This is a genomic window from Flavobacterium sp. (assembly GCF_031381455.1).
In the GTDB taxonomy this organism is placed as follows: Bacteria; Bacteroidota; Bacteroidia; order Flavobacteriales; family Flavobacteriaceae; genus Flavobacterium.
The window spans coordinates 115,343-173,013 of the sequence record NZ_JANMXZ010000038.1; the positions used below are offsets into that span (position 1 = coordinate 115,343).

Here is a 57,671-nt window from a genome sequence, read left to right on the forward strand (position 1 = left end):
CATAACCAAACTTAGAAATCACCGTTTGCAGATTGATTAATTTGTCTTCGTTTGGTTCATCGTGAATTCTGTAAATGAAAGTTTTCTTTTGTTTTCCTATAAATTCCGCGACTTTTCTATTGGCTAACAACATAAATTCTTCAATCAAATGATTCGCATCTTTTGATATTTTAAAGAAAACACCAACAGGTTCTGAATTTTCATCCAAATTAAATTTTACTTCCACTTTATCAAACGAAATCGCGCCATCAGCCATTCTTTTTCTCCGTAAAATTTTTGCTAATTCATCTTGTTTTAAAGTCGCTGCCACAATTTCTGCAGGAACTTTATATTCCTTTCCGGTTAACGAAATCTCAGCAGGAATTATATCCGATTTTGTTTCAATAATACTTTGCGCTTCTTCATACGAAAAACGTTGGTCGGAATAAATGATTGTTCTGCCAAACCAGGAATCTAAAACTTCCGCTTTAGCATTTAATTGAAATATGGCTGAAAACGTATATTTTTCTTCATGAGGACGAAGTGAACAAGCAAAATTTGATAACACTTCGGGTAACATTGGTACAACTCTATCAACTAAATACACCGAAGTGGCACGTTTGTAGGCTTCATCATCAAGTATAGTTCCTTCTTGTAAATAATGCGAAACATCAGCAATGTGAACACCTATTTCATAGTTTCCGTTTTCTAAAACTTGAAATGACAACGCGTCATCAAAATCTTTTGCATCTTTTGGATCAATCGTAAACGTCAATACTTTTCGCATATCGCGACGTTTATCTATTTCGTTTTGAGTTATCGAAGTATCTAATTTATTAGCATAAGCTTCTACTTCAATAGGAAAATCATAAGGCAAACCATATTCTGCTAAAATGGCGTGAATTACAGTATTATGTTCTCCTGGTTTTCCAAGTACTTGTATCACAGAACCAAAAGGAGAATCTGCTTTTGCAGGCCAATCTTCTAATTTTACCAAAACAACATCGCCGTGTTCGGCTTCGGCTAATTTATTTTTTGGAATAAAAATATCGGTGTACATTTTGGCATTAGCTGTAGTTACAAATCCAAAATTCTTCTGAATATCTACTACGCCAACAAATTCTGTTTTGTGTCTTTCGATGATTTCAATTACTTCAGCTTCCGGTTTTCTGGAACTTCTTCGATCATATACATACGCTTTTACTTTATCCTTATCTAAAGCGTGATTCAGATTTATAAACGGAATATAAACGTCATTTTCTAATTCATCGCAGACAAAATAACCTGATTTTCTCGAAGTCATATCCACAACACCTTCGTAATATTGTTGACTGGAAGCTTTGACTAAATACTTTCCTGGTTCGGATTCAATGATTAGTTTTTGAGCGGCTAGGATTTTTAAATCTTTTATAATTTCGTTTCTGCTTTTGGTATCGTCCAATTCTAAAATAGCAGCAATCTGTTTGTAGTTGAAAGGTTTATTCGCGTTTTTTGATAATATTTTAAATATCTTTTCGGAAAAGGTTTTTTTATTTTTCCCGAATTTTTTAGGTTTCTTACTCATTTTTCATTTTTCAATTAATGCTGAAAATTACGAAATAGTTATAAGTTATGAGTTATAAGTTATGAGTTTTAATATAAATCTAACATAAAGAAATAAAAAAGGTCTACTAAAATTAGCAAACCTTCTTATGTTAAATGATTACAAAATCTTTATTCAAAAATAATTTTTTGAATCGTTTTTTTTCCTCCAGATTGTATGGATAAAAAATACATTCCTTTGCTAAAGGAATTGATTGAAATAGTAGTTATTAAATCGTTTATTGACTGTTTAAAAAATTGTTTTCCAAGTATATCAGTAATTATCAATATTGTATTAGTCTCAATTCCTTTAAGTTTAATATTTAAAATCGTAGTTGCAGGATTAGGATAGATAACAGCCTCATTTTTTAAAAAATTATCATTACTTAAAATAGAACTTATTTTCCGTATTTTATTGTTTAGTTCATCAGCTATATAAAGATTACCATTCAAGTCTGTAGCAACACCAGTTGGATTACGGAATTTTGCAGTAGAACAAGGACCGTCTAAATAACCACCACCAGAAGCACCTGTAAAAGTAGAAACAATACCGTAAGGAGTAATTTTTCTAATAGATTGATTATCCATATCTGCTACATATACATTGCCTTGCTGATCAACTGCTACTCCTAAAGGATTTGCAAATTGTGCTACAGTTCCAATGCCATCAGCATTCCCGTTTATTGATCCTGCTAATGTACTCACTAAACCTGAAGAAGTGATTTTACGAATTTTTTTATTGTTGATATCTGCTAAATATAAATTGCCATTAGTATCAATAGCTATTCCCATAGGTCTATCAAATTGTGCTCCACTACCCATACCATCAGTATATCCAATAGTAGAACCGGCAAAAGTGGTTACTACTCCAGCGGGAGTAATTTTACGGACTTTATAATTATAAGAATCAGTTACATATAAATTATTATTGCTATCAATAGCAATCCCTAAAGGGGCAGAAAATTTTGCTTCAGTACCTGTGCCATCACTATATCCCATAATAGAACCAGCAAAAGTGGTTACAATTCCAGAAATAGAAATTTTTCGGATTCTATGATTATTAGTATCTGCAACAAATACTTCACCAAGAGAATTAACAGCAATAGCATTAGGAAAATAAAATTGAGCGGAAGCTGCTAATCCATCATTACTTCCTTGGGTTGAACCTGCTAAAGTTGTTACAACACCGGTAGAAGTAATTTTACGGATTTTATGATTTGCATGATCCGCTACATATACATTTCCGTTAGTATCTGTTGCTACTCCATAAGGATTGTTAAACTGTGCGTTAGTGCCAATACCATTAGCAAAACCTTGAGTGGATCCAGCTAAAGTAGTTACATCTTGTGCACTACTTTTCGAAACATAATTAATAAAAAAAATTAAAAGAGCTATTTTTATATTTAATTTTAAAGTCATTATTTTTATTTAAAATTAGTTGAATTCAAAAATAGCTTTTTAAAACTAAATATTAGAATAAGTTATATTTATAAAAAAAGGGACAAATAAAAATTACATTTTCAATACTTTTCAACACTAATTAAAAACAACAATAAAAAAAATTAAATAAATTTAAATTTATGATGGTTATTATAGCGTGTTGATTTGTACAATAACTTTATATTTTAAAATTAGATTTTGTAGTTATCCTTTTTTATATCAATTTATCAACATAGTTTTTAGAATTTAAATCGTTCATTTTTAACCTTTTTTAAGATTTAGTTAACAGTTGTTCACAACTAAAGAAAGGTGTTTTTTGTAGATAAGTTTAATTATAATTTCTGTTCAAAAAGACACTTTTTATATTGATAACTTTTCCAAAAATTATCCAAACTAAACTTGTTTTATCCAACTGGATTTTTGATTACAATTTAAATTCAGATAAGCTCAAAAAACTTCTGAAATTCTATCTGAAGTTGTTAACAATTGATGTTAATTTAAGGTTAACTGATTATCAATGAATTGCGAAATCCTATTAACAATCCATAATTTTAACATTTAGATTGCATAAATTTCAATGATTTTCAAGTAGTTATAAAAAATATGTAATCAATAGAAACCTTTAGGGATTAAAAATCAAACACTTAGAATAAACTAAAAATACAACCAATAGTTTCCGTAAATTTGTCGTACTTATTACACCCGAGGCGAAGCCGAATTGTATAGAGCGCAGCGGAATAAAATACAACACTATGAAAATCTCAATTGGAAACGATCACGCCGGACCGGATTATAAGAAAGCAATTGTTGACTTTTTAGAACAAAAAGGATACGAAATAAGCAATCACGGAACCGATACTTTTGATAGTGTTGATTATCCCGATTTTGGTCATCCTGTAGCATCAGATGTTGAAACCGGAAAAGCAGATTTTGGAGTGGTGATTTGTGGTTCGGGAAACGGAATAAATATGACGGTGAACAAACATCAAGGGATTCGATCTGCATTGTGCTGGACAAAAGAAATTGCGGCTTTAGCTCGTCAACATAACGATGCTAATATTATCAGTATTCCAGCACGGTTTACGTCGATACAACAAGCAGTAGAAATGGTTGATACTTTTTTAACCACCAATTTTGAAGGTGGAAGACACGCTAACAGAGTTAACAAAATAGCTTGTCAATAAATGCGAGATAACCAAGTACACATTCACAAACACGAAGTCAGAGGGAAGAATTTGGTTTTCTCCATTTTGTTAAATTTACTAATTACCATTGCGCAAATTGTTGGCGGAATTATATCAGGAAGTTTAGCATTGATTTCGGATGCGCTTCACAATTTTTCTGATGTGCTTTCCTTGGTTTTTAGTTTAGTAGCACATAAATTATCAAGAAGAAAAGCATCAATTGACCATACTTTTGGATACAAAAGAGCCGAACTTATTGCTGCTTTTATAAATGCCATAACATTAATTGTTGTAGCATTATTTTTAATTTATGAAGCTTCTGCAAGATTATTTCATCCTGAACCAATTAAGTCAGGTTTAGTTATTTGGTTAGCACTTTTAGGAATTGTTGTAAACGGCGGTTCTGTTTTATTACTCAAAAAAGATTCCGAACACAACCTTAATATGAAATCGGCATACTTACATTTATTGACCGATATGATGGCTTCGGTTGCTGTTTTAGTTGGTGGTATGTTAATGAAATTTTATGGTTGGTTTTGGGTTGATAGTGTAATGACGTTATTAATCGCATTGTATTTGATTTATGTAAGCTACGATTTGATAAAATCAGCAACTAAAATGCTTATGCTTTTTACACCGGAACATATAGACATCAAAGAAATTGTTCGTGAAGTTCATAAAATCATAGGAGTCAACAAGCTGCATCACATTCATGTTTGGCATTTAAATGATGAAGAATTGCATCTTGAAGCGCATCTTGATTGCTCTGAAGATATAAAGATGAGCGAATTCAATATTTTATTAGAGAAAGTTGAAATCGTTTTATTCGAAAAATTCCATATCAATCATATTAATATTCAACCCGAATTTAAAAAAGAAGACCCGAAAGATTTCATAGTTCAGGATTAATTTTATGACAAAGCTTGACCTCAATAGTATCCAAAAAATATTTCAAAAAAGATTTCCTGATTCAAATAAAGGAAATCATGGACATGCTTTAATTATTGCCGGAAGCAAATCTAAAATGGGCGCAGCAATTATAAGTGCCAAAGCTTGTTTAAGAGCCGGAGTCGGTTTGGTTACATTAAATATTCCTAAAAAAGAAAGAACAACTGTCTTCTCTTCTGTTCCGGAAGTAATGATTGAATTTAGGGAAGAGAAAAAGAACTGGACTTCTTATAATTCATTTGCCATTGGACCAGGAATCGGAACCAATAAATCAGCAGAAAATAGTTTAAAATTATTGATAACAAATGTGAAAACCCCAATAGTTTTTGATGCTGACGCCTTGAATATTTTGGCAGAAAATCAGAAAGAACTTTTAAATCTGCCTCAAAAATCTATACTAACTCCACATCTTAAAGAGTTTGACCGGCTTTTTGGAAACCACGAAACCGAATCAAAAAGACGACAAACCGCTACAATAAAAGCAAAAGAATTACAGTTGGTTATTGTTCTAAAAGGACACAAGACTTTTATCACCGACGGAGAAAAAAGCTTTGAAAATACTACCGGAAATTCTGGTTTGGCTAAAGGCGGTTCGGGCGATGCACTGACTGGAATAATCACAGCTTTTTTGGCTCAAGGTTACGAACCATTAAATGCTGCTTCGCTTGGAGTTTACATTCATGGTCTGGCATCTGATATTACTTTAGAAACCCAAAGCGAAGAAAGCATGTTGATAACTGATGTTATCGAAAATCTAGGAAACGCTTTCCTAAAAATTCAAACATAAAACCCTTTGCGAACTTTGCGAAACTCTTTGCTAACTTTGCGTTTAAAACAATAAAATGACCAGCATACAATTTATTCAAAGCCAGGTAAACACTGTTCCTGAAAACATTAGCGCCACTTTAAAATTACTTTCCGAAGATTGTACCATACCTTTTATTTCGCGTTACCGAAAAGACCAAACCGGAAATCTGGATGAAGTTATAATTGAAACTATTGCCAAACTTTCGAAGCAATACAATGAAATCGTAAAACGAAAAGAATCGATTCTAAAAACCATTGAAGAGCAAGGTCAGCTTTCGCCGGAATTAGCCAAAAAAATAAAAGAAAGTTTCGATTTACAGGAAATTGAAGATTTGTATTTGCCCTATAAAAAGAAGAAAAAAACCAGAGCCGATGTTGCTCGCGAGAATGGATTGGAACCTTTGGCAAAAATTATTTTCAGTCAAAGAAATGAAGATGTTGATTTTATTTCAACACAATATCTTAACGACAAAGTCAAAAATGAAGACGAAGCGTTGCAAGGCGCGCGAGATATTATCGCCGAATGGATAAATGAAAATATTTACATCCGAAAAAATCTCCGTCGTTTGTTTCAGCGGAAAGCTAGTGTTTCCACGAAAGTGTTGAAAACCAAAAAAGACGATGAAGCCGCTCAAAAATTTTCTCAATATTTTGATTGGGCCGAACCGATATCAAAAGCACCATCACACAGATTATTAGCAATGCTTCGAGCAGAATCAGAAGGTTTCGTAAAATTAAATATTGATTTGAATCCCGAAAGGTCGGGAGAAGAAGCAATAGATTTTATCGAAAATGAAATCATAAAAGCCAACAATGAAACGACCGAACATATCAAATTAGCCATAAAAGACAGTTATAAAAGATTGCTCGAACCAGCAATTTCAAACGAAACATTGCAAGAAGCCAAAGCAAAAGCCGACATCAAAGCAATTGACGTTTTTGCAGGGAATTTGAGTCAGCTTTTATTAGCACCGCCATTAGGCGAAAAACGAATTTTGGCAATTGATCCCGGATTTCGTTCTGGTTGTAAAATAGTTTGTTTGGATGAAAAAGGCGATTTGTTATACAACGAAACTATTTACCCGCATCAACCACAAAACGAAAGCGCGATGGCGATGAAAAAAATTCGTTCGATGGTGAATGCGTATAATATTGAAGTGATTTCTATCGGAAACGGAACGGCAAGTCGTGAAACCGAATTCTTTATTAAGAAAATTGCTTTTGATAAGCCGGTTCAGGTTTTTATCGTTTCTGAAGCTGGTGCTTCGGTGTATTCGGCATCCAAAATTGCGCGAGATGAATTTCCGAAATATGATGTCACGGTTCGAGGCTCTGTTTCTATCGGAAGACGATTGGCAGATCCGTTGGCCGAATTGGTAAAAATCGACCCAAAATCAATTGGTGTTGGACAATATCAGCATGACGTTGACCAAACAAAATTAAAAGAAGAATTAGATACCGTTGTCGTACGCTGCGTAAATTCTGTTGGAATAAATATCAACACAGCAAGCAAATCACTATTGAGTTATGTATCCGGAATAGGCGAAAAAATGGCCGAAAATATTGTGGCGTTTCGTTCCGAAAATGGTCCGTTTGAAGACAGAAAGCAACTAAAAAAAGTGCCACGTTTAGGCGATAAAGCCTATCAACAAGCTGCGGCTTTTATTCGAATACACAACGGGAAAAAGCCGTTGGACAATTCGGCTGTCCATCCCGAAGCGTATCCAATTGTTGAAAAAATGGCAAAAGATTTGGGTTTAAAAACCAATGATTTGATTGCCAATAAAGACAAAATCAAATTAATAAAACTTGAAAATTATATCACTCCCGAAATTGGAATACTTGGATTGAAAGATATCGTTAAAGAACTCGAAAAACCAGGACTTGATCCCAGAAAAGCGGCAAAAGTATTTGAATTTGACCCAACAGTCACCACGATAAAAAATGTTCGTACCGGAATGATTTTACCCGGAATTGTAAATAACATCACAGCTTTTGGATGTTTTGTTGATATCGGAATTAAAGAAAGTGGTTTGGTTCACATTTCGCAACTTAAAGAAGGTTTTGTTTCCGATGTGAATGAAGTTGTTAAATTACACCAGCACGTTCAGGTAAAAGTTGTTGCCGTTGATGAAGAGCGAAAACGAATTCAGCTGACGATGATATTATAGAAAGCATCAAAAATAAAATCCCAAAACCCAAAATATAAAATTGGAATTTGGGATTTAAAATTTCAAAAATTATTTTTTAATTTCCTCTTCTTTTTTAGTTGTAGCATTAGCATCTTCTTCTCCTTTAGATGCTTTTTTGAATTCATTTATTCCAGAGCCTAAACCTTTCATTAGTTCAGGAATTTTTTTACCTCCAAATAATAATAAAACGATTACTAGTATAATAATAATTTCAGTTGCACCAATTCTTCCCATGATATATAATTTTATGCTTTCGCAGATTTTATTTTTAAAGACTTTGACAAAGGTAAAAAGAAAATAACATTCTTTTGAATTTCAACATAATAAATATAAGTTAAACATCGTTTACTGTAAAAAGGCAAAGCCAACTTATTTTCTATATTTGTAGCACATTCAAGCAATCATGTCCGAAAAACGGCTCAAACGAAAAATAATCAAGAAAAAACTGTTTACAAAAAACCGTCTGGTTATTTTGAACGAAGACACTTTTGAAGAAATTTTTTCGCTTCGATTAACACTGATGAATGTTTTTGTGGTAGCCACAATTGGAGCGTTGTTAATCATTTTTGTGACCACTTATATTATTGCATTTACGCCATTACGCGAATATATTCCGGGTTATGCTTCGACACAATTAAAGAAAGATGCTACCGAATTGGCACTGAAATCAGATTCATTAAACCAAGCTTTGAAAAAGAACGAAGCATATATTGAATCGATTAAAAAGGTGTTAACCGGCGATTTACAATATGCAAAATTCAATAAGGATTCTATTTTAGCATCAGTTTCTGAACCGGTCTCTGAAGAAGAATTGAAACCTTCTAGTGCCGATTTAAAGTTTAGAGAGGAAGTTGAAAGAGAGGATAAATACAATCTTTTTGAAAAGGCAAAGCCAAAAGTTACGGCTGTTTTATTTCCACCAGTAAAAGGAATTATAACCGAAAAATTCAATCCAAAAGAAAAACATTATGCGGTTGATATTGCTTTGGCGAAAAACACTCCGATAAAATCAATCATGAGCGGAAGAATAATCTTTGCCGATTGGACACCCAACACCGGAAACGTTGTAATCATAAGACACAACAACGGATTTATTTCTGTATATAAACACGCATCCTCATTAACGGTTTCTCAAGGCGACGCTGTTAAAACAGGAGAAGTTATTGCTTTGGCTGGTTCAACGGGACAAGAATCTACCGGCATTCATTTGCATTTTGAATTGTGGAAAGATGGGTATTCTATTGACCCGAGTATTTTTATTGAATTTGAATAATTTTTGAAACTATGGATAGAACAGTTGAATATGTCATGGGAATCCCTTTTTTAACGGGTTTGATTTTCTTTTTGGTAGCATTAATCATGTATTATTATCCACCCAAAGATATTAATTCGCTTTATGGTTATAGAACTTCATCTTCAACGAAAAGCCAAGAGCGATGGGATTTTGCCCAACGATTTTCTTCTTTAAGAATGATTGAAGGAGGATTGTTTTTAGTGTTACTTTCTTTATTGAAATTAGCATTTCCTTTTTCGGTTGATATAGAAATGACGATAAGTATAACCGCTGTAATTATAGTTGTTCTTTATTTATTGCTTTCAACAGAACTAGCATTAAAAAAGAATTTTCCAAATAAATAAATTATGTCTGTAAAATCGGGCGCGGCCAAAATATTTGCGAATATAATCCACAGAAAAACTCAAAAATGGGTTCAAAATCCCATTGAAACGCAGCAGAAAGTTTTTCAAAATCTTATCGCTTCCGCAGATTTTACTCAGTTTGGGAAAGACCATCATTTTTCTGAAATCAAATCCTTTGAAGACTTTGCCAAGCAAGTTCCCATTCGGGATTATGAAGAATTACGACCTTATGTTGATAGAGTTGTAAAAGGCGAAGAAGACATTCTCTGGAAAGGGAAACCGATATATTTTGCCAAGACTTCGGGCACAACTTCGGGCGCAAAGTATATACCGTTAACCAAAGAGTCGATGCCGTTTCATATTGAAGCTGCACGAAATGCCATTCTGAATTTTATTCACAAAACCGGGAAAACTGATTTCGTGGATGGTAAAATGATTTTCCTGCAAGGAAGCCCAATTCTGGAAGAAAAAAACGGAATCAAACTCGGAAGGCTTTCTGGGATTGTAGCGCATTTTGTTCCGAAATATTTGCAGAAAAACCGAATGCCAAGCTGGGAAACCAATTGCATTGAAGATTGGGAAACCAAAGTGGATGCGATTGTCGAAGAAACTTTCAACGAAAACATGACCGTGATTTCTGGAATTCCGTCTTGGGTTCAAATGTATTTTGAGAAGTTGGAACAAAAAGGCAATAAGCCCGTTGGTGATATCTTTAAAAACTTCAATTTGTTTATTTATGGCGGTGTCAATTATGAACCGTATCGCGCCAAATTTGAAAATCTAATCGGAAGAAAAGTTGATTCTATTGAATTGTTTCCCGCATCGGAAGGATTTTTTGCATACCAAGATTCACAGGAAGCTAAAGGGATGTTGTTGCTCTTGAACTCGGGAATTTTCTATGAGTTCGTAAAATCGGATGAATTTTTTACTGATCCCGAAGGGTCGGGACCAAGACGTTATACGATTGGCGAAGTTGAATTGAATGTCAATTATGTTTTAATTATTTCTACGAATGCCGGACTTTGGGCATACAATATTGGTGACACCGTTCAGTTTACGTGCTTAAATCCATATCGCGTGATTGTTTCGGGCCGAATCAAACATTATATTTCTGCTTTTGGCGAACACGTCATCGGCAAAGAAGTCGAATGTGCTTTGAAAGAAGCGATGGAAAATTCCAAGATTCGTGTAAACGAATTTACCGTTGCGCCGCAGATTGCACCAATTTCAGGATTGCCGTATCACGAATGGTTTATAGAGTTTGATCCCGAAGCTTCGGGAGAACCAGAAAATCTTGAAGATTTTGCCTTAAAAATTGACAACGAAATGCGTAAACAAAACACGTATTATGATGATTTAATTGTTGGGAAAGTTTTGAAAACACTAGTTATTTCAAAAGTTTCGAAAAACGGTTTCCAGGATTATATGAAATCCATTGGGAAATTGGGCGGACAAAACAAAATTCCGAGATTGAGTAACGACAGAAAAATAGCCGACCAATTAAATATCCTACAAGGTTTTTAAAACCTTGTAGGTAAGATTCAAAAAAGATGAAAACAGCGTTATTTTTATTTCTATTCTCTTTTTCACTAACTGCCCAAACTAAAGGTATCGTTGTTGATGAATATAACAAACCTATTTCCTACGTGAATATTTGGGTTGAACATGAAAACAACAGCACTACTTCTGAGGAAAATGGTGAGTTTAACATTAACTGTTTGCCAAATAAAAATCTGCTTTTTTCTGCTTTAGGCTATGAAAAGAAAACAGTTAAAGCAGCAGATGCCGAAAAGGTAGTTTTGAAGGTAAATGCATTTCAATTATCAGAAGTTGTTATTGCCAAAAGATTTGAAACCAGAGAAATTGAAATCGGAAAAGTAAAAAACGAAACCTATCAGGCTTTTGAAAATGGACCACGAATTGACGCTAAATTTTTCCCGTATTTTGCAAAATATAAACGGACGAGATACATCAAACAAGTAAATTTTTTTACCGACAATCAATTAGAAAGCGCTTCATTCAAAGTACACTTTTTTATGGTTAATTCAGATGGTTCGCCTGGAAATGAATTGTTGAGCAAAGACTTTATAGTTTCTGTAAAAAAAGGGGTGAAGAAAACCTTTTTTAACGTAACTGATTTTGGTTTGAAAATACCAAAAACAGGAATCTTTGTAGGTTTTGAAAAGTTGATAATCGAAAAGAATAAACTAGAAAAAGAAGTTACCGATTCGAACACCAAAAAGACAGTTATTCAAAAAATGTATTTCCCTTATGTGCTTTATAATTATGTTGAAAGGGAATTTATTTACACGTATTCGGGCGGAAAATGGAACAAGCAAACCAAAGCAGATATTGCCAATCCATCCAATAAAATGTCGGCCTATGAACCAGCAATAAACCTAATTTTAACCAACTAAACGACAAAATGGCTATATTTGCGGGTTATAAAATAAAAAATGAAAGAAATTAAAAACATTTCGCGCTCAAGAGCGCAAGAATCGTCGGCAGCTATCGAACGATTGTACATTACTATGAGACATTTATTCAACAGAGGTTTCTACAAACCAATGGGTGTTTCAGGAGAAACTTTAAGAGAAGCCTTGCTTTCTCTTCGACCAGAAATTTACGGAAGTATTGCAGAAGAAAAAGTAGAACTAAGCGGTTTACTTTATGTAATAGAGAGACTTCCGGTAGGCATTGAAGAATGTCGTTTTATCAATTTAACTTCAGACGAAGGGTATTCAAAATCACATTTTCAGGCGATTGTTCCACCAAAACGTAGAAGAAATTGCTACCGAATAGATGACGAACAAATGAATGTGGAAATCACACGTGGACGTTCGGACATTTATGATATTTTGACGCATTTGACGTTTATTTTTATAGAATCGCATAAAATAAAAGATAGAGTTTTGCTTGACGAATTGGAACGGGAAGTTACTCGCGATTGGGAAAAACTTGAAGAAGCCGTTTCGCAGAATAAAAAAATGTCGCTTAAAGAAAAAGAAATTGCGATTTCGCATGCGGCAAATGTTTTGGGCAGAAGCTTTTCGGAAGTATTGGAAATTTATGACGATTTTGGAACCAAAGAAAAACCAGATCGCTTCTTACATGTCATCTACTGGTTAGGGAAACTAGCTATTGAAGAAATCCTCGATAATAATAAAAGAGTTATTACGTTTAGTCCAATTTTAAGAGAAAGATTAGGACATCATATACATGGCGAAATCTGGGCAAATAATATCAAAGAAGTTTTAAAAGCCAATAATCTTCTTGAAAGACCAATTCATGTGATTAGTGCCAATATGCACAGTGTGATGAATTCCATTTTTGCGACGAATGTTTTAAAAACCAAATTCAAGGACAAATCAGATTTCTTTATTTATGAAGAATTGAGTAAATCGGGAGCCAATGATGTTCGTAACAAAGTTGAAGATGTTGCGCTGAAACAAGGAATGATTTCACTTCCCGACGACGCATCAGGAACAAACATCGACGTTCAGATATTTGATACAGCTAAAATAGATTGGGCAAAAACCAGTTTTCCAAATGCGAAAGTGGGTAAAGAAAGTCCGGTGTTAATTGTAATGGATTATGCTTTTGGCGAACAGGCATTTGAAACTATCGACGAATTATTAAAACCATACAAAGAAGGCAAAAACAGAACGTTCATGAATGTTGAGTCTGTTTCGATAATGGGAAAAGCCGGAATTTTGGAAGGCGGAAAAGGCGATATTATGATTCCTTCGGCACACATCAATGAAGGAACAGCCGATAACTATCCTTTTGAAAATGAATTATCAGCTGAAATGTTTGAAGGAAACGGAATTCCAGTTTGTTCAGGACCAATGGTTACCGTTTTGGGAACATCGCTTCAGAATAAAGATTTATTGAAGTTTTTCCACGAATCAACTTGGGAAGTTATCGGACTAGAAATGGAAGGAGCTTATTATCAAAAAGCCATTCAATCAGCATCAAAAATCAGAAAAAGTATTCCACAAGATGTGAAAGTAAGATATGCTTATTATGCTTCTGATAATCCTTTGGAAACAGGAAGTACACTGGCTTCAGGAGGATTAGGGACAACAGGAGTAAAACCTACTTATTTAATTACTATTAAAATATTAGAACAAATTTTTAACGTAAAATAATTATTTTTTATGAGCGCAACATCTCAAAATAATGATAATCAAGAAATTGATTTGTCACAAATTTCAAAGAAGATTGGGACTTTTTTTGAAAATATTTCTACTGCAATTTTCAGAGGAATTTTATTCTTTAAAAGAAATATTATTTGGGTTGGAATATTATTTGGAATTGGAGTTGGAATTGGATTATATCTCGACAGAACAATAAAAGTTTATGATAATGAAATCATTGTAAGCCCAAACTTTGGTTCGGTAGATTATTTGTATGCCAAAATTGCTTTGATTAGTTCAAAAATTAATGATAATGACACTGTTTTTCTAAAAGAAGTTGTTGGGATAAAAGAACCAAGAAAACTTAAGAAAATAGCAATAATGCCAATTACTGACGTTTATAAATTCATTAACAACAGCGATAAAAATTTCGAATTTGTAAAATTATTGGCGGAAGATGGCGACATAAAAAAAATTGTTAACGAAAACTTGACTAGTAAAAACTATCCCTATCATTTAATTTCTTTTACAACTGATAATGAAACTGCAGAAGCAAAAACCGTAGAACCAATTTTAAACTTTCTTAATAATTCTGATTATTTCAAAATAATTCAGAAAGAATATTTAAACAATGTGAAAGTAAAAATGATTGAAAATGATTCGATTATTTCACAAATTAATGGGTTGCTAAATGCTTTTTCAACGACCGCAAATGGATCTCAAAAAAGCGATAAATTGGTTTATTATAATGAAAACTCGCAATTGGACGAAGTTATTAAAACCAAAGACGCATTAGTAACTGAACAAGGAAATCACAGAATTGAATTGGTTAATTATGATAAAATCGTAAAAGATAATAGCATAACATTAAATATTAAAAATACTCAAGCCGTTAACGGAAAAATGAAATTCATATTACCGTTATTGTTTATAGCGATATTTATTTTGGTTGGGTATCTTAAGTCCTACTATAAACATCAAATGGCAAAATTGAAAAGTTAATATATGAAAGGAATTATTTTAGCCGGTGGTTCAGGAACAAGATTACACCCATTGACTTTAGCGGTAAGCAAACAGTTGATGCCGATTTATGACAAACCCATGATTTATTATCCATTATCCACTTTGTTGTGGTCTGGAATTAATGAAATTTTAATTATATCAACACCTCACGATTTGCCATTATTTAGGCAATTATTAGGTGATGGGAAAAGTTTGGGTTGTCGATTTGAATATGCCGTTCAAGAAAACCCAAATGGTCTTGCGGAAGCTTTTATCATTGGTAAAGAATTCATTGGAAACGATAAAGTTGCCTTAGTTCTTGGAGATAATATTTTTTACGGAACCGGTCTTTCGGATATGTTGTTAGCCAATAATAATCCGGATGGTGGAATTATTTATGCATACCACGTACATGATCCCGAACGATATGGTGTAGTAGATTTTGATAAAGACGGGAAAGTGCTTTCTATTGAAGAAAAACCCGAACATCCTAAATCAAACTTTGCTGTACCGGGTATTTATTTTTATGACAATGATGTTGTAGAAATAGCGGCGAATATCAAACCAAGCCATAGAGGAGAACTGGAAATTACCGATGTTAATAAAGAATATTTAAAAAGAGGAAAACTCAAAGTAAGTATTCTCGACAGAGGAACAGCTTGGCTTGACACCGGAACATTTCAATCATTGATGCAGGCAGGACAGTTTGTTCAAGTAATCGAAGAACGTCAAGGATTAAAAATTGGTGCCATTGAAGAAGCTGCTTATAGAATGGGATTCATCGATGCAAAACAGTTAGAAAAATTAGCACAGCCACTTTTAAAGAGCGGCTATGGCACACACTTACTTAGTTTAATATAATAATTGTCACACTGAGCTTGTCGAAGTGTTTTTTACTATGAATTTTATTGCAACCAAATTGGAAGGCTGTTTTATTATTGAACCAAAAATAATACTCGATGAACGCGGTTATTTTATGGAAAGTTTCAACGAAAACAGTTTTCAAAAAGGCGTTAACCAGCAAGTTCATTTTGTTCAGGACAATCAATCCTTTTCTTCAAAAGGAGTTTTGCGCGGGTTACACTACCAAACCGGAGAACATGCTCAGGCCAAATTAGTGAGAGTTTTGCAAGGAGAAGTTTTAGACGTTGCCGTTGATATCAGACCAGTTTCTCCAACATTTGGACAATACGAAGCCGTAGTTTTATCGGGAGAAAATCAGCGACAATTTTTTGTTCCAAGAGGTTTCGCCCATGGTTTTTTAGTGTTGAGCGACACAGCCACTTTCTTCTACAAATGTGATAATTTTTATAATAAAGAATCAGAAGGCGGAATTAGCTATAATGATAAAACAATCAATATTGATTGGGATTTTCCAACAGAAAACTTGATAATTTCTGAAAAAGACAAAGTACAACCCAATATAGAAAACGCCAAAGCAGCATGGTAGTTTTAGTCACTGGAGCCAACGGACAATTAGGACAAGGTTTGCAATTTATTGCGCCAAATTATCCTGACCTTCATTTTGTTTTTTGTTCATCAGCGGATTTAGACATTTCGAATTTAGAGCATTGCCAAGCGGTTTTTTCTAAAATAAAACCCAATTATTGCATTAATGCTGCAGCATACACAGCCGTTGATAAAGCTGAAAGCGAGACAGAGAAAGCACATTTAGTTAATGTTACTGGCGCCCAAAATTTAGCTTCGGTTTGCAAACAATATTCAACAGTTCTACTTCATATTTCTACCGATTTTGTTTTTGATGGAGAGAAAAAAGTGCCTTATACCGAAAATGACATTCCAAACCCAACGGGTGTTTATGGTCAAACTAAATTAGATGGAGAAAAAGCGATTCAGGCAGTTTTTGAAAACTATTACATTATCAGAACTTCATGGGTTTACTCCCAATTTGGGAATAATTTTATGAAAACGATGTTGCGTTTGGCTTCCGAAAGAGATTCCATTTCTGTAGTGAATGACCAAATAGGAACACCAACAAATGCGGTAGATTTGGCGGATGCCTTAATTCAAATTATCAAATCCCAAATCCTAAATCCTAAATCCCAAATTAATTTTGGTATTTACAACTTCAGCAACGAAGGGCAATGTTCTTGGTATGATTTTGCTAAAGAGATTTTCAAAATCAATACTATCAAAATAGATTTAAAACCAATTCCAACATCAAGTTTTCCAACGCCAGCAAAAAGACCAAAATACAGTGTTTTGGATAAAACCAAAATCAAGAGTACTTTTGGGCTAGAAATTAAAAATTGGGAAGACAGTTTAAAAACAATTTCAATATGAAAATAGTAGTTACAGGTGGTGCAGGATTTGTTGGTTCAACACTTTGTTTGCAGTTAAAAGCAAAATATCCTTCATATGAAATTGTTGCTTTTGACAACTTAAAAAGAAGAGGTTCAGAGTTGAATTTGGCCGACTTTCAAAAGCAGGGAATTCCTTTTTTTCATGGCGATATCAGAAACAATGAAGATTTGCTAGCATTTGGAAACTTTGACGTTTTGGTAGAAGCTTCCGCAGAACCATCAGTTACTGCAGGATTGGATTCAGATCCGACCTATGTTATCAATAATAATCTATACGGCTCTATTAATTGTTTTAATGTCTGTTTAAAAAACAAAGCCAAACTTATATTTCTTTCAACGAGTAGAGTGTATCCGATTAATTGGATTGAAGAGGCCAATTTCTCTGAACACGAAACCCGTTTTTCTTTTGATGAAAATCAAAGCACCAAAGGAATTTCACCTAAGGGAATTTCAGAAGAATTATCGCTTGAAGGCGCACGTTCTTTTTATGGAACAACCAAATTAGCATCGGAACTTTTTATTCAGGAATACGCTGCGTTTTATGGCTTGAAAGCTGCGGTAACGCGATTTGGCGTAATTGCCGGACCAAGACAAATGGGAAAAACCGATCAAGGTGTTGTTACGCTTTGGATGGCAAAACATTTCTGGAACCAATCCTTAAAATACATTGGTTATGGTGGAACAGGAAAACAAGTTCGCGATATACTTCATGTAGATGATTTGGTTGAATTAATCGATTTGCAAATCCATCAAATTGAAAAATTCAATGGCAAAATTTACAATGTTGGTGGCGGTTTAGAAAACAGTGCTTCACTTTTGGAAATGACCAAAATTTGTGAAAAAATAACTGGAAACACAATTGCAATCGCATCGGAAAAAGAAACCAGAACAGCTGATTTACGAATTTTCATTACAGACAATTCCAGAATTGAAAAAGAAATTGGCTGGAAACCAAAAAAATCGGTGGAAACAGTTTTCCAGGATATTTATGATTGGATTAGAGACAATGAAAAACAATTAGAATCAATTTTGAAATAAGATGATAAAATCCCTAAACTCAAAGGCATTTTCAACCAGTAACATTTTTGGTTTTATAATTTGTGTTATAGCCGCTTATTTTTTATTTCCGTCTAATTTTGAAATGGCCATTTATCCAATTCAGTCATCAGAATATTTATGGGCATCACTAGATCCTTCTTGGGTTTCGGGTTTGAATTATATGAGCATTAAAAATTTAATCTGGGGAAAAGATGTTGTCTTTACTCTTGGGCCACTTTCCTATTTAACTACGAGAGTAGGCTGGGGACATGAGAAAATAGGCTTTGTTTTATTTGACTTATTTTGTTTTCTTAATTTCGTAATTGTCTTTTTTACCTCATATCTCAAAAGTAAAAACAAGTTAGTTACCAGTATTTTTATTTTTGCGACAGCAATAGTATTGCCGCCATATTTGGGTTCTTTATATGCATTTGTCCTTTTATCCTTTCTGTTATTTTGGATTAAGGAGAGTCTTGACAATAGAAATCATGTGGCATATCTTTTCCAAACCATCATTTTGGTTTTACTTTTTTATGTTAAGTTCAACACCGGATTAATCTCTTTTGTATTATTCTTTTCGGCAATAATCTACAAACTGATTTTCAAAAAAGAAAAGCCCCTTTTTTTAATTTTATATTGTCTGCTACCTTTAATTGTAATTTATTTTACGGCTATTCCGTTACACGTTGACATTCCAAATTATATAAAATACGCCACCTATATTGTTAGCGGTTATAACGATATAATGTATTTAGAACGCTCTGTTAGCGATAGACATTTGTTTGCTTTGATAGGATTGTTAATTCCAACGGGAATCCTTTTTTATAAAATAATTAAAGACGGAAAAACAGCATGGGCTCGAAATATTTTTATTTTATTTTTATTTTCAGTTTCGGGTTATGTTCTTTTTAAACAATCTTTTGTTAGAGCTGACGAAGGCCACATGAGAGAGTTTTATTATTGTATTTTGTTGATGGTCTTTTGTATTACAGATTTTCATCTTAAATTAGAGAATAAGTATAAATATGGTATGTTAATCACTTTGATTGTAATTCCGTTTTACTTTGTTAATAAGATGGATCCAAATGCTTTTGCCTTTAAAGAAAAAATGGCTAAAACAGGTTATGCAGACGGACTTAAAAATTTTACATCTACTTCAGGATTTAAATTGTTTCCTAATAACAATCAATTGCCGGACAACATTAAAAATGCTATTGGTAATAGTACAATTGACACCTATCCATGGAATACGCAATTGCTTTTAGAAAACAAATTAAACTTTGCACCAAGACCGGTTTTCCAGTCCTATACAGTTTACACACCGGAACTAGAAGAAAAGAATTTTGAACTCTATAGTTCTGATAAGGCTCCAAAATTTGTCTTATATGATTTTGGTTCTATAGATGACAGATATCCGTTATTTGACGAACCAAAATTAAATCTGTTTTTGGCTACAAACTATACTTGCAAGGATACCTTGGTTCTGAACAATAGATTAAATTTACTACTTGAAAAAACCAATGACAAAAAAATCAAGTTAGTTCAAACAAAAGAATATGCGATGTATATGGATTCTCCTTTAATTCCTAAAGAAGGAGTATATTACAAAGTGTTTTTATATCGAAATTTATTGGGAGATTTTGTTTCACTTATCAATCATGCTCCGGAAATTTCGCTGGCTGTTGCAACTAAAGATGGAAACGCAAGACATTATAAAACGTCAAAAGGATTATTAGAATCAGGACTTTTCGGCACACAACACATTACAACAACAAATGATTTCAAGGATTTTATGGCAAAAAACAATAATGAACAAAGAACTATTTTGGCTTATTATTTTAAACCAAAAACCGCATCTTTGTTTAAGGACAAAATAAGGGTCATAGAGTATAAAATAACACAATAATGAATATATGCATCATTACCGGTTCATCCGGATTAATTGGAAGTGAATCGGTGGCATTCTTTGCTGATAAATTTGATAAAATCATTGGGATTGATAACAATATGCGTCAGGTGTTTTTTGGTGCTAATGCCTCGACCGAATGGAATACGCAAAAGCTGGTTAAAGAAGTTTCCAATTTTGAACACCACGCTATCGATATTCGAAATGTGGAAGAACTCGAAAAACTCTTTTCAAAATACAATACAGATATTAAATTAATCGTTCACACAGCCGCACAACCAAGTCACGATTGGGCAGCACGTGAGCCTTTAACCGATTTCACCGTTAACGCCAACGGAACGTTGAATATGCTTGAAATGACAAGACTGCATGCGCCTGCAGCCACTTTCATTTTCACTTCTACTAATAAAGTTTACGGTGATACGCCAAATTATTTACCGTTAGTAGAGTTAGACAAACGTTGGGAAATAGACGAATCGCATCCGTATTTCAAAGAAGGAATAGACGAGTTAATGAGCATTGATCAAACCAAACATTCCCTTTTCGGAGCTTCAAAAGTAGCTGCCGATGTTTTGGTTCAGGAATATGGAAAGTATTTTGGAATGAACGCCGGAGTTTTTCGCGGCGGTTGTTTAACCGGACCAAATCATTCGGGAACGCAATTGCACGGGTTTCTTTCCTATTTAATGAAATGTGCCATTACTGGAGATAAATATACCGTTTTTGGTTACCAAGGGAAACAAGTTCGCGACAATATTCACAGTTGGGATTTGGTGAATATGTTTTGGCATTTTTATCAAAATCCGAGACAAGGTGAAGTGTATAATGCTGGTGGCGGAAGACACTCGAACTGTTCGATGGCTGAAGCGATTGAAATGTGTGAAGCCATCACAGGAAAACCTATGAATTATGAATATTCCGAAACCAACAGAGTTGGCGACCACATTTGGTGGGTTAGCGATGTGTCTAAATTCAAAGAGCATTATCCGGCTTGGACATGGAAATACGATATCAATGATATTTTGACGCAGATTTACGCTGCAACAATTAAGAAACAATAATTTCCATGAACCTTAGAACCCAAATAATTCAAAAGCTAGTTCACATCAATGAAGCTATTTTCTTTTATCCTAAACTCAAAAAGTTTTACAAAGAGAATTTGAAGAATGATAAAGTCAGTATTCTTGATGTTGGAGCCAACAAAGGTCAGTCAATTGATTTTTTCTTAAAGGTCAACCCAAATGCTGAATTTGATGCATTTGAACCCAACAAAAAATTATTTGTTTATTTACAAAACAAATACAAAACAAATACAAAATATTAGATTACATAATTTTGGCGTCAGCAATATAAAAGGCGAATTGGTTTTTCACGAGAATATTTTAGACGAAACGTCTACTTTTGAAGAATTGAATTTGGATTCCAAATATTTAGAAAAGAAAGCCAAAGTTTTGGGTGTAACTAAAGAAAATATAATAGTAGATAATTATAAAGTCAACGTAATCAGATTGGCGGATTTTTTAAAAGAGAATCCAGAGAAAGAATATGATGTTTTAAAAATAGATGTTGAAGGTCACGAATTACAATGTTTACAAGGATTGTTTGCAGATGAAACGTCAATTTTGCCAATACGATTTGTTCAATTGGAAAGTCACAATGATGATATGTATTTGAGCAATAATCAGCATCAGGACATAGAAACTATTTTAAATAAAAACGGTTTCGAAAAGATTGCCGAAATCAAGCATGGATTTGGAGATTTCGCAGAAATAATATTCGAGAATAAGAGAAAATAAATGAAATTAAGCATTGTAATTCCTGCCTATAACGAAGAAGAATCAATCACCGAAACGATTGACCAAATTGAACAAGCGTTTGCTAAAGTCAATATAGACCATGAAATTTATGTGGTCAATGATAATTCTAAAGACGGAACACTTCAGGTTTTAGAGCAATTATCTCAAAAATATCCGGCATTAACTTATGGAACAAATCTTGGTCCGAATGGTTTTGGTTATGCGGTTCGTTATGGTTTGGAAAGATATTCCGGTGATTGTGTAGCCGTAATGATGGCGGATTTATCGGACTCGCCGTATGATTTGATTCGGTATTACACCACAATGATTGAAGGAAATTATGATTGCGTTTTTGGAAGCCGTTTTATCAAAGGCGGAAAAGTAATCGATTATCCTTGGGTAAAAAAAATTATTAATCGTATTGCAAATATGATTATCAGAATGGTGATGCGCATCAAATACAACGATACGACAAACGCGTTTAAATTATACAAACGAGAAGTTATAAACGGTGTAAAACCTATTTTGTCACCACACTTTAATCTCACGATAGAACTGCCTTTAAAAGCTATTATTCGAGGTTACTCATATACGGTCGTTCCAAACTCTTGGACGAATCGAAAATATGGCGAATCAAAACTAAAAATTAAAGAAATGGGAAGTCGTTATTTCTTTATCCTAGTGTATTGTTTTGTAGAAAAATACTTTTCGAGAGGCGATTATAAAAAAAATTAAGTTTAATAAATATATTTGCAAAAAAATAAGTTCAAAAAAATAAGTTCAAAAAATGAAAAAATCAGTTTTATTATTAGTTTTCGCAATTTCGATGACTGTTGGAAGTTGTAAAAAAGAGCAATCAGTAGATAATGCCGATGCTGTTACAGAAGAAGTTGTTGTAGATAAGGTATTTTCAGTTGTTTTAGATGCTGTTATCAAGCAAGACGACGATATTGCATTATATTACACTACCGATGGGAGTACCGATTTTTCAAAAGTGGTGCCTATTTGGCAAGCTGTTAAAGGGAACCCTTCGGCTCAACAAATCACATTCAAATTACCTGAAGGAACTAAACCAACTGAGTTTAGAATTGACTTTGGATTGAAAGAGAATCAGGAAGACATTTACTTTAATAAAATCACATTTAGTCATTTAGGTGCTGAACGTACCATTGCCTGTCCTGAAATGGTCGATTTCTTTAGAGCTGATGACAACAATTGTAGCTTTGATCCGGCTACAGGATTGATTAAGGCTAAAATAGTTGCCGGTAAAAGAGCAGTTCCTTCAATTTACCCACAAGAGAAAAATTTAATGCCTGAGTTGGAAAAACTTCATTAAAAAATGAAAAGCAAATTTTCACTACTACTAATCTGCGGCTTTTTTACAATTTTATTTAGTTGTAAAAATGAGACACCTATTGATGACCTTGAAGTCGTTTCACCAAAAGTAGCAACAGTGAATCTTAGCAATTTTAAGGTAACACTGAATGTAGTAGTAAAAAAGGATGATGATTTTGCACTATTTTATACCATAGATGGTTCCACCGATTTCAAAATTGCCCCAATATGGCATGCAGTAAAAGGTAGTTCAGATGCTCAGGAAATAAAATATGAATTGCCACAGACTGTTTTACCAACAGAATTAAGACTGGATTTTGGTCTTAAACAAGAGCAGGAAGATATTGTACTTAAAAGTGTAGTTTTAGAATATAAGGACAAAAAAAGGGAAATATCTGGAGCAGAATTAGCTAATTTTTTCAGAGCTGATGAAAATAAGTGTAGTTTTGATGGAACTACAATAAAAGCAGTTGTTAAAGGCGGAGTGAAAGAAAGCCCATCTTTATACCCTCAGGAATCTAATTTGGGACCTGAACTAAAAAAATTAGTTAACTAAAAAATATAAAAAAAAGTAAAAAGCTTGAGGAGAATTAGTTGTTCTTTTTAAGCTTTTTGTTTTTTGAATAAAATAAGATTCAAGTAAAAAATGGAGTGCAAAATTTGTCAAAACCAAACCAAAAAACTTTTCAACGCAAAAGTTTTATACAAATACGATGTTGATTATTTTCAATGTCAAGTCTGTGGTTTTGGCCAGACTGAAAAGCCTTATTGGTTAGAAGAAGCTTACATTAGTTCGATGAATCTGTCCGATACAGGCGTGATGTATCGCTGTGAACGAATGTCGAAAATTACAACATCATTAGTGTTCCTGTTTTTTAAAACTAAAGGAAAATTTTTAGACTACGCCGGTGGATTTGGTGTTTTCGCCCGTCAAATGCGCGACATTGGTTTTGATTTTTACTGGCATGATCCCTATACTAAAAATGAAATCGCCCGTGGTTTTGACGGAAGCTTAGAAGACAGATATGATGTGGTAACTACATTCGAAAGCTTTGAACACTTTGAAAACCCATTAGAAGAGATTGATAAAATAGTGAAGCTTACAGACACTATAATCTGCACTACAGATGTGATGTCAAAACCAGCACCAGCACATGCCGAATGGTGGTATTATGCTTCTGAACATGGGCAACATGTTTCTTTTTATTCTAAAGATTCCTTTACTGAAATTGCCAATAAGTTTGGAATGAATTATTACAATGCAATGAATGTTCATATTCTGACAAAGAAAAAACTTGGAATATTCGGAAGCCTTTTCTTCAAATTTGGTTTTGCCAAACACTTACTTTATTTAGGCTATTTTGTTTTTAATCCGTTTTTAAAATCCAAATCGCTTGATGATATGAACAGCTTTTATATCAAAAAGTAATACCTTGCATCCTTTATTTGATAGAATGCAATGAGTATTTTTAACAGAAAAAAAATAACAGACTTTTTTATTTATGGTTTCGGACAAGTTATAAACTTGGTTAGTCCATTATTTGTAATGCCTTTTATCATATACAAATGTGGCGAAGATGGATTAGGAAGAGTTGGTGTTGGATTTTCATTTGCCTTAATATTGAATGGCATAATTGATTACGGCTCGTATATCAATGGCGTTAAAGAAATCTCTATCAACAGAGACAATTCTGCCATTTTAGAAAATAGATTAAAGGCAATCTATCTTTCAAAACTACTATTGCTTTTAATGGTCTTTGTGTTTATTTCCATACTTATTTTTACGGTTCCGTTTTTATCAAGAGACAAAACTTTATTCTTTCTTAGTTTAACCATTGTTGTGGGTCAATTCATAAATCCGCAATGGTTTTTTCAGGGCGTTGAAAATTTCAAATGGATTTCAGTGGTTAACGTTATGTCTAAAGTTATCTATATTTTATTGGTAATCTTGTTTATAAATGAAAAAGCAGATTATGTTTTTGCTAATTTATTTTTTGGAGTCGGAGCCATAATTGGCAACGGAATTGGACTGATATGGCTACTAAATAAATACTCCTTTTCGTTAAACGGATTTTCATTAAAAGACGCAACAAGCATCATAAAAAACGAATTTAGTTTTAGTGTATCACAGTTTTTCTTATCGATGTATCAATTTTTCCCAATCATCATGATAAGTTATATTGGAGGCGATTTTATGGCAGGACAGTTCAGAGTAATTGATCAGATTGTGACCATTTTCAAGACATATTTAAATATGTTTTTCTACTTCGTTTATTCTAATGTTTGTTATGAATTAAATTTAAGTTTTAATAAAGGAATAAAAGTCTGGAAGCAATATAACGGGCTTAATTTTTTTCTTTTATTTTCAGTAATGGCTGTGTTTTTTGTTTTTTCAGAATTAATCTTTACTTATTTTAAAATAGACAGCGAAAGAATACCACTCATGTCAACCTATTTCAGAATTGGATTATTTGTGCCTTTGTTAGTTTCGATATCACAACCGCTACGCCAATTGATATTTGCCTTTAATGAGAATAAAATTTATATTAGAATCACGATTATTGCTACGCTTTTAAATTTTGTTTTGCTTTTTATTTTAACCAAAAATATGGGTTTAAAAGGAGCCTTCCTTTCTATAATTGTTATCGAGTTTTTTATCATAGTTTTGTATACTAAAATAATAATGAAGCATCTTCGAGGAAAAACGGTTTAAAGTAATGAGTAGTACCAAAATATCAAAAGACTTTCTATATCAAATACTTTTTGCGATATGTATACTCGTGACGTATTTGAATAATTATGAGTTGACTTTTTTGGTTTGGATTGCTACAATTCTAATTACAATAAAAAAAAAACACTCATTAACTATTCTTCAATACATTGTTCCATACATAGCCATTTTGATTGTTTCGTTCATCGCTTGGTTTTTTTATGATAACACCATTTATGAAGTTATTCGGGATATTACTTATTTACTCAAACCCATTCTTGGGTTAGTTCTTGGTTATCAACTCTGCAGAAGTGCCAACATGAAGGTCATTAAAACCATCATATATGTTGGATTTATTATAGCTGTCATACATTTAGGAATCATATTTTTTACTGCGGTTGTTCACAAAGTGCTAAATATCCACGAGTTGAGAAAGTACGCCGGTTATTTCAGTGACTTTGAGGTGTATTCGTTGATATTAGTAATCTTCCACAAAAAATTTGATGTAGTTCTTTCCAAACAAAGATTCTACTTATTGCTTATTACCATTGCTTTCTCCAGTTTTCTGTATTTATCAAGAGCAAACTTCATTCAAGCCGTTGTTTTTTATATGGGTTTAAAAGGATATTTCACTTTAAACAAACGAGCAATAATAATTCTAATTTCATTTTTCTCCTTTGTAATTATAGGCTATACCGCGATTTACAATATGAATCTATCCAGAAATGGCAAAGGATTGGAAGCGTTATTGTATAAAATTAAAAACGCCCCAACCGAAGCATTCAAAGCCAAAGTCGATAAAGATGACTGGAAAGATTTTAATGATAATTATCGTGCCTATGAAAACATGCTTACCATCAGAGTAATGAAAAACGAAGGGTTTTGGGGCATGTTAAGAGGAAAAGGTTTGGGTTCGGATATTCCGTTGGGTCAAAAACTCTACACTAACGACGGCACGGTTTTAACAAAAGTGTCAATACTTCACAATGCTTTTATGACTGCATTTTTAAAATCGGGTCTTATAGGTGTGTTTTTTATGCTCTGTTTTTTGATTATACTTTTAAAGCAAGGCAAAACAGATAATGATCATATCAAACAAGTGAATCTTCTTTTAATTGCAACAGCAATTTATTTGTTTTTTGATAATTGGGTTTTGCTTGGGTTGTATTTAAAAACGGAAAGCAAGTCAGTAATTATTGGATTTTTACTTTGTTACAAACAAATACTGCTAAAGAAGGATAATCAAACAAGGGTAATTGAGTAACAAATGAAAACCACAAAAATATTTGTTGACTGTCATGTTTTTGATGGAAATTTTCAAGGAACCACGACGTATCTCAAAGGGCTTTATTCAGAGCTTTTAAAGGATAAAACAAAGCAGTTCTATTTTGGCGCATCCAACACAACGTTTCTCGAAACTATATTTGGAACCCATGAAAATCTTACTTACGTGAGTTACAAAGCAAAAAGCAAATTCTATAGATTATTGTTTGACATTCCCAGAATTATTAAGGAAAATAAAATAGATTTTGCTCATTTTCAATATGTAGTTCCGCCAATAAAAGCCTGCAAATATATTGTCACCATTCACGATGTATTGTTTTTAGATTTCCCGGAATACTTTCCTTTAGCTTATAGAAAAAAGAATAAGCTTCTTTTTAAGACCAGTGCAGAACGTTCGGATGTTGTATTGTCGGTTTCCGAATATTCAAAACAACAAATACAAAAGCATTTTGGAATAGAAACCGTAACGCTTACACCCAATTCAATAGATTCGATTTACTTTGAAGAGTATGATAAAGAGGCTGTCAAAAAACAAGTAAGCGAAAAGTTTAAAGCAACAAATTACTTTGTGTATGTTAGCCGTTGGGAGCCAAGAAAAAATCATGACAGACTCTTAAAAGCATTTGTTGAAAACGAATATTATAAAACACGGTCATTAGTTTTTGTAGGCGGTAAAGCCATCGGAAATAAAGCCTATGACAACTATTATGCTTCGTTACCACAAGAAATAAAAGCTGCCGTTTTCTCATTTAACAAAGTAAATTATCAAGATTTGTTATTGCTGGTTCGTGGTGCCGATTTATCCATTTATCCATCAATCGCAGAAGGTTTTGGGATTCCACCTTTAGAGTCTTTGGCTGCAAAAGTTCCAACAATTTGTTCGAATACAACGGCTATGGCTGATTTCCAATTTTTTGGAAACTGTCTTTTTAATCCGCTTGATTTAGAAGATTTAAAAAACAAAATAGAAATTGGTTTGAAAGACACTCAAATTGAACAAAAACGAAATCAAATGAAAGCCAAATTCACTTGGCAATTCGCAGCAGAACAATTCAAAAAAGCGATTTCGTAAACTTATAAAAATTCAAATCTATTTGTTATGTTTGCAACTATACAAAACAGTAGCAAACAGTAATATAACTTTAATGAAAATTGCCATATTAGGAACTCGTGGTGTACCGAATTATTACGGAGGATTTGAGCAGTTTGCTGAATTTTTTTCGGTATATCTTGCCGACAAAGGACATCAGGTATATTGCTATAACTCACACGATCATCCTTTTCAGGAAAAAAACTTTAACGGTGTAAACATTATTCATCAATACGACCCTGAATATAAGTATGGAACCTTTGGGCAATTCATTTATGATTTTAATTGCATAATGGATTCTCGCAAAAGAGATTTTGATATTATTTTGCAATTAGGATATACGAGCAATTCGGTTTGGCATTTTTTGTTACCTAAAAAATCAATCATCATTACCAACATGGACGGATTAGAGTGGAAGCGAACAAAATACTCTAAACCGGTACAACAATTTCTAAAGTTTGCTGAGAGATTGGCAGCAAATAATAGTGACTTTTTGGTTTCGGACTCATTAGGGATTCAAAAATTTCTTAAAGAAAAATACAAAAAAGAGTCAACCTATATCGCTTATGGCGCCTATCCTTTTTCTACTCCAAACGAAGACATTTTAGAGCAATACAACGTAGAAAAAGAAAACTATAATATGATAATGGCTCGCTTTGAACCAGAAAATAATCTGGATATGGTTCTGGAAGGTGTTACAATGAATGAAGATAAAATGCCAATATTAGTCGTTGGAAAACACATGACTAAATATGGAGCATATCTAAAAAACAAATTCAAAGACCATACGAATATTCGATTCGTAGGCGGAATTTACAATCTGGAAAACTTGAATAATCTTCGGTTTTTTTCTAACATCTATTTTCATGGACATTCTGTTGGCGGAACAAACCCATCGTTGTTAGAAGCAATGGCGTCTAAAGCATTAGTAATTGCGCATAACAATGATTTCAACAAAGGCATTTTAAAGGAGAACAGCTATTATTTCTCCAATCCGTTAGAAGTAAAAAATATTCTGAATACAATCAAAAAAAATGATAACTTGCGATTGGTTCAAAACAATTTTGATTCGATTGTGAACGAATTTAATTGGGAAAAAATAAATGGTGAATATTTACAACTTTTCGAAGAATGTTATTCAAAATCTGATAAAAGAAAATAAAAGTAACAACTCTTTTATTCCAATACTTTTAGTCCTTTCTACCATTCCTTTAACTTTTGCGATAAACAATATTTCTATGGGAATATTTTTGTTAGTCGCTTTTATTACTTTTAAAAAGGAAGACTTTAAATTTCAAAAAGAGTTGCTTTTTCCAATCCTGCTCTACGTTTTAATGGTAATTTCCTATTTCTGGTCTGTGGAGCCTAAAGAAACACTTTCTGCATTATCAAAGGAAGTTCCATTGCTCATAATTCCGCTAGGTTTTCTGATTTTTAAAACAAATACATCAGAACAGAAAAGAAAAATCATAGAATATTATAGTTACACCATTGTTGCGTTTGTTTTATATTATTTAGTCAGAGCTATAATTCGCTATTTTATATTTGGAGACGCACGAATGTTCTTTTATCATGGCGAAAACGACAAAGATTATGGACTTGTTCCAAAGTTGCTGAATGCCATACACATGTCGGTTTTTGTTGCGGTTGCGTTCTTTTATTTTTTCACAAAGGAAATAAAATCTAAAGTGGACAACTTGTTTTCTGTTGTGCTTTTTGGATTTATATTATTGTTATCTTCCAAAAACATCATACTCGTTGTTTTATTCCTTTCGCTGATAAACATTTTCTTTTTTTCAAAAGCAGCCCATAAATTAAGATTAAGAAACCTAATTATTTTTGGATTGTTAGTAGTGATAATTTTCTCATTAGGAAGGATAAAAGACAGGTTTAAAGTTGAATTCCAAACCAATACAGATAAAAGTCTAAGTGCTGATGTCATTGAAGGAATTCCGCCAAGTGTTCATTATGTGAGTATAAAAGAAGCATGGTCTAACCCAACGTTTACAACTAATGATTACTTTAACGGAACAGCATTTCGGGTTTATCAATTTAGAATTTTCACAGAGTTAATCAATGAAAACAATGCTTTCTTAACAGGTTTTGGATTGAACGCATCCTACCCAAAAATTAATGAAAAAGCCATTCATTATAATCTTTATATGGGAAAGAAAAATGATTCAGAAGGAGGTTATCAATCAAAGAATTTCCACAATCAATATGTTCAAAATTTTGCCGAATTAGGTATTTTTGGTTTTATACTATTGTTATTTTTGTTGATTATTAACGTTAAAAATGCAATTAAATCAAAAGATTTTGTGCATTTTGCTTTCGCATTTCTAATGATAAGTTTATTTTTGACCGAATCATTTTTATGGAGACAAAGAGGAGTAGTGTTTTTTACGATGATGTATTGTCTTTTTAATTCAGTCCCGAAGGTTCGGGATGTTCAAAATAGCTCCAAAGCAGAATAAGAAAATATGAAAAGAATATTAATAACAGGTGCGGCGGGTTTTTTGGGCTCACATCTTTGTGATCGTTTTATAGCCGAAGGTTATTTTGTTATCGGAATGGATAACTTGATTACGGGAGATTTAAAGAATATTGAACATTTATTCAAACTTAAAAATTTTGAATTTTATCATCACGATGTAACCAAGTTTGTACATGTGCCGGGAAATCTAGATTATATTCTTCATTTTGCATCACCCGCAAGTCCAATTGATTATTTAAAAATTCCCATTCAAACCTTAAAGGTTGGTTCACTTGGAACCCACAATCTTTTGGGTTTAGCCCGAGTAAAAAAAGCTAGAATTCTTATTGCTTCAACTTCTGAAATTTATGGTGATCCATTAGTGCATCCACAAACAGAAGACTATTATGGAAATGTAAATACCATTGGACCAAGAGGCGTTTATGATGAAGCTAAACGTTTTCAGGAATCAATTACAATGGCATACCATACTTTTCATGGTGTGGAAACCAGAATCGTCAGAATATTTAACACCTATGGACCAAGAATGCGACTGAATGATGGGCGTGTTATACCAGCATTCATTGGACAAGCATTGCGCGGCGAAGATCTAACCATTTTTGGAGACGGAAGTCAAACACGTTCGTTTTGTTATGTAACAGATCAAGTAGAAGGAATTTTTAGGTTGCTACATTCCGATTATGAACAACCGGTAAACATTGGTAATCCAAACGAAATTACTATTAAAGATTTTGCCGATGAAATCATAAAATTGACAGGTACAAATCAAAAGGTTGTTTATCATCCACTACCTATCAATGATCCAATGCAAAGGCAACCGGACACTACTCGAGCTAAAAACATTTTAGGTTGGGAAGCCAAAGTTTCAAGAGAAGAAGGAATGAAATTGACGTATGATTATTTCAAATCCCTTTCATCTGAAGAACTTTTAAAAGAAGAGCACAAAGACTTTAAAGGATATATCCACTAGTAGTATATGGTTGCACAACAAACAGGTAGATACTCAAAATATATTAGACCGATAAACGTGCTTTTCGATCTAACTATTATAACAGGATTAAGTTTATTTTTCTTTAGAGAATTGAATCTTAATCCGTTTTACTATTTGTTGTACCAAACATTTACATGGATTATCGTTGCGATACTTGTGAAATATTATGAAGTATATCGATTTACAACACCTGTAGAAATCGTTACCAAATTAATTAAACAGTTTAGTGTTTTTCTATTAGTTGTTATCGCTTTTTTCCCATTTGCAAAAACGGCAATATTTAGCGGAAAAGCCATCGCAATTTTTATGATTACTAGCTTCTGCATTATTGTAACCTTTAAATATTTTTGGTTTTTTTACTTAAAAAAATATAGAATTGTAACGGGTAGCAATTTTAGAAATGCTGTTATCATTGGTTTTACACCAGAAGCTATACGATTAAAGGAAGTATTTGAAACGAGAAAAGATTATGGTTATAGATTCCTAGGTTACTTTTCGGATAAAAAGCAAAATCCAGAAATCAAAGGAAAAATTGAGGATTTAAATCAGTTTGTTATTGATAACATGGTGGATGAAATCTACTGTTCTTTAAATGAAATTTCCAACGAAAAACTGAAAGAGTTAGTTGAGTTTGCCGATGATAATAAAAAGGCAATTAAATTTATCCCTGATACCAAAGAAATTTTTTCGAAAAACTTAAAAGTTGATTATTACGAATTATTTCCAGTACTCTCACTACAAAAAACACAATTACACAATCCAATAATAAAAGGTGTTAAGCGCGGTTTTGATGTCCTTTTCTCATTATTTGTTATCGTTTTTTTACTGTCGTGGTTAATTCCTGTTTTGGCCATTTTAATAAAATTGGAATCAAAAGGACCGGTATTTTTCAAGCAAGGAAGACCGGGAATGGATGAAGAAGAATTTTTCTGTTATAAATTTCGTTCTATGCAAGTAAATGGATTTACCGAAAAAGAAGCTTCCAAAAATGACCCTAGAGTTACCAAGATGGGAAAACTTATGCGAAAAACCAGTATGGATGAGTTGCCTCAGTTTTTTAATGTTTTGTTCGGAGAAATGTCGGTTGTTGGACCAAGACCACACTTATGGTCACAAAACAAAGCATACGCCAGTAAAATAAAGAAATATATGATTCGTCATTATGTAAAACCAGGCATTACAGGTTTAGCTCAAGTGAAAGGATTTAGAGGAGAAATTGAAACCGAAGAAGACATGGTAAATCGTATAAAACTCGATGTCTTTTATATCGAAAACTGGTCGCTGATTATGGACATCAAAATCATTTTCCAAACGGTATTTAATATATTCAAAGGGGAAGACAAAGCGTATTAGAAAACCTCCTTTTGAATTAGGATTTTCATTTGATTATCTAAATCAAATACTTTTTGAGATTCCTTAAAAATCTGTTTTTTCATTACATCCAATTCCGATTTTTTTACTGTCGAAATAACCTTAAGTTTTTCGTTCAAATCGTCATAGTTTCCAACTAAAGCAACCCAACCCAGATTGTTATCATTAACAATAGTTTCACCTTCACCTCCACCAAAATACAGTATCGGAAATCCAAGTGAACCATATTCAAAAATCTTAGAAGGAACTGAACCATAAATTCTGGTTTTTAATGGAACAATGGCAATATCAAACGATTTTAATTGTTGATGCAATTCCGTTCTCTCTAACATTCCGTGGAAGAATATACGTTGTTCTTTTTCAGATGAAATCAACCCTTCTATTTGCGTTTTTTCGGCGCCATCACCAAATATATGAAATTCAACATTCAAGTCTTTTAAATCGATTTTTTGACATAATTCAAATACGCCTTGTGCAATTCCGAGAAGTCCTGCATAGAAAATTTTTATGGGTTGATTTTCTTCTGTCCCGAGCCTGCGGGATAATTCCATTTCAGAAATGCTATGATCGGGAAAATTGCGATATAAAAAGCATTTTTTATCTGGAAAAAAAGTATGAACATGAGTGATAATTTCGTTGGATTGTCCTAAAATTAAAGTCGCTTTTTTATAAATGTAACGTTCAAAAAACAACGAGAATTTATGCGATAAGGAACCTTTTTTCAAGGCATTCAATTCAATGGCTGCTAATGGCCATAAATCGGAAATATTCAAAATTATTTTTTTCCTTTTTAGCGAAAGCACAAAAACGGAAATAAATGACAATAATAAAGGCGGCGATTGAACCACGACTTTCTTTGGTGATTTTATGAATAACAAATAGAAAAATAAGGTCACTGAAAATGACAAAACAGAAATAATACGAACCAGTAAATTTTTGCTGACACTCGGATAAATCCATAGACGTTTAACTGTTATATCATCACGGTTTTCGGTTACCGAAAACTTACCTTTATATTCCGGAAATAATTCTCCTTTTGGGTAATTTCCCAGCGGACAAATGACCGAAACGGTATAATTATTTTGATTTAATTTCAAAGCCAACTGCTCAATTCTATTGGCAGCCGCACCTTTTTCAGGCGGATAATAATTGGATATGATAAGTATTTCTTCCATTTTTTTACCACTAAGACACTAAGTCAGCACTAAGCTCACAAAGCAATCAATTTTTATAAAAACTAAATAGTGTTCTTTGTGCATTCTTTGTGCGCTTTGTGGTTAAACCTTTAGTAGAATATCGATTATTCTTTCAGAGGCTTTGCCGTCCCATAGCTCAGGAATTTTCGCTTTTCTCGGGCCATTTATCAAAAATTCTCTAAAGATATTTTCTAAATTTTCAATCGAAGTGCCAACTAAAGTATTCGTACCGATGGTTTGTGTTTCAGGTCGTTCGGTATTGTTTCGCATCGTGAAACATGGAATTCCCAAAACGGTAGTTTCTTCCGAAATCCCACCTGAATCTGTAATGACAGCAAAACTGTTTTTGATTAAATACATGAAATTCAAATAGCCTTGTGGTTCAACAAAAAGGATATTTTTTAAATTTAGATTTTGTTCGCCTAATATCGCTTTAGTTCTCGGATGAATAGGGAAAATAATTTTTTTATTACCAACCATTTTGTCAATGCCGCTCAATAGTTTTACCAACGATTGTTCTTCATCAACATTTGCAGGGCGATGCAAGGTTAGGATTATATAATTTCCAGCTTCTAAATTAAATTCTTTCCAAAAATGTGGTGCTGAAATTCTATCTAAATTTTGGTATAAAGTATCAATCATCACGTTACCCACAAAATGAATTGCTGATGGTTCGGCACCATATTTTAAGAGATTTTCTCCAGCCCATGTTGAGGTAGTAAAGAAATAATCGGTAATGCTATCCGTTACAATTCTGTTGATTTCTTCAGGCATTGTCATATCTCCGGAACGGATACCGGCTTCAACGTGAGTGACTTTTATGTTTAATTTTTTGGCAACAATAGCACACGCCATAGTCGAATTGACATCACCAACAACCAAAACCAAATCACATGGATTTTGCAACAACTCTTCTTCAAAGGCAATCATAATGGCAGCTGTTTGTACCGATTGCGAACCGCTTTTGACTTCTAGATTTGCATTTGGATGTGGAATATTCAATTCTTCAAAAAAGGTATCACTAAGGTTTTTATCGTAGTGTTGGCCTGTGTGAACTAGGCGATAGGAAAGTTTTACGCCTTCGTTTTGCTTTTTTTCTATCGCTTTAATAATGGGTGCGATTTTTATAAAGTTTGGTCTTGCTCCTGCGACTATAGTGATTTTCATTCTTCTATTTTTTGTAACCAATTTTAGTTCTTGGTATTTCACTTTCTTTTTTGTCTGTCAGTTCATCTAGATAGCTAAAAACCAATTCAATATTCTTGTCATGGTTTTTTAGTTTCTTTTGAATTTGCAGAATATCTATTTTCAAATCGGTTGTGTCTAGAAGCATCTGACGAACCTTGGAAAATATTCGCATAATCTGAATATTGGTTTGAATAGCTTTATCACTATTCAAAACACTTGACAACATAAGCACTCCATGTTCGGTAAAAACCATTGGTAAATAACGTAAACTCATTTTTTCAGAATTGGAGGTCGCAATTTGCGACCTCCAATTTGCAAACTCTTCTTTTGTGAGTTCAAACATAAAATCTTTAGGGAATCTAGAAATATTACGTTTAACTTGTTCTTTTAATCTTTTAGTTTCAATACCATAAAGTGCTGCTAAATCTCGATCAAGCATGACCTTTTGGTTTCTAATAAAGTATATTTTATTAGAAATTAATTCTTCAGAAAGTTGAATTTCATTACTCATGATTTACTTTACTAACGAAACAAACTGTTTTAATTTTCCACTTTTGCTGCGTTCTAGTTTTTCTTTACGGGTAAATGAAAAAGTCAGATCACTTTCTAAATACATTGAAATGGCTTTTTCAATTTGTTGAATTTGAACTTCGGTTAATTCCAATTCGCTCACATATTCGATGTCAAAAGTATCGATTTTGGTTTGTTTTACCACAAATTCTTTCACATTTCCATCGTCTTCGATGATACTTTTGGTAACATAATAAAAGGTTAATCCGGGCGATTTTTTTCCGCTTGGTAAAACAGCAATATCATTAGTTCGACCAATTAGTTTCTTAAGTACAGGTTTTTTAGAAGTGCTTTTTTCGTCTAAAATTCCAACATCACCAATATCATATCGGATAAAAGGATGCGCTTTATTATATAAGGAAGTTATCACTATTCGGCCTTCTTCACCATTTGGTAAAACATTGTTGTCTTCGTCTAAAACTTCTATAAACAAGGTTTCAGAATTCACTTGCCATTCGCCTTCCGGGTTTTGGAACGCAATTAAATCTAATTCAGAGGCACCATATTCATTAACAACCGGAACGCCAAATTGTTTTTCAAGCAGCATTTTATCATCATCAAAAAGCATTTCAGAGGTTACAATGCAACATTTTATCGTTGGGCAAACCGATGTTAAAACAATATTTTTATTTTGTAAAAATTTGGCAAATAAAACAATTGAACTAGTATACCCATTGATATAATCGAATTTTTTATTTTGAAATTTGAGTAAGACTTTTTCTAAAACTGCATCCGATAAATCAAAGATTGTAAAACGATAACGATGGCTCAATAGGTCTTTAATACGCTCTTTTTTATTCCTGATAAAATCTAATGGAATTCCATAAAAACGGGCTTGTAACGACGAATTAAAATCAATTCCAAACCAACCAAAACGATAAATGATATTAGACCAAGTCAACGCATGACAAAATTTATCTTTGGCGAAAATAAAAGGATCACCACTTGAACCAGAGGTTTTATTCACGTAAACGTTTGATGTAGTGAATCCTTCTGAAAGTCTTTCTAACAAAGGTTTTTGAAATTCTTTTTTAGTCATTATCGGAAGCTCATTCCAATTGTTAAATGACTTTTTTCCAACAAATTCTCGATATGATTCGTTGTGTTTTAAATGATAGTCAACGATTGTAGCCTTCTTTTGATTGACATAACTGTTATACTCAATTTCTGAAACTGCTAGAATTTCTCTCAATTCGGCAGACGCTTCCTTCATAGGAAAACCATTTAGTAAAAGCGAAAAATTGAAAAAGTTGAACATAAAGACAATAAAAAAGGGCTAAAGAATGTCAGCCCTTAAAAATACTATTTTATTTGTAATTAATTTTTAAGAATTTTAATCACGTCTTTTTTGTTATCTGAAGTTAATTCGAAGAAATAAAAAACAAACCTAACTTTTTTTTACAAGCAACATAAAAATTTAATAAACCATTACTATTTAAAAGTTATTTTTGCAATCAAAATAGAAAACAATGGTTATTTTACTACTTGGTTCAGGCGGAAGAGAACATGCTTTAGCATTTAAAATGCTTCAAAGTTCAAAATGCGCATCACTTTTTGTTGCTCCGGGAAATGCTGGAACAGAGTCAATAGCAACAAATATCCCTATCAATCCATCCGATTTTAATGCGCTAAAATCGTTTTCGATTCAAGAAAAAGTCGATATGGTTGTTGTTGGTCCGGAAGACCCGTTAGTGTTGGGGATTTATGATTTCTTTAAAAATGATGCTGAGCTAAATCATATCCCGGTTATTGGTCCATCAAAAACTGGAGCTCAATTAGAAGGGAGTAAAGAATTCGCCAAAGAATTTCTGGTTAAACATAAGATACCAACAGCGGCTTATGATAGTTTTACCGCAGCAACTGTCGAAAATGGTTGCAAATTTTTAGAAACATTACAACCGCCGTACGTTTTAAAAGCTGACGGATTAGCAGCAGGGAAAGGTGTCTTAATTCTTCACGATTTAGAAGAAGCAAAAACAGAATTACGAAATATGTTGGTTTATGCCAAATTCGGAAATGCAAGTGCCAAAGTTGTTATCGAAGAGTTTCTTGACGGTATAGAATTGAGTTGTTTTGTATTAACAGACGGTAAAAATTATAAAATCCTGCCAACAGCCAAAGACTATAAACGAATTGGAGAAGGCGATACAGGTTTAAATACTGGTGGCATGGGAGCAATTTCTCCAGTGCCATTCGCAGATGCTATTTTGCTGGAAAAAATAGAAACTCGAATTGTAAAACCAACCGTTGAAGGTATACAAAAAGACGGAATCGAATACAAAGGTTTTGTTTTCATAGGATTAATCATTGTTAAAGGCGAACCAATAGTAATCGAATACAACGTTAGGATGGGTGATCCCGAAACCGAAGTTGTGATTCCGAGAATTAAATCCGATTTAGTCGAATTATTTCAAGCTGTTGCTAATGAGAAACTGAATGAAGTCTCGTTAGAAATTGACGAAAGAAGCGCCACAACAGTAATGATGGTTTCTGGCGGTTATCCGGAAGAGTATGAAAAAGGACATCAAATTTCAGGGTTAGACAAAGTTGAAGATTCTCTAGTTTTCCACGCGGGAACAAAACATGAAAACGGGAAAATAGTAACTAATGGAGGAAGAGTTCTAGCCATCACTTCTTTTGGCAATGATTTCCAGGAAGCCATAAAAAAATCTTACCAAAATATAGATAAGCTACATTTTGATAAGATGTATTTTAGAAAAGATATCGGCTTCGACTTACTTTAAGAAAGAATGAGCTGTTGTATCTTGGTTTTCCTCGTTGTTGGCTCTATGTTTTGCCAATTCTTTGCACCAGTAAACGATATAATATCCACAAACTGCCATCAATGCCCAGCTAACAAGATTAGCCAACCACCAACTGCTTAACTCTAAAGAGCGCAAAAAATCAAGTGGTTTGAATAAAAAGTCTACAAATAAAGATTGAATGCCTTCAAAAAATGCTCTCATTTTATAAAATGTTATATTTACAGCACAAATGTATAAAATATCCTTATGATAACAAGCGTTTTTAAAAAATCTACTCTCCTTAATAACGCTTTGGTGGTAGTTTTGTTATTGCTTTTCTTCTTTATGTATCAGTCAAGCGATTTGTTGGCAACGATTTCTACAAATGGATTTTCAAAAACAGCAACGCTTATTTTGTTATTATTGGCCTCTTTTTTCTTGGTCAATTTTACAGTTAAAAAGAATAACCTGACCAAAAACAGCAGTTATACTATTTTATTTTTCTTATTATTTCTACTCATTTTCCCGTCCGTTTTTAATAATTCTAATTTATTATTTGCCAATTTTTTTCTGCTTATGGCTATTCGAAGATTGATTTCTTTGCAAACGCTAAAAGCCCCAAAAGAAAAGATTTTCGATGCCTCGATGTGGATTTTCATTGCCAGCTTGTTTCATTTTTGGTGTATTCTCTTCATTATTTTGGTATATGCTTCCATAATTTTTCACGTTTCAAGAGATTTCAGAAACTGGCTTTTACCATTTGTGGCGTTTTTTGCAACAGCAGTTATATTTATGTTCTCTGCCTTGGCATTTGATAAAACATGGATTGCACACATTATAAATCAAACGCAAACTAATTTTGAACTGGATTATTTTACCAATAATTATCAAAACATAGCGCTCTCGTTTTTTGTTGTCATTGGGCTGTATTTTTTATTATCGTTAGTTCTTTCTTTAACAAACAAACCATTGATTTTACAAGCCTCTTACAAGAAAATGATATTTGGATTTTTAATCGGAGTAACTATTTTTTTGATTTCACCCGATAAAAACAGTGAAATGTTACTATTCACATTTATGCCATTATCAATAATGTGTACTACAAACATTGAATATTCGCAAAGCAAAATGTATCAAGAAATCGTGTTGTTGTTGCTTATTTTAGGATGTTCGTTTAGCTATTTCTCCCAACTATAATTTGCTTCCGTAAGCCAAATCACCGGCATCACCAAGACCAGGAACGATATAGTTTTTCTCGTTAAGTTTTTCATCAATCGCAGCTATCCAAAGATGACAGTTGTCAGGAAGATTTTTTTGAAGATAGGCAATGCCTTCAGGTGCCGCAATGACAACTGCAATATGAATTTCTTTTGGTTTTTGTTCCAGATGTAATTTATGCAAAACCGCCACTATCGATTGTCCAGTAGCTAACATTGGATCAATTAAAATCAAATTCTTATTTTCAAAAGATGGAGCCGCTTGATATTCTACTAAAATATCAAACTTATCATCGTTGTCATAGTGATGGCGATAGGCCGAAACAAAACCGTTTTCAGCATTGTCGAAAATATTCATAAAGCCTGTATGCAATGCCAATCCGGCACGAAGAATCGAGCATAAAACCACATGGTCAGCAATGGTTGTGGTGTGTTTGATGCCTAGCGGAGTTTGAACGTCAATAGCTTTATATTCTAAGGTTTTACTCAATTCATACGCCATAATTTCCCCAATTCTTTCTATGTTTTTTCGGAAACGCATGCTGTCTTTTTGAATGTTGACGTCACGTATTTGTGCCAAAAAATGATTAAGAATACTATTGTTTTCCGAAATATTGTGAAGATGCATGAATGTGAGAATTTGTATGTTTAGGTAAATGTATAAAAAACTATCTTTGCACACGAGACCTTTAGGTCGAATTTTATGTACCCGAGCCCAAAGCGGCGAACGGAACAAGGTTAAATAAAATAAAATTTAAAAGTATGTTTTCAAAATTTGCCTATTCTATATTTGAACAAAGTATCAAGGATTATCATGTTCACGACAACGTAGACCAACCCGTTAACAATCCATATCCAAAAGAGAAGATTGAGCACTTATTGTATTTTAAAAATTGGATTGACACCGTTCAATGGCATTTTGAAGATATTATTCGCGACCCAAATATTGATCCGGTTGCGGCTTTGGTTTTGAAAAGAAGAATCGATGCTTCCAACCAAGAAAGAACAGATATGGTTGAATATATCGACAGTTATTTTCTTCAAAAATATAGCAATGTCAAAGTAAAAGATAACGCAAAAATAAATTCTGAAAGTCCGGCTTGGACGATTGATAGATTATCAATTTTAGCATTAAAAATTTATCACATGAGTGAAGAAGCAAATCGTGCCGAAGCTTCACAAGAGCACAGAGATAAATGTCAAGCCAAATTAAATGTGTTGCTAGAACAAAGAACCGATTTGTCAACAGCGATTGATGATTTGATTACCGATATTGAAAACGGAGACAAATTCATGAAAGTGTACAAACAGATGAAAATGTACAACGACGATGATTTGAATCCTGTTTTGTACCAAAATAAAAAATAAATACTTATCTAATAAAGTAATTGTCTATGATAACAATTGATAAGTTAAAAATACTCAAAGAGTCAGAAGACAAAGTTGAATTTAAAAAAGGAGAAGGTGGTAACATTTCTTATGATGGTGGTAGCAAAGTAAAACCATCTGAAAGAAGGCGATGTATACTTGGTTATGTAACTGCCCTTTGTAATGAATTAGGTGGTTATCTTGTGATTGGAATGAGTGATAGTTACCCTCATGAAGTAATTGGAACAAACCAAAATAAAGGTTCTATAGGAGAACTTGAAGCAAATATTTATAGAGATACAAATATAAGAACATCCATATATGAACTTTTTGAAAATGAAAAAAGAGTTTTAGTTATTGAGGTTTCACCACGTCCAGCAGGAAAAGTTTTTAAATTTGAAGATGTTGCATTAATGCGTATTGGCGAGGAGTTAAAACCAATGTCAGATGAATTTTACTTAAAAATCATTAATGAGCAGGAACCAGATTTTTCAAATCAATTTTGTGAAGGTTTAAAAATTTCTGATTTAGATGAAAAAGCGATTACAATTCTAAAAGAAAAATATGCTTTAAAACAAAACAATCCTGTTTTTAAGACACTTTCTCACGAACAATTATTATCTGATTTAGAACTTTTAAAAAAAGGGAAATTAACCAATGCTGCATTAATTCTTCTCGCAAAAAAACAAGTTTTAAAGGAAAGATTACCCCAAGCATCAGTTATGATTGAATATCGAAATTCTGAAAATCAGATACCCTTTGATAATAGGATTGCGTTTTCAGACCCTTTTTTCATAATGATAGATGAACTTTGGAATACCATAAATTTGAGAAATGGAAGTTTCCCAATACAAGATGGTGCTTACATCTTTAATATTCCATTTTTCAATGAAGAAGTTATAAGAGAATCTATCAATAATGCAATTACTCATAGAGATTATAGAAAAGCATCTGAAATTGTCATAAAACAGTTTCCGCAAAGATTAGATATAATTAACGCAGGGGGATTTCCAGCAGGGGTCAATTTAGAAAATTTATTAAAAACACCAAGTACTCCAAGAAATAGATTGTTAGCTGATGTTTTGCAAAAAACAGGAATCGTTGAACGCTCTGGACAAGGTGTGGATAAAATTTATTATAACACACTCGTAGAAGGGAAAGCCGAGCCAGATTACACGAAATCAGATGATTTTCAAGTAAATTTAAAACTATCAGCAGTTATCGAAGATAGAGCTTTTGCGTTGTTTATAGTCGCAATACAAGATGAGTTGCCGGAAACAGAAAAACTTTCTGTTTTAGAAGTAATCACCTTAAATATGATTAAAAAGAATGTGCCAAAAAAAGATTTAGATGTTGAAATAGTTATGCGACTTTTAGAAAAAAAATTAATAGAAAAACGAGGTAAAACAAATGCCATCTATTATATTCTTTCAAAGGATTATTATGAGTTTACTGATGAAAAGGCAAAATATTATAACCTTCAAGAATTAGATGAAAATCAAGTTTTTAATATAATACTTCAATTTTTATTAAAAGAAGGGAAAGCTAAAATGAAAGATTTTGTTGGACTTTTTGAAGATAAATTATCTAGGAAGCAAGTAAGATCTAGAGTTGAAAAATTTGTTTTAAATAAAACAATTGAACAACAAGGAGAGGGTTCAACTTCAATATATAAAATTAATGATGAGTACATAAAGAAGATGGAAGTGTATGCAGAAGCAATCTCTAAAACAATTTCAGATTTGGAAAGTAAAAATGAAATGGCCAAGAAAGGGACAAGAAAAAACTAAAAAATTGTTAAAAACTAAAGCTTTTTGTTAATAAGTCTGCTCGAGATGCTTGATTTTCAAGAGATTTATGTAATCTGAAATGGCCAAAGAAAGGCCAGAAATTTAGAAAACGGGACTAAAACAGGACAGAAATAATATTAAAGCATTATTGAAAAACATAAAAATTGCCAAACCCAATTCAACATATTGCCATTATTCGAATGTCTGCCATGGGCGATGTTGCGATGACAGTTCCTGTTATTAGAGCATTCGTTGAGCAATCCCGAAGTCTCGGGACAGAAGTAAAAATCACAGTAGTTTCACGACCTTTTTTCAAACCTTTTTTTGATGGAATTCCGAATGTGAATTTCTTTTCCGTTGATGTCAAAGGAAGACATAAAGGTTTTCTGGGCTTATTAAAATTATATTCCGATTTAAAGCAATTGAATATTGACGCTGTTGCCGATTTACACAATGTCTTACGCTCGCGAATCATCCTAACTTTATTCGCGTTAAGCGGAAAAAAAGTGGCGTTTACAGATAAAGGAAGAGCTGAAAAGAGAGCATTAACTCGTTCAGAAAATAAAGTTTTCAAACCAATCAAAACTATGGTTGAAAGGCATGTTGATACTTTTAAAAAGTTAGGTTTTAACGTTGATTTGTCATCCCGAAGCTTCGGGACAAAGTTTCCTAAAAAAGATGTTATGTCTTCAGAAATTTTAAAGATTTCGGGTGAAAAGAATAGTCAAAAATGGATTGGAATCGCGCCATTTGCCCAATACGAAAGCAAAGTGTATCCGCAGGATTTGATGCAGCAAGTTATAGATGAATTGGCATCTGATTCAAATACTAAAATCTTTCTTTTTGGCGGTGGAAATAAAGAAATTGAAATTTTAAATTCGTTTGCCGACGGAAAAGTAAACGTAATAAATGTTGCCGGGAAACTAAAGCTCCAGCAAGAATTAGATTTGATTTCCAATTTGGACGTAATGCTTTCTATGGATTCCGGGAATGCTCATATTGCTGCGATGTTGGGGACAAAAGTAATAACACTTTGGGGTGCCACACATCCTTTTGCCGGATTTGCACCATTTAATCAGCCGTTTGAAAACTGTTTGGTTTCTGATAGAGAAAAGTTTACAATGCTACCAACTTCGGTTTACGGAAACAAAAAAGTAGAAGGTTATGAAGAGGCAATGCGAACGATTTGTCCAGAAACAGTTGTTGAGAAAATTAAGGGAACTATTTAAAAAAACACCGCAGATTCGCAGATTAAGCATTTATTTTAATCTGCGAATCTGCGGTCTATTTCAAAAACGTGTTTTATCTAAACATCATCATAATCCACATAAAGTTCTGCAGATGTTGGATGTGCCTGACACGTTAGAATCAATCCTTCAGCAATTTCGTCATCCGTCAAAATCGAATTCTTTTTCATTTCGGCAGTACCATTTGTAATTCGCGCCAAGCAAGAACTACAAATTCCACCCTGACAAGAATAAGGTGCATCAATGCCTTGTTTCAATGCCGCTTCGAGAACGGTTTGTTTTTGCGACATTTCAAAAGTAGTTTCTTCGTCATCAACCATTACGGTAATTTTGGAATGACCGGTATGTGTTTCCGCGTTTGGATTATCATTCGTTGTCGATGTAGAAAACAACTCGAATTTAATATTTTTCTCAAGAACATTGTGCTCTTTTAAAACAGTAGAAACCAAATTAATCATGGTTTCTGGGCCACATAGATAGAATTTATCAAAGGCCTTTTCTTTGTGTTTGTTATTCAAAACAAAATTCACAGTCGACTTGTCAATTCGTCCAAAAAGTTCGCCATCGGCTTTAGCCTGACTGAAAACATAATGCACAAAAAAGCGACCAACATACTTCAACTGCAATTCGTGTAAATCGTTGTTAAAAATGGTTTCTTGTGGCGTTTTATTTCCGTATACTAGAACAAAAGTGCTTTTTGGCTCGCTTTCTAAAACCGACTTTAGAATTGACATAACTGGCGTAATTCCGCTTCCGGCTACAAATCCGGCATAATTTTTTAAGTTTGAAAAAGAGGGTTCAAACGTGAATTTTCCTTCCGGTTGACCGACTTCTAAAATATCTCTAACTTTTAAATTTTCATTCGCAAATTTTGAAAAATGACCACTTTCTACCGATTTGATCGCAATGCGCAATTCGCCACTATTAGGCGAAGAACAAATAGAATACGCACGACGAATTTCTTGTCCGTCTAAAGTTAATTTTAGATTTACGTATTGACCGGCAGTAAATTGATAAGCAGATTTTAATTCGGCTGGAATATTGAAAGCAACAGAAATGGTATTGGCAGTTTCGTGCTTTACTTCTTTGATTTGTAATTTATAAAAGGCTGACATGAAAAATAATTTTTGCAAAGGTAAGAAATAGCAACGATTAGAAAAGTAAAGAAACTTTGAAAGTATGTAACAAATTTTTACATTTAGGAACTAATTTCAAAAACCTAAACAACTAACCATGTTCAAACACTTCATTTCCCTCGAATGGAAAGCTTTTTTTCGTTCAGTTTCTTTTGGTGCCAATATGGCATTTAAGATCATAATGGGCTTTTTTGCTTTAATAATCATACTTGAGTTTTCATTGTTAGGATTTTTTGGATATGAAATCCTTAGCGAATATCATTTAGAACCTTTAGTAACAGTCAATAAATTTTTAATTTACTATTTAGTTGGCGATTTGGTCATAAGGTATTTTCTTCAAAAAATGCCTGTGATGAATATCAGGCCGCTGTTGAGTTTGCCAATAAAAAGAAATGTTGTTGTTCATTTCTCTTTGGGTAAAACACTCATCTCCTTTTTCAATGTAATGCATGCTTTTTTCTTTGTTCCTTTCACGATAGCTTTGCTGACACATGGATATGGATTACAAGCTATTTTTTGGCTCATTGGCTGTACAACATTGATTTTTTCAAATAATTTTATAAATGTTTTGATTAACAATAAAGACAATGTTTTTTATTCTTTACTGTCGGTTGTTGTTGGTTTAGGGATAACTCAATATTACAAGGTTTTTGATATCACAGATTATACCCAGCCTTTTTTTCAGGGAATGTATAGTACAAGTTATCTGTTTTTAATTCCGATGCTTTTAGTTGTGGTAACCTATTATTTTTCATTTGATTATTTCAAGAAAAATCTAAATCTGGATACAGGTTTAGCTAAAAAAAGTGAAGAAGCCAGAACAGAAAATTTTACATGGTTAAACCAATTTGGGAGTCTTGGGATATTCCTTAAAAATGACATTAAGCTAATCAAAAGAAATAAACGTTCTAGAACTACTGTAATCATGAGTTTCTTGTTTCTCTTTTATGGATTTTTGTTTTTCAACAACCCACATCAGCTGCCTATTATGGGGATTTTTGCTGGCATTTTTGTTTCGGGAGGGTTTTTGTTTACGTTCGGACAATTTGTGCCAAGTTGGGACAGTTCTTATTATCAATTAATGATGAGCCAGAATATTCAATACAAGGATTATTTGAGTTCAAAATGGTGGTTGGTTGTAATGGCAACTATAATTTCAACAATTTTAGCATCGTTTTATCTTTATTTTGGATGGCATACTTACTTGCTGATTGTGATAGGAGCCATTTATAACATTGGTGTGAACTCTCATTTAGTTTTACTGGGTGGAGCTTTCGTAAAAACGCCAATCGACTTAACAATGGCCAAAAAAGCTTTTGGTGACAAGCAGGCTTTTAATGTAAAAACCATGCTCTTGGTGATTCCTAAACTATTGATTCCGGTATTACTTTTTGGATTAGGAACATCCATTTTAAATCAAAATCTGGGTTTGCTTTTTGTTGCTTTAGCTGGAGTTCTCGGCTTTGCTTTTAGAAATAAAGTTTTCGCTATGATAGAGAAGATATACAAGACCGAAAAGTACGAAACCATAGCAGCATACAAACAGAAGAACTAGTGTTCAGTAACAGTTAGCAGTATTAAGTTATAATTCAAATAAAATAAAAACAGGAGTTTAAAACAAACCTTATAAACTCATAAACCTTATAAACTTTTTAAAATGATACAAGTAAATAATTTAACCAAAAGATACAATCTGGGGACAATGGTTTTAAACATGCGAAACCTTGAAATTCCCAAAGGACAAAGCTTTGGATTAGTCGGAAATAACGGTGCCGGAAAAACCACTTTTTTTAGTTTGCTATTGGATTTAATTCAGCCAAGTTCCGGACATATAATTAACAACGAAGTGCAAGTCGACAAAAGCGAAGCCTGGAAACCTTTCACAGCAGCATTTATCGATGAAAGCTTTTTGATTGGTTATTTAACTGCCGAAGAATATTTTTACTTCATTGGCGATTTGCGTGGACAAAATAAAGCCGATGTTGATGGCTTACTAAAAAAACACGAAGAATTTTTTAATGGGGAAATTCTGAACAGCAAAAAGTATTTAAGAGATTTATCCAAAGGGAATATGAAAAAAGTGGGTATTATCGCCACTTTAATTGGAAATCCGGAAGTAGTTATTTTGGATGAACCTTTCGCTAATTTGGATCCAACGACGGTTAACCGATTAAAAATCATCATCAAGGAATTAGCTGAAAATCCAAACGTTACCGTTTTGGTTTCTTCACACGATTTGGTTCATACGGTTGAAGTTTGCAACAGAATTGTAGCGTTGCATTTGGGCGAAGTGGTAAAAGACATCAAAACATCGCCAGAAACTTTGAAGGAATTAGAAGCTTTTTTTGCGGTCTAATAAAAACACTTTTTCATAGAATAGCGTTAAGTTTTTATCATTAAAGGTAAAACTTACCGGTTATTTTTTTGCCATATCAAAAAGAAACGTATTTTTACCAGTTAGTTATACTATTTATGACTTTTTTACGTTATAACATTAAACGTTTTGCTTTGAAAACCAATACAATTAAATATATCATCTTATCGGGATTATTGTTTTTTTTAATAGCCTGTTCTACCAAAAGAAACACGTGGCTTTCAAGAAATTCACATGCACTTAGCACGAAAGATAACATTTTATATAATGGCGGAATTGCATTGGACAAAGGAGTTGAAGAAGTTAAACTTCAAAACACAGACAATTTTTGGGAAATACTTCCTGTAGAAAGAATGCAGGTTTCAGAAGACAATCTCATGCCGGGCAATACTAAGAACGCCAATTTTGAGAAAGCAGAAACCAAAGCTACCAAAGCGATTCAGAAACATTCGATGAATATTAACGGTTCAGAAAAAAACCCACAAATGGACGAAGCATATATGATGCTTGGACAAGCAAGATATTATGATCAGCGATTTGTACCGGCCTTGGATGCGTTCAATTATGTGTTAAATAAATCTCCAAATAGTGATAAAATATACGAAGTGAAAATTTGGAGAGAAAAAACCAATATGCGTCTGGACAATGATGCTTTGGCGGTAAATAATCTTCGAAAATTACTAAAGGAAATCAAATTTAAAGATCAGATTTTTTCAGATGCCAATGCTACTTTGGCTCAGGCATTTTTAAATTTAGAGCAAAAAGATAGTGCTGTTGCCAAACTTAAAATCGCTAAAGAATTTACTAAATCAAAAGAAGAAATATCGAGATACAATTATATTTTAGGTCAGGTTTACGAACAACTTGGATATAAAGACAGCGCTTATGCCAGTTATCAAACCGTAATTGATATGCATAGAAAAGCGGCAAAGCAATATGTAATTCACGCACACGCAAGACAAGCCAGTCAATTTGATTATGAAAAAGGAGATACTGTTGCCTTTCTTAAAAAATACAATGACTTGTTGAAAGATAGAGAAAACAGACCTTTTTTGGACGTTTTACACCATCAATTGGGATTGTTTCATGAAAAAAGAAATAATAAAACCTTAGCCAAAAAAGAATACAATCTTTCCTTAAAAAAGAAAACACAAGACACCTATCTCATCGCTTCCAACTACAGAAATTTGGCCGATTTATATTTTATAGATTCTAAATTTGTTAAAGCCGGAAACTATTATGACAGTACCTTGGTTCAATTAAAACCAAGAACAAGAGAGTTTAATTTGATAAAAAAGAAAAGAGAAAATCTTGAAGACGTTATCAAATATGAAGCGATTTCACAAACAAATGACAGTATTATATCGCTGTACAAAATGTCAGGTTCAGAAAGAACAGCTTATTTTGAAACCTATATTGTAAAGCTTAAAAAAGAAGAGGAAGTACAAAAAAAGGCCGCAGAAAAACTAGCAAGAATTAAAGAGAATCAGGAAAGAAGCGACGGTAAAATCGATTCAGAAGATGGTTCTGATTCTAAAACCCAAAAATCAATAATCCCCAAAACACCTAATCCTACTTCTGCAGGAAGCGAGAGTGTTTTCTATTTTTATAACCCTACAACTGTCGCTTATGGTAAAGTGGAGTTTGCAAAAAATTGGGGCAAAAGAACCTTACAAGACAATTGGCGTGTTTCATCACTTGCAGAAAAAGACAATACAGGAAAAAATAGTGACGGGAAAGACGCTGAAGGCGATAAAGATTCTAAAGACGTTGCAGCTGTCGACGAACGTTTTACGCCAGATTTCTATATAAAACAAATTCCGGAATCGCAAACTACTATAGATAGTTTGAGCAAAGAAAGAAACTTTGCTAACTACCAACTTGGAATTATTTATAAAGAAAAATTTAAAGAATATCAATTAGCCGCAAACAAATTTGAGAAATTGTTAAGTGACAATCCTGAAGAAAGATTAGTGCTGCCATCGATGTATCATTTGTATAAACTTTATGAAATTTTAGACAAATCAAAAGCGGCCGCAATAAAAGAAAGTATCGTTGCAAATTATCCAAATTCGCGATATGCACAGATTTTACAAAACCCGTCTAGCGATATAGAAGAGTCAAGTGATTCGCCAAGCGTAGTTTACGCAAACATATATAAACAATATCAAAACGGGGAATTTAAAACAGTATTAACCGCTACAGAAAATGCCATTAACCGATTTACAGGAGATGAAATTGTTCCCAAATTTGAATTGTTAAAAGCCAATATAGTTGGTAAACTTGGCGGACTTGGTGAATTTAGCACAGCCTTAAATTATGTAGCCTTAAATTATCCAAATAGTGAAGAAGGCAAAAAAGCCGAAAAATTACTATCAGTTGATTTGCCTAAATTAGAAGCACTACAGCTATCTAAAGCACCTTCCAGAAACTGGAAAATTCTTTACCAAACTAAAGATTTTGAAGACGCAGGGACAAAAGATCTTCGTGAAAAAATCAAAAAATTCATAGCCGACAGAAGTTTAAATAAACTCACAGTTTCTTTGGACATATACACGATGACTGATAATTTTGTGGTACTACACGGAATAAATACTGAGGACTTAGCAATTGGTATTACATCAATTTTGAAAGACTACAAAGATTATAAAGTGCAACAAACACCTATAATTATTTCGGCAGAAAATTATACTATAGTTCAAATTAAAAAGAATTTAGACGAATTTTTAGCCGGAAATCTTCCGGAAACAGCAACGCAACCAAACTGGGATGGGACTTTAGAAAGAGCACCTGAGCCAGTTCAGCCAAAACCAGTTGTAAATACTAATCAACAAGGGCAACCATCTGAAGAAGACCCAAGTGAGATTAAGCAAGGGAGAAATCAAAAAGGAGGAGAACAAAAATCTGGTGAACAAGAATTTGCCTTGCCACCTTCACCACAAATGGATAAATCTGGTAAAAAAGGATAGAAATCATGTTTGAAAAAAGTCCAAAATCATACACCGATCTTTTAGGTAAAACCAACCGAATTGTGGAAGGAACAACTATTCAGGGTGATATTATTTCCCCTGCAGATTTTCGTTTGGACGGACATTTGGTTGGCAATTTCCAATCCAAAGGGAAAATAGTAATTGGTCCGGCTGGTAGTGTGAAAGGAGATATCATTTGTAAAAATGCTGACATCGAAGGGAATTTTGACGGTAAAATACAAGTCCAGGAAATCCTTAATGTGAAATCCAAAGCTCACATTTATGGGGAAGTAATCTGCGGAAAACTTTCGGTTGAACCAGGAGCAGAATTCAGCGCGTCATGTATAATGAAACCACATGTAAAAAGCATGATTACCGATGGAAAATCAGCAGAAGAAAAAACAGCGTAATAAATGGTTATCGTTAATTAGTATTCCCATCCAAATGGGAATTATTGTTTTTTTGTTTTCCAAATTAGGGCAATGGCTCGACCATAAATTCATTAACAAACATAATTTATACGTAAAAATTTTAACGATGGTTGGCGTTGCGATTGCGTTTTACAACATCTCCAGACAGTTAAAAGAAATAAACAAATCAGAAGAAGAAAAATGAATTTAAAAAAATACAGTTCCCTTTTTGCAGTCTTTATTGCAGCCATAATCGGTATTATCGTTCACAAAACCATATCGCATTTTATTATTCCAAAGGAATTTGAAGACAACTTTATTTATTCAACACTATTGCTCTACGTATTGTTTGCCTTGCTTTCGTTGGTCATAGTATCCTTATTGAAAAAGGTAAAAGAGACATCTGAAAACTATGTTGGTTATGCTTTTTTAGCATTTACTACTTTAAAGATGGCAATTGCGTATGCTTTTTTAAGACCAATCATCCACACAGATCTTCCAAAAACACCAACAGAAAAGATGAATTTTTTTATTGTCTTTATTTACTTTTTGGTAATAGAAACCTATCTAACCATCAGAATTTTAAACAATAAGCAATAAATTGTTTTAGAATCGACAAATCCATCAAAAAAAATAAAACTTATACTTTTTAATATTAATTAAAAGTGTACTTTTGCACCAAATTTCAGAAATAAAATTTAGACAAATCATAGTTATGGTGTTTTCGAAAAAATCATTCCTTTATAGTATAGTAGTTTTAATTGCTTTTTTGCCTTCGGATTTATTAGCAAATTCACCTGAACCAACACGTGTTGAAGGAGCAGTAACTGAAAATCTGGATCGGGAAGCTAAAACCAGAGCCCAAATTGACGAAGTAAAAAATCACCACGTTTTAGATTCGCACAGCTTTAATTTCTTTGCTGACGAGGAAACAGGAAAGCATTATGGTTTCCCGTTACCTATTATACTTTGGGATAATGGAATTCACATTTTCTCTTCTTCAAAATTTCATGACGGAGAATCAGTTGCAGAAGATGGTGGAAATTACTATGTTTTACATCACGAAAAAATATACAAAACAGAGGCTGACGGAACTTTAACCGGAGACGAGCATCATCCAACTAATGCTAAACCAATCGATTTTTCAATCACAAAGGGAGTTTTCTCTATGTTGGTTATAGCACTTTTAATGTTCTTATTGTTTAGAGGTTTAGGAAAATCATATTCCAAAAACGGTGGTGTTGCAGCAGGCGCAGGAAGATTTTTCGAGCCAATTGTATTGTTCGTTCGTGATGAAATCGCAATCCCAAACATTGGTGAAAAACATTATAAAAAATACATGAGCCATTTGTTGACGGTATTCTTTTTCATCTGGTTTTTAAATGTTGTGGGTATGATGCCATTCGGAGTAAACGTTACGGGTAATATCTCGGTAACTTTCGGATTGGCAGTTCTAACTTTCATCATCACAACGCTTACCGCTAAAAAAGACTATTGGATGCACATTTTCTGGATGCCAGGCGTTCCGGTTCCAATGAAAATTATTTTGGCGCCAATCGAATTGATGGGAGCAATCATCAAGCCTTTCTCATTAATGATTCGTTTGTACGCGAATATGTTTGCTGGTCACATCGTTATAATGAGTTTGATTGGAATGATGTTCATTTTTAAAAGCTGGATAGGAAGTCCATTAGCATTCGGACTTTCATTCATCATCTCATTAATTGAAATTTTAGTAACGCTTTTACAAGCGTATATCTTTACAATGTTAACCGCTTTGTATTTTGGTTCGGCTGTTGAAGAACACCACCACGAGGAAGCGCATCATTAAAATTTTAGATGTCAAATATTAAATTTTAAATATCTGAAATTTAATATCTAATATCTAATATCAAGTTGAATGTTTAATTAAATATATATACATTATGGAAGGAACTCTTAACTTAGTAGGAGCAGGATTAGTAGTTATTGGAGTAGGAATTGGTATCGGTAGAATCGGTGGTTCTGCATTAGATGCAATTGCTCGTCAACCAGAAGCTACAGCAAAAATTCAAACAGTGATGCTTATTGCAGCGGCACTTATTGAAGGTATTGGATTTGCAGCATTGTTCGCTGTAAAATAATAAAAAATGTAAAACTAAGGCTGCAACGGTTGGTTGTAGCTTTGGTTTACCTTTAAAAAAGAATTAAAATTTTTACCTATATAATTACCTTTTAAATTATGGAAAAGTTAATAGATGATTTCGCGTTCGGATTGTTCTTCTGGCAAACATTAATTTTCTTGTTGTTAGTTTTCTTGTTGAGAAAATTCGCTTGGAAACCAATTTTGGATGCCGTTAATGAAAGAGAAGAGGGAATCAAAAATGCATTACTTTCTGCTGAAATTGCAAAAAGAGATATGCAAAATCTTAAATCGGATAACGAAAAACTTCTAGCTGACGCGAGAGTCCAAAGAGATGTTATTCTAAAAGAAGCAAGAGAAATTAAAGATAAAATTGTTTCTGAAGCTAAAGACGAAGCACAAGTTCAAGCAGGTAAAATGATTGAACAAGCAAAAGCAGCAATCAATAGCGAAAAAAATGCAGCTATGGCAGATTTGAAAAATCAAGTTTCTACTTTGTCTATTGAAATTGCAGAAAAAGTATTAAGAAATGAATTAGCTGACAAAGTTTCTCAAACCAAATTGGTTGAGAAAATGTTAGGCGATGTTAAATTAAATTAATCGTTATGTCAAGAGCTGCGATTAGATACGCGAAAGCAATTTTAGAAACTGCGGTTTCAAGCGGAAAAGCCAATCAGGTAAATGATGATATGAAATCTATCATCGCCGCGGTTGACTCTAGTGCTGATTTAAAAGAATTTTTGGCTAGCCCAATCATCAAATCAGATTTGAAGATGAACGCTTTGACAGAAGTTTTTGCTTCGGTTCAAGCCGAAACCAAATCGCTTTTCAGATTGCTACAAGAAAACAAAAGATTTGAAATACTAGTGGCGATTGCTTCACAATACAACACTCAATTTGATGAAATGAACGGTGTTGAAGTGGCAAAAGTAACTACAGCTTTTCCTATTACGGCTGAATTAGAAGCTCAGATTTTGGCAAAAGCAGCAACTATTTCAACTAAAAAATTAACTATTCAAAACACAGTTGATCCTTCAATTATTGGTGGATTTATTTTAAGAATAGGCGACAAACAATACAATGCTTCTGTGTCAAACAGATTGCAGGAATTAAAAAGAGAATTTAGTAACTAGATTACCATTAAAGAGATATCAAAATGGCAGAAATCAATCCAGCTGAAATTTCAGCAATATTAAAAAAACAATTATCTGGTTTTGAATCAGGTGCAACATTAGAAGAAGTAGGAACTGTCCTTCAAGTAGGTGATGGTATTGCTCGTGTTTACGGGTTATCAAATGCTCAATACGGTGAGTTAGTACAATTCGACAACGGATTGGAAGCTATCGTTTTGAACTTAGAAGAAGACAACGTAGGAGTTGTACTTTTAGGACCATCTACTGGGATTAGAGAAGGTTCTACAGTAAAAAGAACACAACGTATCGCCTCTCTTAAAGTGGGAGAAAAAATCGTAGGACGTGTTGTAAACACACTAGGAGAACCAATCGATGGTAAAGGACCAATCGGTGGTGATTTATACGAAATGCCATTGGAAAGAAAAGCTCCTGGAGTTATCTTCCGTCAACCGGTAACGGAACCATTACAAACGGGAATCAAATCTATCGATGCGATGATTCCAGTAGGTTGAGGACAACGTGAACTTGTTATTGGTGACCGTCAAACAGGTAAAACTACCGTTTGTATCGATACCATCTTGAACCAAAAAGAATTTTACGATGCTGGTCAACCAGTATTTTGTATATACGTAGCAATTGGACAAAAAGCATCTACGGTTGCCGGAATTGCTAAAACATTAGAAGAAAAAGGAGCAATGGCTTACACTACAATTGTAGCTGCTAACGCTTCTGATCCAGCACCAATGCAGGTTTACGCGCCAATGGCCGGAGCTGCAATCGGAGAATATTTCAGAGATTCAGGTCGTCCTGCTTTGATTATCTATGATGATTTATCAAAACAAGCTGTTGCTTACCGTGAGGTTTCTCTTTTGTTAAGAAGACCACCAGGTCGTGAGGCTTATCCTGGAGACGTATTTTACTTACACTCTCGTTTGTTAGAAAGAGCTTGTAAAGTAATTGCGGATGATGATATCGCAAAAAACATGAACGATTTACCGGATACTTTAAAGGGTATCGTAAAGGGTGGAGGTTCATTAACAGCTTTACCAATTATCGAAACTCAAGCGGGTGACGTTTCTGCATATATTCCAACGAACGTAATTTCGATTACTGACGGACAGATTTTCCTTGATGGAGATTTGTTTAACTCAGGAGTTCGTCCAGCGATTAACGTAGGTATTTCGGTATCTCGTGTTGGAGGTAACGCTCAGATTAAATCGATGAAAAAAGTAGCCGGAACATTAAAACTTGATCAAGCTCAATTCCGTGAATTGGAAGCGTTTGCAAAATTTGGTTCTGATTTGGATGCCGTTACTTTAAACGTAATCGAAAAAGGAAGAAGAAATGTTGAAATCTTGAAACAAGCCGTTAACGATCCTTACACTGTAGAAGATCAGGTTGCTATTATCTACGCAGGTTCAAAAAACTTGTTGAGAAGCGTACCTGTAAACAAGATAAAAGAATTCGAAAGAAGCTTTATCGATTACTTAAACAACAAGCATAGAGATACTTTAGACGCTTTAAAAGCAGGTAAGTTAGATGATAATATTACTGACGTTTTAGAAAAAGTAGCTAAAGAACTTTCAGCGAAATATTAATAAAAAGTATTAAGTATCAAGTATTAAGTACAAAGACGTCTTAATACTTAATACTTAAATCTTAATACTCATAAAATGGCAAACTTAAAGGAAATACGTAATCGGATTAGTTCAGTTTCATCTACGATGCAAATCACATCGGCGATGAAAATGGTTTCTGCTGCAAAGCTGAAAAAAGCTCAAGATGCTATAACAGCGATGCGACCTTATGCCGAAAAACTGACCGAACTTTTGCAAAATGTAAGTTCAACTTTAGATGGAGATGCCGGTGGCGAGTTCACAGCACAACGCGAAATAAACAAAGTTTTACTCGTAGTTATAACATCTAATAGAGGTTTGGCAGGTGCATTTAATACGAATGTTATTAAGCAAGCTAAAGAGGTTGCAGATAGTTATGCAGGAAAGCAGGTTGACATTTTTCCAATTGGTAAAAAAGGAAACGACGCTTTAGCAAAAACGCATACGGTACACGCGCATCACAATGCAATTTTTGATAATTTGACTTTTGAGAATGTTTCGACTATAGCTGAAACATTAATCGAAAAATTCACATCTGGTGAGTATGATAAGATTGAAATTATTTACAACCAATTTAAAAATGCTGCGACACAAATCGTTCAAACCGAACAATTTTTACCGTTAGCACCAGTAAAATCTGATGTACCAGCTTCAACAGGAGATTATATTTTTGAACCATCAAAAGAAGAAATTGTATTGACATTGATTCCAAAATCATTGAAAACACAATTGTACAAATCAATCAGAGATTCATTTGCTTCTGAACACGGAGCGCGTATGACAGCAATGCACAAAGCAACTGACAACGCAACCGAATTGAGAAATCAATTGAAATTAACATACAACAAAGCGCGTCAGGCTGCAATTACTAATGAGATCTTAGAAATCGTTGGTGGAGCGGAAGCTTTGAAAGGATAAGAAAAAATTTTAATTTTTTCAAATCTTCAAACAAGCGAAGCTTTGAAAGGATAATTCTTAATTCACAATAGTTAAAAAAAGAGCCAACATTTGTTGGCTCTTTTTTTATACATTTAAATAAAAATCCACAATGGAAATTAAAGAACTTACTTCATTAGAAGAAATGCTTCCTCAATACGATTTGATGCATTTAATGTACATCAAAATGACTCCGGACATGTACAAATCCTTTCTCGAAGTCATGATTCCAAACAATTATTCTCAAGTGGCTGTTTATGAAAACAATGAATGTCTCGGAGTTACCGGAATTTGGTTCCAAACCAAACTCTGGTTTGGAAAAGCTATAGAAATTGACAACTTTATTGTCCATCCTGACCATCGTTCTAAGGGAATTGGCAATAGGATTTGCGCCTTTGTTGAAGCG

56 protein-coding genes and 1 pseudogene (2 of these 57 running past the window's edge) are annotated in these 57,671 nt (G+C 33.4%); 47 read left to right on the plus strand and 10 right to left on the minus strand.

Translation table 11 applies throughout. The features are described from left to right. Positions 1-1,543 carry the 5' portion of a ribonuclease R gene (gene rnr / locus RMN97_RS09270; protein ID WP_309614234.1) on the minus strand. It extends 638 nt beyond the left edge of the window, so the window shows 1,543 of its 2,181 coding nt (coding positions 1-1,543); the start codon lies at positions 1,541-1,543; its stop codon lies beyond the left edge, outside the window. A gap of 149 nt (positions 1,544-1,692) precedes the next feature. Then, positions 1,693-2,979 carry a T9SS type A sorting domain-containing protein gene (locus tag RMN97_RS09275; RefSeq protein WP_309614235.1) on the minus strand — a complete coding sequence of 429 codons (1,287 nt, stop codon included), beginning with the start codon at positions 2,977-2,979 and terminating at the stop codon, positions 1,693-1,695. A 773-nt stretch (positions 2,980-3,752) separates the two neighbouring features. Here RMN97_RS09275 and rpiB point away from each other — a divergent pair. The 4 genes from rpiB to RMN97_RS09295 are packed head-to-tail and all read left to right on the plus strand — an operon-like array spanning position 3,753 to position 8,110. Further along, a complete protein-coding gene (gene rpiB, locus RMN97_RS09280; RefSeq protein WP_309614236.1) occupies positions 3,753-4,184 on the plus strand; it encodes a ribose 5-phosphate isomerase B in 432 nt (143 codons plus the stop codon). Further along, on the plus strand, positions 4,185-5,093 hold the full coding sequence (locus RMN97_RS09285) for a cation diffusion facilitator family transporter (protein ID WP_309614237.1): 909 nt from the start codon (positions 4,185-4,187) through the stop codon (positions 5,091-5,093). Positions 5,094-5,097: 4 nt separating this feature from the next. Then, positions 5,098-5,919: an NAD(P)H-hydrate dehydratase gene (locus tag RMN97_RS09290; RefSeq protein WP_309614238.1), complete on the plus strand. Its 822-nt coding sequence runs from the start codon at positions 5,098-5,100 to the stop codon at positions 5,917-5,919. Positions 5,920-5,974: 55 nt separating this feature from the next. After that, positions 5,975-8,110 carry a Tex family protein gene (locus RMN97_RS09295; RefSeq protein WP_309614239.1) on the plus strand — a complete coding sequence of 712 codons (2,136 nt, stop codon included), beginning with the start codon at positions 5,975-5,977 and terminating at the stop codon, positions 8,108-8,110. A 69-nt stretch (positions 8,111-8,179) separates the two neighbouring features. On the opposite strand, the gene tatA is transcribed toward RMN97_RS09295, so the two are convergent. Continuing rightward, on the minus strand, positions 8,180-8,365 hold the full coding sequence (gene tatA / locus RMN97_RS09300) for a twin-arginine translocase TatA/TatE family subunit (RefSeq protein ID WP_309614240.1): 186 nt from the start codon (positions 8,363-8,365) through the stop codon (positions 8,180-8,182). Positions 8,366-8,603: 238 nt separating this feature from the next. On the opposite strand from tatA, the gene RMN97_RS09305 reads away from it, so the two are divergent. The 25 genes from RMN97_RS09305 (at position 8,604) to RMN97_RS09425 (ending at position 33,231) form a co-directional block, all read left to right on the plus strand. After that, the gene (locus RMN97_RS09305; RefSeq protein ID WP_309614241.1) at positions 8,604-9,404 is read left to right on the plus strand and encodes a M23 family metallopeptidase; all 801 of its coding nucleotides are present in this window, start codon (positions 8,604-8,606) and stop codon (positions 9,402-9,404) included. Positions 9,405-9,415: 11 nt separating this feature from the next. Continuing rightward, positions 9,416-9,769, plus strand: a complete 354-nt coding sequence (locus tag RMN97_RS09310) for an SdpI family protein (protein ID WP_309614242.1) — start codon at positions 9,416-9,418, stop codon at positions 9,767-9,769. Positions 9,770-9,772: 3 nt separating this feature from the next. Beyond that, entirely contained in the window at positions 9,773-11,293 is a 1,521-nt protein-coding gene (locus RMN97_RS09315; RefSeq protein ID WP_309614243.1) for a GH3 auxin-responsive promoter family protein, read from the plus strand. 26 nt (positions 11,294-11,319) lie between these two features. Further along, complete coding sequence (locus tag RMN97_RS09320; protein ID WP_309614244.1) at positions 11,320-12,186, plus strand: carboxypeptidase-like regulatory domain-containing protein; 867 nt, start codon at positions 11,320-11,322, stop codon at positions 12,184-12,186. 39 nt (positions 12,187-12,225) lie between these two features. Further along, positions 12,226-13,920, plus strand: a complete 1,695-nt coding sequence (locus RMN97_RS09325; protein WP_309614245.1) for a DUF6909 family protein — start codon at positions 12,226-12,228, stop codon at positions 13,918-13,920. A gap of 9 nt (positions 13,921-13,929) precedes the next feature. Continuing rightward, a complete protein-coding gene (locus RMN97_RS09330; protein WP_309614246.1) occupies positions 13,930-14,910 on the plus strand; it encodes a hypothetical protein in 981 nt (326 codons plus the stop codon). Between the two features lie 3 nt (positions 14,911-14,913). Then, the gene (rfbA, locus tag RMN97_RS09335) at positions 14,914-15,771 is read left to right on the plus strand and encodes a glucose-1-phosphate thymidylyltransferase RfbA (protein WP_309614247.1); all 858 of its coding nucleotides are present in this window, start codon (positions 14,914-14,916) and stop codon (positions 15,769-15,771) included. Positions 15,772-15,808: 37 nt separating this feature from the next. Continuing rightward, positions 15,809-16,360, plus strand: a complete 552-nt coding sequence (rfbC, locus tag RMN97_RS09340) for a dTDP-4-dehydrorhamnose 3,5-epimerase (RefSeq protein WP_309614248.1) — start codon at positions 15,809-15,811, stop codon at positions 16,358-16,360. Further along, complete coding sequence (gene rfbD, locus RMN97_RS09345) at positions 16,354-17,214, plus strand: dTDP-4-dehydrorhamnose reductase (protein ID WP_309614249.1); 861 nt, start codon at positions 16,354-16,356, stop codon at positions 17,212-17,214. The genes rfbC and rfbD overlap by 7 nt, the downstream gene beginning before the upstream one ends. Further along, the gene (locus RMN97_RS09350; protein WP_309614250.1) at positions 17,211-18,272 is read left to right on the plus strand and encodes an NAD-dependent epimerase/dehydratase family protein; all 1,062 of its coding nucleotides are present in this window, start codon (positions 17,211-17,213) and stop codon (positions 18,270-18,272) included. Before rfbD ends, RMN97_RS09350 begins: the two co-directional genes overlap by 4 nt. A 1-nt stretch (position 18,273) precedes the next feature. Then, positions 18,274-20,178 carry a hypothetical protein gene (locus RMN97_RS09355; protein ID WP_309614251.1) on the plus strand — a complete coding sequence of 635 codons (1,905 nt, stop codon included), beginning with the start codon at positions 18,274-18,276 and terminating at the stop codon, positions 20,176-20,178. Beyond that, entirely contained in the window at positions 20,178-21,239 is a 1,062-nt protein-coding gene (locus RMN97_RS09360) for an NAD-dependent epimerase/dehydratase family protein (RefSeq protein WP_309614252.1), read from the plus strand. Before RMN97_RS09355 ends, RMN97_RS09360 begins: the two co-directional genes overlap by 1 nt. A 5-nt stretch (positions 21,240-21,244) precedes the next feature. Then, positions 21,245-21,502, plus strand: coding sequence for a hypothetical protein (locus RMN97_RS09365; protein WP_309614253.1), 258 nt, complete (start codon positions 21,245-21,247; stop codon positions 21,500-21,502). Beyond that, complete coding sequence (locus tag RMN97_RS09370) at positions 21,459-21,974, plus strand: FkbM family methyltransferase (protein WP_309614254.1); 516 nt, start codon at positions 21,459-21,461, stop codon at positions 21,972-21,974. The genes RMN97_RS09365 and RMN97_RS09370 overlap by 44 nt, the downstream gene beginning before the upstream one ends. Further along, positions 21,975-22,709: a glycosyltransferase family 2 protein gene (locus tag RMN97_RS09375; RefSeq protein WP_309614255.1), complete on the plus strand. Its 735-nt coding sequence runs from the start codon at positions 21,975-21,977 to the stop codon at positions 22,707-22,709. It begins immediately after the preceding gene. A gap of 52 nt (positions 22,710-22,761) precedes the next feature. After that, entirely contained in the window at positions 22,762-23,310 is a 549-nt protein-coding gene (locus RMN97_RS09380) for a hypothetical protein (protein ID WP_309614256.1), read from the plus strand. A gap of 3 nt (positions 23,311-23,313) precedes the next feature. Next, entirely contained in the window at positions 23,314-23,865 is a 552-nt protein-coding gene (locus RMN97_RS09385; protein WP_309614257.1) for a hypothetical protein, read from the plus strand. A 90-nt stretch (positions 23,866-23,955) separates the two neighbouring features. Then, positions 23,956-24,738 carry a class I SAM-dependent methyltransferase gene (locus tag RMN97_RS09390; protein ID WP_309614258.1) on the plus strand — a complete coding sequence of 261 codons (783 nt, stop codon included), beginning with the start codon at positions 23,956-23,958 and terminating at the stop codon, positions 24,736-24,738. 30 nt (positions 24,739-24,768) lie between these two features. Beyond that, positions 24,769-26,022, plus strand: coding sequence for an oligosaccharide flippase family protein (locus RMN97_RS09395; protein WP_309614259.1), 1,254 nt, complete (start codon positions 24,769-24,771; stop codon positions 26,020-26,022). 4 nt (positions 26,023-26,026) lie between these two features. Beyond that, positions 26,027-27,283 carry a hypothetical protein gene (locus RMN97_RS09400; protein ID WP_309614260.1) on the plus strand — a complete coding sequence of 419 codons (1,257 nt, stop codon included), beginning with the start codon at positions 26,027-26,029 and terminating at the stop codon, positions 27,281-27,283. A gap of 3 nt (positions 27,284-27,286) precedes the next feature. Next, entirely contained in the window at positions 27,287-28,375 is a 1,089-nt protein-coding gene (locus tag RMN97_RS09405; protein WP_309614261.1) for a glycosyltransferase family 1 protein, read from the plus strand. Positions 28,376-28,448: 73 nt separating this feature from the next. After that, positions 28,449-29,555: a DUF1972 domain-containing protein gene (locus RMN97_RS09410; RefSeq protein WP_309614262.1), complete on the plus strand. Its 1,107-nt coding sequence runs from the start codon at positions 28,449-28,451 to the stop codon at positions 29,553-29,555. Positions 29,556-29,631: 76 nt separating this feature from the next. Continuing rightward, positions 29,632-30,867 carry an O-antigen ligase family protein gene (locus RMN97_RS09415; protein WP_309614263.1) on the plus strand — a complete coding sequence of 412 codons (1,236 nt, stop codon included), beginning with the start codon at positions 29,632-29,634 and terminating at the stop codon, positions 30,865-30,867. 6 nt (positions 30,868-30,873) lie between these two features. Further along, positions 30,874-31,857: an SDR family oxidoreductase gene (locus RMN97_RS09420; protein WP_309614264.1), complete on the plus strand. Its 984-nt coding sequence runs from the start codon at positions 30,874-30,876 to the stop codon at positions 31,855-31,857. 57 nt (positions 31,858-31,914) lie between these two features. Then, the gene (locus RMN97_RS09425) at positions 31,915-33,231 is read left to right on the plus strand and encodes an undecaprenyl-phosphate glucose phosphotransferase (protein WP_309614265.1); all 1,317 of its coding nucleotides are present in this window, start codon (positions 31,915-31,917) and stop codon (positions 33,229-33,231) included. On the opposite strand, the gene RMN97_RS09430 is transcribed toward RMN97_RS09425, so the two are convergent. From RMN97_RS09430 to RMN97_RS09445, 4 genes are all read right to left on the minus strand, one after another. Then, the gene (locus RMN97_RS09430; protein WP_309614266.1) at positions 33,228-34,424 is read right to left on the minus strand and encodes a glycosyltransferase family 4 protein; all 1,197 of its coding nucleotides are present in this window, start codon (positions 34,422-34,424) and stop codon (positions 33,228-33,230) included. The two genes, RMN97_RS09425 and RMN97_RS09430, sit on opposite strands and share 4 nt — an antisense overlap. Before the next feature lie 102 nt (positions 34,425-34,526). After that, positions 34,527-35,612: a non-hydrolyzing UDP-N-acetylglucosamine 2-epimerase gene (gene wecB, locus RMN97_RS09435; RefSeq protein WP_309614267.1), complete on the minus strand. Its 1,086-nt coding sequence runs from the start codon at positions 35,610-35,612 to the stop codon at positions 34,527-34,529. 4 nt (positions 35,613-35,616) lie between these two features. Further along, on the minus strand, positions 35,617-36,144 hold the full coding sequence (locus RMN97_RS09440) for an ORF6N domain-containing protein (RefSeq protein WP_309614268.1): 528 nt from the start codon (positions 36,142-36,144) through the stop codon (positions 35,617-35,619). 3 nt (positions 36,145-36,147) lie between these two features. Beyond that, a complete protein-coding gene (locus RMN97_RS09445; protein WP_309614269.1) occupies positions 36,148-37,461 on the minus strand; it encodes a phenylacetate--CoA ligase family protein in 1,314 nt (437 codons plus the stop codon). 211 nt (positions 37,462-37,672) lie between these two features. On the opposite strand from RMN97_RS09445, the gene purD reads away from it, so the two are divergent. After that, positions 37,673-38,947, plus strand: coding sequence for a phosphoribosylamine--glycine ligase (purD, locus tag RMN97_RS09450; RefSeq protein WP_309614270.1), 1,275 nt, complete (start codon positions 37,673-37,675; stop codon positions 38,945-38,947). Here purD and RMN97_RS09455 read toward each other — a convergent pair. Then, positions 38,939-39,169 (minus strand): DUF6341 family protein, encoded by a 231-nt coding sequence (locus RMN97_RS09455; RefSeq protein WP_309614271.1) that lies wholly within the window; start codon positions 39,167-39,169, stop codon positions 38,939-38,941. The two genes, purD and RMN97_RS09455, sit on opposite strands and share 9 nt — an antisense overlap. 45 nt (positions 39,170-39,214) lie before the next feature. On the opposite strand from RMN97_RS09455, the gene RMN97_RS09460 reads away from it, so the two are divergent. Beyond that, the gene (locus RMN97_RS09460; RefSeq protein WP_309614272.1) at positions 39,215-40,144 is read left to right on the plus strand and encodes a DUF6427 family protein; all 930 of its coding nucleotides are present in this window, start codon (positions 39,215-39,217) and stop codon (positions 40,142-40,144) included. Here the strand turns inward: RMN97_RS09460 and upp are convergent. Next, positions 40,139-40,792: a uracil phosphoribosyltransferase gene (upp, locus tag RMN97_RS09465; RefSeq protein WP_309614273.1), complete on the minus strand. Its 654-nt coding sequence runs from the start codon at positions 40,790-40,792 to the stop codon at positions 40,139-40,141. The two genes, RMN97_RS09460 and upp, sit on opposite strands and share 6 nt — an antisense overlap. A gap of 134 nt (positions 40,793-40,926) precedes the next feature. Here upp and RMN97_RS09470 point away from each other — a divergent pair, with 134 nt between their 5' ends. The 3 genes from RMN97_RS09470 to RMN97_RS09480 all read left to right on the plus strand — a co-directional run bounded on the left by RMN97_RS09470 (position 40,927) and on the right by RMN97_RS09480 (position 44,551). Next, positions 40,927-41,532: a DUF4254 domain-containing protein gene (locus RMN97_RS09470; RefSeq protein WP_309614274.1), complete on the plus strand. Its 606-nt coding sequence runs from the start codon at positions 40,927-40,929 to the stop codon at positions 41,530-41,532. 26 nt (positions 41,533-41,558) lie between these two features. Beyond that, entirely contained in the window at positions 41,559-43,322 is a 1,764-nt protein-coding gene (locus RMN97_RS09475) for an ATP-binding protein (protein ID WP_309614275.1), read from the plus strand. Positions 43,323-43,531: 209 nt separating this feature from the next. Continuing rightward, positions 43,532-44,551 (plus strand): glycosyltransferase family 9 protein, encoded by a 1,020-nt coding sequence (locus RMN97_RS09480; RefSeq protein ID WP_309614302.1) that lies wholly within the window; start codon positions 43,532-43,534, stop codon positions 44,549-44,551. Positions 44,552-44,628: 77 nt separating this feature from the next. Here RMN97_RS09480 and RMN97_RS09485 read toward each other — a convergent pair whose 3' ends face one another. Next, the gene (locus RMN97_RS09485; protein WP_309614276.1) at positions 44,629-45,684 is read right to left on the minus strand and encodes a ferredoxin--NADP reductase; all 1,056 of its coding nucleotides are present in this window, start codon (positions 45,682-45,684) and stop codon (positions 44,629-44,631) included. Between the two features lie 118 nt (positions 45,685-45,802). Here RMN97_RS09485 and RMN97_RS09490 point away from each other — a divergent pair, with 118 nt between their 5' ends. From RMN97_RS09490 to RMN97_RS09550, 13 genes and pseudogenes are all read left to right on the plus strand, one after another. Then, entirely contained in the window at positions 45,803-47,260 is a 1,458-nt protein-coding gene (locus RMN97_RS09490) for a DUF5687 family protein (protein WP_309614277.1), read from the plus strand. A 102-nt stretch (positions 47,261-47,362) separates the two neighbouring features. Next, the gene (locus RMN97_RS09495; protein ID WP_309614278.1) at positions 47,363-48,061 is read left to right on the plus strand and encodes an ABC transporter ATP-binding protein; all 699 of its coding nucleotides are present in this window, start codon (positions 47,363-47,365) and stop codon (positions 48,059-48,061) included. Between the two features lie 152 nt (positions 48,062-48,213). Then, the gene (locus tag RMN97_RS09500) at positions 48,214-51,048 is read left to right on the plus strand and encodes a gliding motility protein (protein WP_309614279.1); all 2,835 of its coding nucleotides are present in this window, start codon (positions 48,214-48,216) and stop codon (positions 51,046-51,048) included. 5 nt (positions 51,049-51,053) lie between these two features. Continuing rightward, the gene (locus tag RMN97_RS09505) at positions 51,054-51,458 is read left to right on the plus strand and encodes a polymer-forming cytoskeletal protein (protein ID WP_309614280.1); all 405 of its coding nucleotides are present in this window, start codon (positions 51,054-51,056) and stop codon (positions 51,456-51,458) included. Beyond that, positions 51,427-51,663 (plus strand): AtpZ/AtpI family protein, encoded by a 237-nt coding sequence (locus RMN97_RS09510; protein WP_309614281.1) that lies wholly within the window; start codon positions 51,427-51,429, stop codon positions 51,661-51,663. Before RMN97_RS09505 ends, RMN97_RS09510 begins: the two co-directional genes overlap by 32 nt. After that, positions 51,660-52,058 (plus strand): hypothetical protein, encoded by a 399-nt coding sequence (locus tag RMN97_RS09515; RefSeq protein WP_309614282.1) that lies wholly within the window; start codon positions 51,660-51,662, stop codon positions 52,056-52,058. The genes RMN97_RS09510 and RMN97_RS09515 overlap by 4 nt, the downstream gene beginning before the upstream one ends. Positions 52,059-52,173: 115 nt before the next feature. Then, positions 52,174-53,289 (plus strand): F0F1 ATP synthase subunit A, encoded by a 1,116-nt coding sequence (gene atpB, locus RMN97_RS09520; RefSeq protein ID WP_309614283.1) that lies wholly within the window; start codon positions 52,174-52,176, stop codon positions 53,287-53,289. A gap of 94 nt (positions 53,290-53,383) precedes the next feature. After that, a complete protein-coding gene (gene atpE / locus RMN97_RS09525) occupies positions 53,384-53,581 on the plus strand; it encodes an ATP synthase F0 subunit C (protein ID WP_309614284.1) in 198 nt (65 codons plus the stop codon). Positions 53,582-53,679: 98 nt separating this feature from the next. Further along, positions 53,680-54,180 carry a F0F1 ATP synthase subunit B gene (locus RMN97_RS09530; protein ID WP_309614285.1) on the plus strand — a complete coding sequence of 167 codons (501 nt, stop codon included), beginning with the start codon at positions 53,680-53,682 and terminating at the stop codon, positions 54,178-54,180. After that, the gene (gene atpH, locus RMN97_RS09535) at positions 54,180-54,713 is read left to right on the plus strand and encodes an ATP synthase F1 subunit delta (protein WP_309614303.1); all 534 of its coding nucleotides are present in this window, start codon (positions 54,180-54,182) and stop codon (positions 54,711-54,713) included. Before RMN97_RS09530 ends, atpH begins: the two co-directional genes overlap by 1 nt. A 23-nt stretch (positions 54,714-54,736) precedes the next feature. Continuing rightward, positions 54,737-56,311, plus strand: a pseudogene (atpA, locus tag RMN97_RS09540) (F0F1 ATP synthase subunit alpha). Between the two features lie 75 nt (positions 56,312-56,386). Continuing rightward, positions 56,387-57,247: an ATP synthase F1 subunit gamma gene (gene atpG, locus RMN97_RS09545; RefSeq protein ID WP_309614286.1), complete on the plus strand. Its 861-nt coding sequence runs from the start codon at positions 56,387-56,389 to the stop codon at positions 57,245-57,247. Positions 57,248-57,377: 130 nt separating this feature from the next. Next, positions 57,378-57,671 carry the 5' portion of a GNAT family N-acetyltransferase gene (locus RMN97_RS09550; protein ID WP_309614287.1) on the plus strand. The gene runs 144 nt beyond the window's last position, so the window shows 294 of its 438 coding nt (coding positions 1-294); it begins with the start codon at positions 57,378-57,380; its stop codon lies off the right edge, out of view.

What these genes read in the sequence shown, in the direction of transcription:
- RMN97_RS09275 (WP_309614235.1), bottom strand. Translation starts at nt 2,979, where the DNA reads ATGACTTTAAAATTAAATATAAAAATAGCTCTTTTAATTTTTTTTATT.
- RMN97_RS09510 (WP_309614281.1), top strand. Translation starts at nt 51,427, where the DNA reads ATGGAAAATCAGCAGAAGAAAAAACAGCGTAATAAATGGTTATCGTTA.
- RMN97_RS09480 (WP_309614302.1), top strand. Translation starts at nt 43,532, where the DNA reads ATGGGCGATGTTGCGATGACAGTTCCTGTTATTAGAGCATTCGTTGAG.
- atpB (WP_309614283.1), top strand. Translation starts at nt 52,174, where the DNA reads ATGGTGTTTTCGAAAAAATCATTCCTTTATAGTATAGTAGTTTTAATT.
- atpE (WP_309614284.1), top strand. Translation starts at nt 53,384, where the DNA reads ATGGAAGGAACTCTTAACTTAGTAGGAGCAGGATTAGTAGTTATTGGA.
- RMN97_RS09385 (WP_309614257.1), top strand. Translation starts at nt 23,314, where the DNA reads ATGAAAAGCAAATTTTCACTACTACTAATCTGCGGCTTTTTTACAATT.
- rpiB (WP_309614236.1), top strand. Translation starts at nt 3,753, where the DNA reads ATGAAAATCTCAATTGGAAACGATCACGCCGGACCGGATTATAAGAAA.
- RMN97_RS09440 (WP_309614268.1), bottom strand. Translation starts at nt 36,144, where the DNA reads ATGAGTAATGAAATTCAACTTTCTGAAGAATTAATTTCTAATAAAATA.
- wecB (WP_309614267.1), bottom strand. Translation starts at nt 35,612, where the DNA reads ATGAAAATCACTATAGTCGCAGGAGCAAGACCAAACTTTATAAAAATC.
- RMN97_RS09290 (WP_309614238.1), top strand. Translation starts at nt 5,098, where the DNA reads ATGACAAAGCTTGACCTCAATAGTATCCAAAAAATATTTCAAAAAAGA.
- RMN97_RS09410 (WP_309614262.1), top strand. Translation starts at nt 28,449, where the DNA reads ATGAAAATTGCCATATTAGGAACTCGTGGTGTACCGAATTATTACGGA.
- RMN97_RS09400 (WP_309614260.1), top strand. Translation starts at nt 26,027, where the DNA reads ATGAGTAGTACCAAAATATCAAAAGACTTTCTATATCAAATACTTTTT.
- RMN97_RS09530 (WP_309614285.1), top strand. Translation starts at nt 53,680, where the DNA reads ATGGAAAAGTTAATAGATGATTTCGCGTTCGGATTGTTCTTCTGGCAA.
- RMN97_RS09375 (WP_309614255.1), top strand. Translation starts at nt 21,975, where the DNA reads ATGAAATTAAGCATTGTAATTCCTGCCTATAACGAAGAAGAATCAATC.
- RMN97_RS09330 (WP_309614246.1), top strand. Translation starts at nt 13,930, where the DNA reads ATGAGCGCAACATCTCAAAATAATGATAATCAAGAAATTGATTTGTCA.
- purD (WP_309614270.1), top strand. Translation starts at nt 37,673, where the DNA reads ATGGTTATTTTACTACTTGGTTCAGGCGGAAGAGAACATGCTTTAGCA.
- RMN97_RS09515 (WP_309614282.1), top strand. Translation starts at nt 51,660, where the DNA reads ATGAATTTAAAAAAATACAGTTCCCTTTTTGCAGTCTTTATTGCAGCC.
- rfbC (WP_309614248.1), top strand. Translation starts at nt 15,809, where the DNA reads ATGAATTTTATTGCAACCAAATTGGAAGGCTGTTTTATTATTGAACCA.
- RMN97_RS09320 (WP_309614244.1), top strand. Translation starts at nt 11,320, where the DNA reads ATGAAAACAGCGTTATTTTTATTTCTATTCTCTTTTTCACTAACTGCC.
- RMN97_RS09470 (WP_309614274.1), top strand. Translation starts at nt 40,927, where the DNA reads ATGTTTTCAAAATTTGCCTATTCTATATTTGAACAAAGTATCAAGGAT.
- rfbA (WP_309614247.1), top strand. Translation starts at nt 14,914, where the DNA reads ATGAAAGGAATTATTTTAGCCGGTGGTTCAGGAACAAGATTACACCCA.
- RMN97_RS09325 (WP_309614245.1), top strand. Translation starts at nt 12,226, where the DNA reads ATGAAAGAAATTAAAAACATTTCGCGCTCAAGAGCGCAAGAATCGTCG.
- RMN97_RS09355 (WP_309614251.1), top strand. Translation starts at nt 18,274, where the DNA reads ATGATAAAATCCCTAAACTCAAAGGCATTTTCAACCAGTAACATTTTT.
- RMN97_RS09350 (WP_309614250.1), top strand. Translation starts at nt 17,211, where the DNA reads ATGAAAATAGTAGTTACAGGTGGTGCAGGATTTGTTGGTTCAACACTT.
- RMN97_RS09380 (WP_309614256.1), top strand. Translation starts at nt 22,762, where the DNA reads ATGAAAAAATCAGTTTTATTATTAGTTTTCGCAATTTCGATGACTGTT.
- atpG (WP_309614286.1), top strand. Translation starts at nt 56,387, where the DNA reads ATGGCAAACTTAAAGGAAATACGTAATCGGATTAGTTCAGTTTCATCT.
- RMN97_RS09360 (WP_309614252.1), top strand. Translation starts at nt 20,178, where the DNA reads ATGAATATATGCATCATTACCGGTTCATCCGGATTAATTGGAAGTGAA.
- RMN97_RS09475 (WP_309614275.1), top strand. Translation starts at nt 41,559, where the DNA reads ATGATAACAATTGATAAGTTAAAAATACTCAAAGAGTCAGAAGACAAA.
- RMN97_RS09445 (WP_309614269.1), bottom strand. Translation starts at nt 37,461, where the DNA reads ATGTTCAACTTTTTCAATTTTTCGCTTTTACTAAATGGTTTTCCTATG.
- RMN97_RS09490 (WP_309614277.1), top strand. Translation starts at nt 45,803, where the DNA reads ATGTTCAAACACTTCATTTCCCTCGAATGGAAAGCTTTTTTTCGTTCA.
- RMN97_RS09390 (WP_309614258.1), top strand. Translation starts at nt 23,956, where the DNA reads ATGGAGTGCAAAATTTGTCAAAACCAAACCAAAAAACTTTTCAACGCA.
- RMN97_RS09420 (WP_309614264.1), top strand. Translation starts at nt 30,874, where the DNA reads ATGAAAAGAATATTAATAACAGGTGCGGCGGGTTTTTTGGGCTCACAT.
- RMN97_RS09310 (WP_309614242.1), top strand. Translation starts at nt 9,416, where the DNA reads ATGGATAGAACAGTTGAATATGTCATGGGAATCCCTTTTTTAACGGGT.
- RMN97_RS09460 (WP_309614272.1), top strand. Translation starts at nt 39,215, where the DNA reads ATGATAACAAGCGTTTTTAAAAAATCTACTCTCCTTAATAACGCTTTG.
- RMN97_RS09295 (WP_309614239.1), top strand. Translation starts at nt 5,975, where the DNA reads ATGACCAGCATACAATTTATTCAAAGCCAGGTAAACACTGTTCCTGAA.
- RMN97_RS09505 (WP_309614280.1), top strand. Translation starts at nt 51,054, where the DNA reads ATGTTTGAAAAAAGTCCAAAATCATACACCGATCTTTTAGGTAAAACC.
- upp (WP_309614273.1), bottom strand. Translation starts at nt 40,792, where the DNA reads ATGCATCTTCACAATATTTCGGAAAACAATAGTATTCTTAATCATTTT.
- tatA (WP_309614240.1), bottom strand. Translation starts at nt 8,365, where the DNA reads ATGGGAAGAATTGGTGCAACTGAAATTATTATTATACTAGTAATCGTT.
- RMN97_RS09285 (WP_309614237.1), top strand. Translation starts at nt 4,185, where the DNA reads ATGCGAGATAACCAAGTACACATTCACAAACACGAAGTCAGAGGGAAG.
- RMN97_RS09395 (WP_309614259.1), top strand. Translation starts at nt 24,769, where the DNA reads ATGAGTATTTTTAACAGAAAAAAAATAACAGACTTTTTTATTTATGGT.
- RMN97_RS09485 (WP_309614276.1), bottom strand. Translation starts at nt 45,684, where the DNA reads ATGTCAGCCTTTTATAAATTACAAATCAAAGAAGTAAAGCACGAAACT.
- RMN97_RS09495 (WP_309614278.1), top strand. Translation starts at nt 47,363, where the DNA reads ATGATACAAGTAAATAATTTAACCAAAAGATACAATCTGGGGACAATG.
- RMN97_RS09415 (WP_309614263.1), top strand. Translation starts at nt 29,632, where the DNA reads ATGGGAATATTTTTGTTAGTCGCTTTTATTACTTTTAAAAAGGAAGAC.
- rfbD (WP_309614249.1), top strand. Translation starts at nt 16,354, where the DNA reads ATGGTAGTTTTAGTCACTGGAGCCAACGGACAATTAGGACAAGGTTTG.
- RMN97_RS09405 (WP_309614261.1), top strand. Translation starts at nt 27,287, where the DNA reads ATGAAAACCACAAAAATATTTGTTGACTGTCATGTTTTTGATGGAAAT.
- RMN97_RS09315 (WP_309614243.1), top strand. Translation starts at nt 9,773, where the DNA reads ATGTCTGTAAAATCGGGCGCGGCCAAAATATTTGCGAATATAATCCAC.
- RMN97_RS09430 (WP_309614266.1), bottom strand. Translation starts at nt 34,424, where the DNA reads ATGGAAGAAATACTTATCATATCCAATTATTATCCGCCTGAAAAAGGT.
- RMN97_RS09455 (WP_309614271.1), bottom strand. Translation starts at nt 39,169, where the DNA reads ATGAGAGCATTTTTTGAAGGCATTCAATCTTTATTTGTAGACTTTTTA.
- RMN97_RS09365 (WP_309614253.1), top strand. Translation starts at nt 21,245, where the DNA reads ATGAACCTTAGAACCCAAATAATTCAAAAGCTAGTTCACATCAATGAA.